This window comes from Thalassospira tepidiphila MCCC 1A03514 (genome assembly GCF_001662875.1).
Lineage (GTDB): Bacteria > Pseudomonadota > Alphaproteobacteria > Rhodospirillales > Thalassospiraceae > Thalassospira > Thalassospira tepidiphila.
The window spans coordinates 115344-170964 of sequence record NZ_JPVZ01000007.1 but is presented as its reverse complement, the minus strand read 5'-3'; the positions used below and the strand labels follow the sequence as shown (position 1 = coordinate 170964).

At 56.1% G+C, this 55621-nt stretch carries 63 protein-coding genes (1 of these 63 running past the window's edge); 22 read left to right on the top strand and 41 right to left on the bottom strand.

Annotated features, from left to right (window positions below; all coding sequences use genetic code 11):
- The 4 genes from TH4_RS15565 to TH4_RS15555 form a co-directional block, all read right to left on the bottom strand.
- On the bottom strand, positions 1-466 hold the beginning of the coding sequence (locus tag TH4_RS15565; protein WP_064781836.1) for a TonB-dependent siderophore receptor. 1946 nt of this gene lie to the left of the window's left edge; 466 of the gene's 2412 nt are visible here — the first part of the coding sequence; its start codon is at positions 464-466; its stop codon lies beyond the left edge, outside the window.
- A 224-nt stretch (positions 467-690) separates the two neighbouring features.
- Positions 691-1791 (bottom strand): FecR family protein, encoded by a 1101-nt coding sequence (locus TH4_RS15560; protein ID WP_064781835.1) that lies wholly within the window; start codon positions 1789-1791, stop codon positions 691-693.
- A gap of 4 nt (positions 1792-1795) precedes the next feature.
- The gene (locus tag TH4_RS20690) at positions 1796-1933 is read right to left on the bottom strand and encodes a hypothetical protein (protein WP_157097768.1); all 138 of its coding nucleotides are present in this window, start codon (positions 1931-1933) and stop codon (positions 1796-1798) included.
- Positions 1930-2412: a sigma-70 family RNA polymerase sigma factor gene (locus TH4_RS15555; protein ID WP_008890176.1), complete on the bottom strand. Its 483-nt coding sequence runs from the start codon at positions 2410-2412 to the stop codon at positions 1930-1932. The genes TH4_RS20690 and TH4_RS15555 overlap by 4 nt, the downstream gene beginning before the upstream one ends.
- On the opposite strand from TH4_RS15555, the gene TH4_RS20820 reads away from it, so the two are divergent.
- From TH4_RS20820 to TH4_RS15540, 3 genes are all read left to right on the top strand, one after another.
- On the top strand, positions 2411-2608 hold the full coding sequence (locus tag TH4_RS20820; protein ID WP_064781834.1) for a hypothetical protein: 198 nt from the start codon (positions 2411-2413) through the stop codon (positions 2606-2608). The two genes, TH4_RS15555 and TH4_RS20820, sit on opposite strands and share 2 nt — an antisense overlap.
- Positions 2609-2613: 5 nt before the next feature.
- Positions 2614-2829 carry a VOC family protein gene (locus TH4_RS15545; RefSeq protein ID WP_064781833.1) on the top strand — a complete coding sequence of 72 codons (216 nt, stop codon included), beginning with the start codon at positions 2614-2616 and terminating at the stop codon, positions 2827-2829.
- Between the two features lie 491 nt (positions 2830-3320).
- The gene (locus TH4_RS15540) at positions 3321-5240 is read left to right on the top strand and encodes an autotransporter outer membrane beta-barrel domain-containing protein (protein WP_083997136.1); all 1920 of its coding nucleotides are present in this window, start codon (positions 3321-3323) and stop codon (positions 5238-5240) included.
- Between the two features lie 87 nt (positions 5241-5327).
- Here TH4_RS15540 and TH4_RS15535 read toward each other — a convergent pair whose 3' ends face one another.
- A complete protein-coding gene (locus tag TH4_RS15535) occupies positions 5328-5915 on the bottom strand; it encodes a HupE/UreJ family protein (protein ID WP_064781831.1) in 588 nt (195 codons plus the stop codon).
- 161 nt (positions 5916-6076) lie between these two features.
- Between TH4_RS15535 and TH4_RS15530 the strand changes: the two genes are divergently transcribed.
- Positions 6077-6463, top strand: coding sequence for a c-type cytochrome (locus TH4_RS15530; protein WP_064781830.1), 387 nt, complete (start codon positions 6077-6079; stop codon positions 6461-6463).
- 81 nt (positions 6464-6544) lie between these two features.
- Here TH4_RS15530 and TH4_RS15525 read toward each other — a convergent pair whose 3' ends face one another.
- Entirely contained in the window at positions 6545-7468 is a 924-nt protein-coding gene (locus tag TH4_RS15525) for an arylamine N-acetyltransferase family protein (RefSeq protein ID WP_083997141.1), read from the bottom strand.
- Between the two features lie 398 nt (positions 7469-7866).
- Here TH4_RS15525 and TH4_RS15520 point away from each other — a divergent pair, with 398 nt between their 5' ends.
- Both TH4_RS15520 and TH4_RS15515 read left to right on the top strand, forming a co-directional pair.
- Positions 7867-8721: a D-amino-acid transaminase gene (locus TH4_RS15520; RefSeq protein WP_063087870.1), complete on the top strand. Its 855-nt coding sequence runs from the start codon at positions 7867-7869 to the stop codon at positions 8719-8721.
- A 157-nt stretch (positions 8722-8878) separates the two neighbouring features.
- Positions 8879-9763, top strand: a complete 885-nt coding sequence (locus TH4_RS15515) for a DMT family transporter (RefSeq protein ID WP_083997135.1) — start codon at positions 8879-8881, stop codon at positions 9761-9763.
- A gap of 55 nt (positions 9764-9818) precedes the next feature.
- On the opposite strand, the gene TH4_RS15510 is transcribed toward TH4_RS15515, so the two are convergent.
- The 4 genes from TH4_RS15510 to TH4_RS15495 are packed head-to-tail and all read right to left on the bottom strand — an operon-like array spanning position 9819 to position 12612.
- Positions 9819-10013, bottom strand: coding sequence for a hypothetical protein (locus TH4_RS15510; RefSeq protein ID WP_064781829.1), 195 nt, complete (start codon positions 10011-10013; stop codon positions 9819-9821).
- Positions 9994-10569 (bottom strand): hypothetical protein, encoded by a 576-nt coding sequence (locus TH4_RS15505; protein WP_064781828.1) that lies wholly within the window; start codon positions 10567-10569, stop codon positions 9994-9996. The genes TH4_RS15510 and TH4_RS15505 overlap by 20 nt, the downstream gene beginning before the upstream one ends.
- 3 nt (positions 10570-10572) lie before the next feature.
- Complete coding sequence (locus TH4_RS15500) at positions 10573-11457, bottom strand: TIGR01459 family HAD-type hydrolase (RefSeq protein WP_064781827.1); 885 nt, start codon at positions 11455-11457, stop codon at positions 10573-10575.
- An 18-nt stretch (positions 11458-11475) separates the two neighbouring features.
- Positions 11476-12612, bottom strand: coding sequence for a quinone-dependent dihydroorotate dehydrogenase (locus TH4_RS15495; RefSeq protein WP_064781826.1), 1137 nt, complete (start codon positions 12610-12612; stop codon positions 11476-11478).
- 251 nt (positions 12613-12863) lie between these two features.
- On the opposite strand from TH4_RS15495, the gene TH4_RS15490 reads away from it, so the two are divergent.
- Positions 12864-13976 carry an NADH:flavin oxidoreductase gene (locus tag TH4_RS15490; protein ID WP_064781825.1) on the top strand — a complete coding sequence of 371 codons (1113 nt, stop codon included), beginning with the start codon at positions 12864-12866 and terminating at the stop codon, positions 13974-13976.
- 88 nt (positions 13977-14064) lie between these two features.
- Here the strand turns inward: TH4_RS15490 and TH4_RS15485 are convergent, their stop codons facing one another.
- Positions 14065-14649 carry an exopolysaccharide biosynthesis protein gene (locus TH4_RS15485; RefSeq protein WP_064781824.1) on the bottom strand — a complete coding sequence of 195 codons (585 nt, stop codon included), beginning with the start codon at positions 14647-14649 and terminating at the stop codon, positions 14065-14067.
- A 127-nt stretch (positions 14650-14776) separates the two neighbouring features.
- Here TH4_RS15485 and TH4_RS15480 point away from each other — a divergent pair, with 127 nt between their 5' ends.
- Entirely contained in the window at positions 14777-15013 is a 237-nt protein-coding gene (locus TH4_RS15480) for a DUF1413 domain-containing protein (RefSeq protein ID WP_064781823.1), read from the top strand.
- A 31-nt stretch (positions 15014-15044) separates the two neighbouring features.
- Here the strand turns inward: TH4_RS15480 and TH4_RS15475 are convergent, their stop codons facing one another.
- Positions 15045-15404, bottom strand: a complete 360-nt coding sequence (locus TH4_RS15475) for a DUF952 domain-containing protein (RefSeq protein ID WP_064781822.1) — start codon at positions 15402-15404, stop codon at positions 15045-15047.
- Between the two features lie 37 nt (positions 15405-15441).
- On the bottom strand, positions 15442-16359 hold the full coding sequence (locus TH4_RS15470; protein WP_083997134.1) for a LysR substrate-binding domain-containing protein: 918 nt from the start codon (positions 16357-16359) through the stop codon (positions 15442-15444).
- A gap of 73 nt (positions 16360-16432) precedes the next feature.
- Between TH4_RS15470 and TH4_RS15465 the strand changes: the two genes are divergently transcribed.
- The 6 genes from TH4_RS15465 to TH4_RS15440 all read left to right on the top strand — a co-directional run bounded on the left by TH4_RS15465 (position 16433) and on the right by TH4_RS15440 (position 21905).
- Positions 16433-17344: a PhzF family phenazine biosynthesis protein gene (locus TH4_RS15465; RefSeq protein ID WP_064781821.1), complete on the top strand. Its 912-nt coding sequence runs from the start codon at positions 16433-16435 to the stop codon at positions 17342-17344.
- A 187-nt stretch (positions 17345-17531) separates the two neighbouring features.
- Positions 17532-17792 (top strand): helix-turn-helix domain-containing protein, encoded by a 261-nt coding sequence (locus TH4_RS15460; RefSeq protein ID WP_209272232.1) that lies wholly within the window; start codon positions 17532-17534, stop codon positions 17790-17792.
- Positions 17789-19105 carry a type II toxin-antitoxin system HipA family toxin gene (locus TH4_RS15455; protein ID WP_064781819.1) on the top strand — a complete coding sequence of 439 codons (1317 nt, stop codon included), beginning with the start codon at positions 17789-17791 and terminating at the stop codon, positions 19103-19105. Before TH4_RS15460 ends, TH4_RS15455 begins: the two co-directional genes overlap by 4 nt.
- A gap of 4 nt (positions 19106-19109) precedes the next feature.
- Entirely contained in the window at positions 19110-19526 is a 417-nt protein-coding gene (locus TH4_RS15450) for a hypothetical protein (RefSeq protein WP_064781818.1), read from the top strand.
- 90 nt (positions 19527-19616) lie between these two features.
- Positions 19617-21194, top strand: a complete 1578-nt coding sequence (locus TH4_RS15445) for a hypothetical protein (protein WP_157097767.1) — start codon at positions 19617-19619, stop codon at positions 21192-21194.
- A gap of 90 nt (positions 21195-21284) precedes the next feature.
- Positions 21285-21905, top strand: a complete 621-nt coding sequence (locus tag TH4_RS15440) for a tetratricopeptide repeat protein (RefSeq protein ID WP_064781816.1) — start codon at positions 21285-21287, stop codon at positions 21903-21905.
- A gap of 125 nt (positions 21906-22030) precedes the next feature.
- Here TH4_RS15440 and TH4_RS15435 read toward each other — a convergent pair whose 3' ends face one another.
- The 5 genes from TH4_RS15435 to terL all read right to left on the bottom strand — a co-directional run bounded on the left by TH4_RS15435 (position 22031) and on the right by terL (position 25604).
- Positions 22031-22519, bottom strand: a complete 489-nt coding sequence (locus tag TH4_RS15435) for a 3TM-type holin (protein WP_064781815.1) — start codon at positions 22517-22519, stop codon at positions 22031-22033.
- A gap of 11 nt (positions 22520-22530) precedes the next feature.
- A complete protein-coding gene (locus TH4_RS15430) occupies positions 22531-23013 on the bottom strand; it encodes a cell wall hydrolase (RefSeq protein WP_064781814.1) in 483 nt (160 codons plus the stop codon).
- On the bottom strand, positions 23013-23333 hold the full coding sequence (locus TH4_RS15425; protein ID WP_064781813.1) for a hypothetical protein: 321 nt from the start codon (positions 23331-23333) through the stop codon (positions 23013-23015). The genes TH4_RS15430 and TH4_RS15425 overlap by 1 nt, the downstream gene beginning before the upstream one ends.
- 137 nt (positions 23334-23470) lie before the next feature.
- The gene (locus TH4_RS15420; protein ID WP_008890208.1) at positions 23471-23776 is read right to left on the bottom strand and encodes a hypothetical protein; all 306 of its coding nucleotides are present in this window, start codon (positions 23774-23776) and stop codon (positions 23471-23473) included.
- Between the two features lie 307 nt (positions 23777-24083).
- The gene (gene terL, locus TH4_RS15415; RefSeq protein ID WP_064781812.1) at positions 24084-25604 is read right to left on the bottom strand and encodes a phage terminase large subunit; all 1521 of its coding nucleotides are present in this window, start codon (positions 25602-25604) and stop codon (positions 24084-24086) included.
- 102 nt (positions 25605-25706) lie between these two features.
- Between terL and TH4_RS15410 the strand changes: the two genes are divergently transcribed.
- Entirely contained in the window at positions 25707-26153 is a 447-nt protein-coding gene (locus TH4_RS15410; protein WP_064781811.1) for a hypothetical protein, read from the top strand.
- Between the two features lie 45 nt (positions 26154-26198).
- Here the strand turns inward: TH4_RS15410 and TH4_RS15405 are convergent, their stop codons facing one another.
- The 12 genes from TH4_RS15405 to TH4_RS20685 all read right to left on the bottom strand — a co-directional run bounded on the left by TH4_RS15405 (position 26199) and on the right by TH4_RS20685 (position 35512).
- Positions 26199-26510 (bottom strand): hypothetical protein, encoded by a 312-nt coding sequence (locus TH4_RS15405; RefSeq protein WP_064781810.1) that lies wholly within the window; start codon positions 26508-26510, stop codon positions 26199-26201.
- A gap of 5 nt (positions 26511-26515) precedes the next feature.
- Complete coding sequence (locus tag TH4_RS15400; protein ID WP_064781809.1) at positions 26516-27622, bottom strand: phage head spike fiber domain-containing protein; 1107 nt, start codon at positions 27620-27622, stop codon at positions 26516-26518.
- A 55-nt stretch (positions 27623-27677) separates the two neighbouring features.
- Positions 27678-29081: a hypothetical protein gene (locus tag TH4_RS15395; protein WP_064781808.1), complete on the bottom strand. Its 1404-nt coding sequence runs from the start codon at positions 29079-29081 to the stop codon at positions 27678-27680.
- A gap of 23 nt (positions 29082-29104) precedes the next feature.
- Positions 29105-29545 (bottom strand): hypothetical protein, encoded by a 441-nt coding sequence (locus TH4_RS15390; RefSeq protein WP_064781807.1) that lies wholly within the window; start codon positions 29543-29545, stop codon positions 29105-29107.
- Positions 29545-31467, bottom strand: a complete 1923-nt coding sequence (locus TH4_RS15385) for a phage tail protein (protein WP_064781806.1) — start codon at positions 31465-31467, stop codon at positions 29545-29547. The genes TH4_RS15390 and TH4_RS15385 overlap by 1 nt, the downstream gene beginning before the upstream one ends.
- 91 nt (positions 31468-31558) lie before the next feature.
- Entirely contained in the window at positions 31559-32137 is a 579-nt protein-coding gene (locus TH4_RS15380; RefSeq protein ID WP_064781805.1) for a phage connector family protein, read from the bottom strand.
- A gap of 66 nt (positions 32138-32203) precedes the next feature.
- Positions 32204-32794 (bottom strand): phage tail protein, encoded by a 591-nt coding sequence (locus TH4_RS15375; RefSeq protein ID WP_083997133.1) that lies wholly within the window; start codon positions 32792-32794, stop codon positions 32204-32206.
- Positions 32795-32871: 77 nt separating this feature from the next.
- Positions 32872-33489, bottom strand: coding sequence for a phage tail protein (locus TH4_RS15370; protein WP_064781804.1), 618 nt, complete (start codon positions 33487-33489; stop codon positions 32872-32874).
- Positions 33490-33577: 88 nt separating this feature from the next.
- The gene (locus TH4_RS15365) at positions 33578-34120 is read right to left on the bottom strand and encodes a phage tail protein (RefSeq protein WP_064781803.1); all 543 of its coding nucleotides are present in this window, start codon (positions 34118-34120) and stop codon (positions 33578-33580) included.
- Between the two features lie 95 nt (positions 34121-34215).
- The gene (locus TH4_RS15360; protein ID WP_063087799.1) at positions 34216-34491 is read right to left on the bottom strand and encodes a hypothetical protein; all 276 of its coding nucleotides are present in this window, start codon (positions 34489-34491) and stop codon (positions 34216-34218) included.
- A 38-nt stretch (positions 34492-34529) separates the two neighbouring features.
- On the bottom strand, positions 34530-35345 hold the full coding sequence (locus TH4_RS15355) for a phage capsid protein (protein WP_063087797.1): 816 nt from the start codon (positions 35343-35345) through the stop codon (positions 34530-34532).
- Complete coding sequence (locus tag TH4_RS20685) at positions 35342-35512, bottom strand: hypothetical protein (RefSeq protein ID WP_157097765.1); 171 nt, start codon at positions 35510-35512, stop codon at positions 35342-35344. The genes TH4_RS15355 and TH4_RS20685 overlap by 4 nt, the downstream gene beginning before the upstream one ends.
- 112 nt (positions 35513-35624) lie before the next feature.
- Between TH4_RS20685 and TH4_RS20970 the strand changes: the two genes are divergently transcribed.
- Positions 35625-35753 carry a hypothetical protein gene (locus TH4_RS20970; protein ID WP_280806647.1) on the top strand — a complete coding sequence of 43 codons (129 nt, stop codon included), beginning with the start codon at positions 35625-35627 and terminating at the stop codon, positions 35751-35753.
- A gap of 6 nt (positions 35754-35759) precedes the next feature.
- Here TH4_RS20970 and TH4_RS15350 read toward each other — a convergent pair whose 3' ends face one another.
- The 6 genes from TH4_RS15350 to TH4_RS15325 form a co-directional block, all read right to left on the bottom strand.
- Positions 35760-36410: a capsid assembly protein gene (locus TH4_RS15350; RefSeq protein ID WP_064781802.1), complete on the bottom strand. Its 651-nt coding sequence runs from the start codon at positions 36408-36410 to the stop codon at positions 35760-35762.
- 127 nt (positions 36411-36537) lie between these two features.
- Complete coding sequence (locus tag TH4_RS15345) at positions 36538-36783, bottom strand: Bbp19 family protein (RefSeq protein ID WP_064781801.1); 246 nt, start codon at positions 36781-36783, stop codon at positions 36538-36540.
- Complete coding sequence (locus tag TH4_RS15340) at positions 36783-38306, bottom strand: portal protein (protein WP_064781800.1); 1524 nt, start codon at positions 38304-38306, stop codon at positions 36783-36785. Before TH4_RS15340 ends, TH4_RS15345 begins: the two co-directional genes overlap by 1 nt.
- A gap of 2 nt (positions 38307-38308) precedes the next feature.
- On the bottom strand, positions 38309-38647 hold the full coding sequence (locus tag TH4_RS15335; RefSeq protein ID WP_232308339.1) for a hypothetical protein: 339 nt from the start codon (positions 38645-38647) through the stop codon (positions 38309-38311).
- A gap of 136 nt (positions 38648-38783) precedes the next feature.
- Complete coding sequence (locus tag TH4_RS15330; RefSeq protein ID WP_083952810.1) at positions 38784-39305, bottom strand: hypothetical protein; 522 nt, start codon at positions 39303-39305, stop codon at positions 38784-38786.
- On the bottom strand, positions 39293-39733 hold the full coding sequence (locus TH4_RS15325) for a hypothetical protein (RefSeq protein WP_063087787.1): 441 nt from the start codon (positions 39731-39733) through the stop codon (positions 39293-39295). The genes TH4_RS15330 and TH4_RS15325 overlap by 13 nt, the downstream gene beginning before the upstream one ends.
- Before the next feature lie 558 nt (positions 39734-40291).
- Here TH4_RS15325 and TH4_RS15320 point away from each other — a divergent pair.
- Positions 40292-40912: a S24 family peptidase gene (locus TH4_RS15320; protein ID WP_008890227.1), complete on the top strand. Its 621-nt coding sequence runs from the start codon at positions 40292-40294 to the stop codon at positions 40910-40912.
- 102 nt (positions 40913-41014) lie between these two features.
- Positions 41015-44260 carry a CHASE domain-containing protein gene (locus tag TH4_RS15315; protein WP_064781799.1) on the top strand — a complete coding sequence of 1082 codons (3246 nt, stop codon included), beginning with the start codon at positions 41015-41017 and terminating at the stop codon, positions 44258-44260.
- A 12-nt stretch (positions 44261-44272) separates the two neighbouring features.
- Here TH4_RS15315 and TH4_RS15310 read toward each other — a convergent pair whose 3' ends face one another.
- Positions 44273-45082: an inositol monophosphatase family protein gene (locus tag TH4_RS15310; RefSeq protein ID WP_064781798.1), complete on the bottom strand. Its 810-nt coding sequence runs from the start codon at positions 45080-45082 to the stop codon at positions 44273-44275.
- Between the two features lie 186 nt (positions 45083-45268).
- Here TH4_RS15310 and TH4_RS15305 point away from each other — a divergent pair, with 186 nt between their 5' ends.
- Positions 45269-46144, top strand: a complete 876-nt coding sequence (locus TH4_RS15305) for a branched-chain amino acid aminotransferase (RefSeq protein WP_064781797.1) — start codon at positions 45269-45271, stop codon at positions 46142-46144.
- A 97-nt stretch (positions 46145-46241) separates the two neighbouring features.
- Here TH4_RS15305 and TH4_RS15300 read toward each other — a convergent pair whose 3' ends face one another.
- Positions 46242-46829: a DUF4136 domain-containing protein gene (locus TH4_RS15300; protein ID WP_064781881.1), complete on the bottom strand. Its 588-nt coding sequence runs from the start codon at positions 46827-46829 to the stop codon at positions 46242-46244.
- Positions 46830-46965: 136 nt separating this feature from the next.
- Positions 46966-47550 carry a TetR/AcrR family transcriptional regulator gene (locus tag TH4_RS15295; protein ID WP_064781796.1) on the bottom strand — a complete coding sequence of 195 codons (585 nt, stop codon included), beginning with the start codon at positions 47548-47550 and terminating at the stop codon, positions 46966-46968.
- 208 nt (positions 47551-47758) lie between these two features.
- Here TH4_RS15295 and TH4_RS15290 point away from each other — a divergent pair, with 208 nt between their 5' ends.
- Positions 47759-48814, top strand: coding sequence for a hypothetical protein (locus TH4_RS15290; protein ID WP_064781795.1), 1056 nt, complete (start codon positions 47759-47761; stop codon positions 48812-48814).
- Between the two features lie 50 nt (positions 48815-48864).
- On the opposite strand, the gene TH4_RS15285 is transcribed toward TH4_RS15290, so the two are convergent.
- The gene (locus tag TH4_RS15285) at positions 48865-49821 is read right to left on the bottom strand and encodes a proline dehydrogenase family protein (RefSeq protein WP_064781880.1); all 957 of its coding nucleotides are present in this window, start codon (positions 49819-49821) and stop codon (positions 48865-48867) included.
- 137 nt (positions 49822-49958) lie between these two features.
- Positions 49959-51551, bottom strand: coding sequence for a lysine--tRNA ligase (locus TH4_RS15280; RefSeq protein WP_008890236.1), 1593 nt, complete (start codon positions 51549-51551; stop codon positions 49959-49961).
- Between the two features lie 405 nt (positions 51552-51956).
- On the opposite strand from TH4_RS15280, the gene TH4_RS15275 reads away from it, so the two are divergent.
- Together TH4_RS15275 and TH4_RS15270 are read left to right on the top strand one after the other, a co-directional pair.
- Positions 51957-53015 (top strand): sensor histidine kinase, encoded by a 1059-nt coding sequence (locus tag TH4_RS15275; protein WP_064781794.1) that lies wholly within the window; start codon positions 51957-51959, stop codon positions 53013-53015.
- 5 nt (positions 53016-53020) lie between these two features.
- Positions 53021-55459, top strand: coding sequence for a two-component system response regulator (locus tag TH4_RS15270; RefSeq protein WP_064781879.1), 2439 nt, complete (start codon positions 53021-53023; stop codon positions 55457-55459).
- Positions 55460-55621: the final 162 nt, after the last annotated feature.

Here is a 55621-nt window from a genome sequence, read left to right as displayed (position 1 = left end):
AACTGTCGGTGATGGCATTGGTCGGATCAGATGCCTCTGCCGCATTGGCCTCGACCCGAAGCGTATCGAGAACTTCTTCGCCGGCACTGCTGGTGACGGCTTCGATCACAACCGTGCCATCGCTGGTCACGTCATAGTCAAGCCCCGACCCGCGCAGAAGCGCCTCAAGGGCGGTGCTTGCGCGCATGCTGCCATTGATCGCCGGCGCATCAATTCCGCGCGCCAGCGCCCCGTCGACAGTGACCTGCACACCGGCCTGCACACCAAACTGGGCCAAGGCACTGGTCAGTGACTGGGTCGGAATATCAAATGTGTGCTCGGCATTGATCCCGCCCGCACTGACCTGTGCATTTGCGTCAGGTGCAAACATCACGACCGGCGCCAAGGCGGTTGTCATCATCAAGGCGCTGGCTATTACCACAACACGACCACGTTTTTGCAGTCGAGCTGCACCCCCATTGTTCATTTTCTTCTATCTCCGTTTCATGTCCTATGCCTGAAACAAATTGAGAATGCAAACGCTTCTCAATTTCGCATAAAAGACAAAACGGATGCCGGTTCTGTTTTTTCAAAAATTTTTATGGGAAATCATCAGGATGGCTCCAAACCCGCAAATTTCTGCGGATTTGAAAGGCATTATTTTTCTGGCAAGTGAGCATAAACGGGGCCGAAATCCAGCCCCCACCGCCATCAGGACTTCGAGACGACCAGAACCCACGGGGTGATTTCACGCACCGTTGCCTTTTGCGCCCGTGCCATGCCGCGCAAGGCCGATACCGGATCATCAAGGCGATAGACCCCGGTGACCGTCTGGGCGGCCAACACCTCATCGGTGATCAGGATGGTGCCATTGAAATAGCGCCGAAGCTGATCAACAACGTCGGATAATGGTTGATCCTGTGCGATCAGCTGGTTCTTGCGCCAGGCACCGATCTGGCTTGTCGGCGAAGGATGACGGGTCACCGTGCCGTTCTGCCCGACCCGGACATTCTGCCCGGCCTCAAGAATTTCAAAAACCGCCGGAACATTGGCGGCATTTTCGACCTGTACCCGTCCGTGTTCGACGCCAACCATGGAGACCGCATTGCCTTCGGATACATCAAACCCGGTGCCAAGCACCGTTACCGTCACCTGATCGGCCCCAACGCGAAACGGCTTTTGCGGGTCCGGGGTGACGTCAAAAAACGCCTCGCCATCGAGCAGCTCGACAAAGCGTGTTGACCCGTCAAAATGCACCGTAATCGCGCTTTCCGGTGCAAGGGTCACCGTGCTGTTATCAGAAAGCGTTATGGTGCGCATCTCGCCTGTTGCGGTCACATGATCGGCCTGCATTCGGGTGGCTATATCCGGCCCGATGATGGCGGCCACAAGGGATGCGGCCACCGCCACTCCGCCAAGCCCGATCCCGCGCCAGGACATATTGCCGCGCTTTTGAAACCGGGTTTGCGCCGAGATGACCTTGCCCTCGGCAACGGCCTTTTCGTAATCAATATTCAAAAGCGCCGCGACCGCGTCATTCTGTTGACCGTCCCCAGCACCTTTGTCGCCAGCCTCACAGCGCGCCGCGAGGAACGCCTGCCAATCGGCCGTACCAGACGGTTCGGCCGTCGCCATCAGATCGGCGGTCTTTCGTGTGGCGTTCCAGGCATCAAGATGGGCCGGATCCTCGGCACACCAGTCGGCAAACCGTGCTTGCAGTTCCGGGTTTTCCGGATCTTCCTGCAGGCGGATCAACCATTCGGTCGCGGCCTTGCCCGCCTGTTCTTGAACTGGATCGGTTATCTCTGCCATCACCCTATTGCGCCCCCGTTGCACCGCTTGGTGCGATCAGGGCGATATAGCCGATATCACGCAACACGTCACCATCTGTGCGGGTTATGGCGCAAATTTCTGCAAGGTCAGACTGTTTGATCGGGCAATGAATGATCCTCATGGCCAGCCACCCAGCCGTTCACGGCAATGATCAATGCCCTCGGATACAAGCTTATGAGCAAGCGGCACGGAAATATCGAGATAATCGGCAATCTCGCGCAGTTTCGCCCCGCCAACCCGATGCATCTCGCAGGCAATCCGCGTGCGTTCGGGCAGTTCGGAAAGCGCTTGCATCAAGATCGCGTATTCATCCTTGTACACCGCAACCGTTTCCGGGTCCGGGCTGTCGGATGCGCGCGTTTGCACGGCAACGTCATAGTCAGATGCACCCGTCAGGCTGCTTTCGCGGGCAATCTGGCGTTTGCTATCAAGGGCCAGATTGCGCACGATCCGGTACAGATAACCGGTGGTATCATCGAGAAACCGTCCCTTGGTCGCCGCATCAAACCGCAACCATGCTTCCTGCACCAGATCTTCGGCCTGCACGCGGCTGCCGATGATGCTGCTGGCATAGTTCACAAGTGCGGATCGCTGGCGCATGAACAGCGCCAATGACGTCACATTTGATGTCGCGTTTGAAGCCAATCAGAATGTCCTTTGCACGATGCGGGCAAGCCAGTGCCCGCATGGGATGACACGCTTAGCGCAAATGATACTGATTATCAACAGCAATAAAGCACCCTATCCATCAGACGATGATCGCATCATCGAACTGCGCCGTGCCGATGGGGCCTGATCCTGATGCCGCATCCGGCAGGCAAAGGTCAGAAAGCGGGCCAGTCTTTGATCAAACTGGTCTTTGAAGTCGAGGATGTCGAAAGCACCCGAAACGCCCTGATCAAATCCGGGGTCGATGTCGGACCGATCCATCAGGCCGACAGCTACCAGTTCGCGAACCTCAAGGACCCGGCAAAGAATTCGGTATCGATCTCCAGCCGCGCACTCGCCTGCCTCTAACGCACGTTCGACGTCTATCGTTCTAGGGTCCAAACTCATTCAAATGGTCGATCCGGCACTAGAAACCGGGTGCGATATCCAGAAAGCGTCCAGAATATCCCCAAAGCGCAGCAAACGTATGCCCGCACCAAATTGCATGTTTCTTTATCGGAAATGCAGCTTAATTTTTTGCGCGGGGATTGAAGCGTTTCTTGTTCACTTGAAAATTTCGCCGATCTTCAAGGTGTCTTTGCGTGATGGAAATTCATGCATCAGACAAAGACCTGTCTGGCGGATAACCGTTGAAGCATTGACCCGGGTAAAAAACTTGGCGTTTTGCAATCCGATGATGTGATCAGGCGCAAACAGAGCAGACTTTCAGAGCTCTTCTCATCCCCGATGCAGTTCATAAGGCAAACCTTATGGCATGAACACGATGACCCTGTTTGCTGTGAGAGCAGCCAGAAGACAACAGCGGCGTAGAACGCATTGTCTGGGAGAACGATTGAGCTATGGAAAGCTGTTTTAAGTCTGGCCACATATTGTTGCGGGTATTGCTTGTTATAACTGCGTTTACCAACAACGCACTGAAAATAAATATAAAACATGAAACAATACGATACAAAAAAACAAAATCGACAACGCAGATAAAAACCAACTTCGCGCGGCTCTGTATTATTGCACTATTTTTGCTTGTCGCGCCCAATAGCGCCTATGCCTACAGCGTAACAAACGCGGGTGGCAGTGCAGCGACACCGACACAGACGATTACAACCGAAGCCAGCAAAAGAGTGTCCGGCGACAGCTTGACCTTCTTCCAGGAGGCAAATCCGGCACCATCCGGATTTGCAGCGGGCGATACGCTGGAAATCTCGCTGAGTGGCGGGGCGACCTTTGGTGACGCCAACATTTCTCTCGAAGCGAGTGCGGGCGGCGCTGGCACTGGTGACCTGACTTGGGCAACCTTCTCGGGATCGCCCCAAGGAAGATCGTCGCTCACCGTCACCATCCAACAAGGAACGACGCCGGGATCATTTGCTAATTTCGACGGACTAATTCTGAGCGGCTCCACCATTGCAGGACAATCCCTAACGTTCAATCTTCCTCAGATTGCCGGGCGCGATATTTTCATTTCCTTTACCTTGCGCAACTCAGGCGGCACGGTGAAAGGAACAGCAAGCCTAAAGCTGTTTGACAACACACTTGCCCCCGCCGGGAACCTTGAAGAATCCCAGTCTGCGATCAAGACTGTACTTGCTGCTCATATCAGAAACATGACGTCGCAAAGTGTTAGCCTTTCCGGATTGATTACCGGACGCGGATTTGGCCATGGCGGCGGCAGCCTTGGCGGTTTGTTTGGCGACAGCGCCGCATTCGGGAATGCCTTGACGGAATCCACAGGTTTGACTTTGCCGGTTGCACTGGAGTTGAACGAAGGAAGAGGCAACTTTGCAGCAAATCTAAATAGCGTGATGAACTGGACGGGAGAACTGGCTGCCGGAGAGCAAAATACAGGTGGTCTCCCGCCCAGCGCGTTTTCCAATTTTGAAAGCCCGATGAACCTGTGGGTGAAGGGCAGATGGGAAGGCATAAATGATAGTCGGGGTGGCACAGCAGGAGACAGCGATTTCGGCCTGTTTATGACGGGCATCGACTATCGTGTTGATAAAGACACGATGGTTGGCATCCTTGGCCAATATGACCTGTACAAATCGACTGCCACTGGCCAAGACAGCCAAGGTGAGGGAAAAGGCTGGATGGTCGGGCCCTATATGGTGTCTCGACTGGATGAAAACCTGATTTGGGATGGCCGCGTTGCCTGGGGTAAATCAAAAAACAAGATCAATCCGCTCGGCCGGGGTTGGGACAAATATGACGGTGAACGCTCACAGTTGGAAACCAATCTGACCGGCGACATCCGCTCAGAAAATTGGGAATTTTATCCGCAGATCGGCATCAACTACTTCCGTGAAGAACAAAAAGCATACACAAACTTTGGCGGAGAGCGGATCGAAGCCCAGACAATAGACTTCGGCAACCTTACGTTCGGCCCGGAAGTTGTTCGCGTTTTGCAAGTCGAAGATGGCCCAACATATCGGCCATTCGTTGCTCTTCGCGGCATTTGGGATTTCCGGGCACCACCGATTGCACATAATAACGGAAGCCAAGTAGATACCGAAAAGCTGCGCGCCAGAGCGGAACTTGGCGGAGACATCACCTTTGAAGATGGCGGAAGTATCTATGCCAAATATGCCTATGACGGCATTGGCCTGGCGAACTATGAGTCCCATAGCTTTGAAATCATTGCCAACACGCCGGTAACTTTCGGTTTCCTGCCGGATAACAGCAAGTTCAAATCTTCATTTAATCAGGATGTAAGCTCAACCCAGGCAAGCACCTTCCGGATAGGGCTCGACATTCCGCTTAATTGAATTGATCCATGAAATGAAAAGGGGTGGCTTTATGCCACCCCTTTCTTTTCCACATCCGAGACAGATCGGATGGAATTATATCACTCGTCAGGCAGCCAGTAAGGCCACACCAGCCGCGGCAATCATGCCACCGCCGATGCGAACGGCGACAGGTGCGATTTTTTCGGCAATCTTTTTTGCGCCAAAACCAATACCCAGCCCGACCGCGTGCAAAATTGCCGTCGCAATCGCAAAGCCAAGACCATATTCAACACCACTGGCATCAATCGGCATTTCCGTTCCGTGCGCATGACCATGGAAAACCGCCAAAACACCCACCAACGCCATCGCAGCGCCGGTCGGCATGTGTTTGCCAAGCGCGATCACAGCGCCCAGGACAATCACGGAGCCCACAATACCCAGCTCGACAAAAGGCATTGCGACGCCTGCGATCCCCAAAGCACCGCCAACCACCATCATCGTCACAAACGAAACCGGCAAAAGCCAGACGGCTTTCCCGCCCTGCTGGGCAGCCAGAACGCCAACCGCAATCATCGCCAGCAGATGATCAAGACCGCCCATCGGATGGCTAAAGCCCGACGCAAACCCGGAAACCGAACCGGCCCCGGTATGAGCCAATGCAGGCGTCGCAACCAAAACCGAAAGCGCAAAAGCGTAAAGCGGTGATTTTTTCATTCCTGTCTCCCCTGAATGAAATCAGACAAATCGTATGAATTTTTCGATTTTATTCTTACTGCCATCAGAATGCAACGACGTTACCTTTAGGAAATTCGTTACCTTGCCCTGCTATACAATCAGTCATCAGACAACGAAGAAACACCATCCGGGAGCCCGCCATGCAGAAAACCAGCCTTGTCATCCTGTTGACCGGTGTTGTGGCCTTGGGCATGTGGGGGATCAGCGATTACATGGCGCACAAGGGCGAGGCATATGGCGATGTCGAACGCGGGCAATCGATTGCCGAGCAGACCTGCCTGCGCTGTCACACCAAATTCGAAGGCGATCCCCTGCCCGATCCGAACGTCACCACCGCCCCGGCCCTTGCCAGTTTCGGGCAACGCTGGCCGCTGGAAAACCTTGAAGAAGCCCTGGCCGAAGGCATCACGGTATCGCATGACAACATGACCATGCCGGAATTTTCCTTTACCTCCCAAAGCATCGCCGATCTGCTGAGCTATATGGAAAGCCTGACAAACGAGGCCAACGCGAAGGCCGGCAAATAAGCCGTTTGAACGTAATTAGGGCGGGGAGCAAAACTCCCCGCCCTTGATCAAACACACACGGATAAACACCGCACAATCGTTTTATCCGTGACTGTGATTGACCAATCTTGCAAAGGCCCCCTGCCAGGTCGGGTCCGGCTCGATGCCAAAGATGTCTTTAAGCGTCTGAGGAATATCCCCAACACTGAGCGTATGTTGCTCTTCCTCGCCAGTCACCAGCCGGATGGTCAGGCGGTTATTGAGCAACGTAAAGCGCGCAAACGGGGCAGAACGCGCGACCATCAGGGTCTTGCAAAACCCGCTGTCGGGGTGATCGGATGCGTACCAATTCATCACCTCGTAATCGATATCCGAAACCGGCGCGATATCGACCTCATGCACCGCTTTCCACACGCCATCGCGTTCCAGTTCAATCCGGTAGCTATGCGCGCCCTTGGTCACGCGATAGGTGTCATGCGGGGTTGCCTGTGGCGTTTCGATATCAAGCAACAACGGCCCGGTTGGCACACAGCCGCCCAATCCAACATCGGCCAGCCAGGCTTCGCCATCAATCATCACCCGATTGGCCATGTGGCAGCGCGGACGCGGCAAATCATTCGGGCCATAGCCCCATAAAACCCGCCCGGCCAGACCTTCGACCTCAAAGCCAAGGCTGCGTAACACCCGGCGAAACAGGCCGTTTTGCTCAAAACAATAACCACCCCGTCCGTCATGGATCAGCTTTTGATCGACGCGCTCCGGATCGATGCTGATGGGCGTGTCATTGAAAACATCAATCGCTTCGAACGGAATGGTTGCCGGATGCATCGCATGCAGGGTTTGCAAAACTTCCAGTGTGGCTTCGCGCGGGCCGTCATAGCCGATCCGGGCGAAATAAGCATCCAGATCCACTTCCTGCTTCGGGCGTTTGATCGGGGCGGCCCAACTGGCATTGATCCGGCTTTGCAAAACGTCATGGTCTTTTGCGGCCGGGGCGTTACGGGTGACGGGCTGGTGGCTATTCATCACAAGGCTCCATTCCTTTGACGATGTCTTTTCATCATCGTTTGATCTCATGAAGCAGGACGATAAAACCTCAACCTATGTTACGGTCAAACGCAAAAAATCGAAAAATTTTAAATCGAATAATCTGCGAATAATATCGGCAATCGCGGCCCCATTCACAGCATTCACCCCATGTTCACGGCCCATTCAAGCAACAATTCACCTTTTACACGCACGATATAGATCTTTTGCGCGACAGATTGCGTCCCCCTGTGATATTTGAGACTCTAAAGAGCGGAGAAACCGAACAAGCCAACGATCGCGATGGCACTGGCCGTGCGCGAACGGGTCTTTGGAAACGTCGCTTATCCATCCATGACGGATCGCAACAGATCCGTTTGCCAGACAGGGAAGTAACCATGCGCACTGTTTATGTGAACGGCGAGTTTTTGCCGGAAACCGAAGCAAAGATTTCGATTTTTGACCGATCCTTCCTGTTCGCCGACGGCGTGTATGAAGTGACCTCGGTGCTTGATGGCAAGCTGATTGACTTTACGGGTCACATGAAGCGTCTCGAACGCTCGCTTGCTGAGCTCAAATTCCAGTTCAAGCCCGATATTGACCAGCTTCTTGAAGCCCACCGCGAACTGGTGAAGCTCAATGACATCACCGAAGGCCTGATCTACCTTCAGGTTTCACGTGGTTCGGCCGGTGATCGTGACTTCGCGATCGACCCGCAAACGCCGCCGACCATTGTGATGTTCACGCAAAGCAAATCACTGATCAAATCGGCCCTTGCCGAACGCGGCCAGAAGATCGTGACCTTCCCCGACATCCGCTGGCGCCGGTCTGACATCAAAACCACCCAGCTTCTTTATGCGTCGCTTCTCAAAACCGATGCGGCCGCCAAGGGCAAGGACGATGCCTGGATGGTGCTGGATGGCTATGTCACCGAAGGATCAAGCAACAATGCCTATATCGTCACCAAGGACGGAACGATCGTCACCCGTGAACTGTCGACCGACATCCTGCACGGCATCACCCGTGCGGCGGTTCTGAAATGCGCCGAGGAGCTTCAGCTCAAGGTCGAAGAACGCCACTTCACCATCGAAGAAGCGCAGAATGCCGCCGAAGCCTTCTCGACCTCGGCCTCGGCCTTTGTCTGCCCGGTTGTCGAAATTGACGACAAGAAAATCGGCGATGGCGTCCCGGGCCCGGTCGCCAAGCGCCTGCGCGAGATTTATATCGACGCCAACCGCAAGATGGCGATCTGATCCGATCAAATAATCTCCGATATGATCGTCTCCTCAAAGCCGATCAAACTGCGAAACGCCGCCCACCTTCGGGCGGCGTTTTTGCTTAACTGCTGGCCTCATCGCAACAATTCCCGTAAAGCTGAAAGCTGACGCCACCACCAATCAGGAAGCCCCATTGGCCACGCAAACGTCTTCCCGCCAGAACAACCTTGCCGGCATCATGACGATGTGTGGCGGGGTGGCAGCGCTGTGCATCAATGATGCGCTGGCCAAAGGCCTTATGGATCATTATTCCCCGATCCAGATCATCTTCCTGCGCAACATCATCGCCCTTCCCTTTGCCTTTTTGGTGGCGCTCAAAATGGGCGGTTCTCGCAGCTTGCGTTCAAACCGCGTTCACGTGCATTTCATGCGCGGTGTCGTCTGGATTGCCGCCACCGTGATGTTCTTTACCAGCATCCATCACCTTGGCTTGGCCGAGGCAACGGCACTCGCCTTTGTCGCCCCGTTATTCATCACCGCCCTTTCGGCGATTTTCATTGCCCGGGTCGGCTGGCGGCGCTGGCTTGCGGTCAGTGTTGGCTTTGTGGGGGTTCTGGTGATTGTGCGGCCTGGGGCGGCAACGTTTGAGCTGATATCGCTCCTGCCGATTGCGACTGCGTTTACCTATGCGATCCTCATGCTAAGCGCGCGCTTTGTCGATACGCGCGAAAGCATGTGGACTTTGCTGCTCTATCTCAGCCTGACCAGCGCGATCCTGACCAGCATTCCGGTGATCTTTGTCTGGAGCCCGGTCCGGGCGGAGGACATCTGGCTGTTTCTGGCGATTGCGCTCTGCGGCTCGCTTGGCATGGCCATGATCACCCAGGCCTTCCGCTTTGCCGAGGCCCCGACGGTGGCCCCCTTTGACTACACAGCGCTCATCTGGGCAACCGCGCTCGGCTGGATGTTCTGGGGTGAAACTCCCGATGTTCTGACCTTTGTCGGAGCAGCCATCATTACCGCAAGCGGGCTTTTCGTGATCTTCCGTGAAAGCAAGGTGGCGGCAGAAACCACATAAACAAAACCCGCTTTCCTAACGAAAAGCGGGTATCAGAAACAGCCATGAAAACTGCTCAGTAATTGGCTTTGAAAGTCGGCTCCTCACCGCGCTCAGCTGCAGCGGCGGCAATATTTCGAAGCAAGGCACGCTTGCTTTCGGTGCGATACTTGCCTGAATTACGCGCAACATAATCCTGTCCGGAAAAGCCAAGTTCGGCTTTTTTCCGTTCGATAGATGCTCCAAGCTCTTCAAGAGTTATTCTGCGCATTGACATATTCTTCCAGAAATTCCAGCCCGAAATCACCGGCTGTTTCCTCACGTATTCTTTTATCAAGATAAGCGTTATCCAGATTTTCCGCAAGTTTCAGCAACGCTGCGGCCTGCTCCAACATATCTTCACGCATGTTTGGTGGTGCATCATATTGCCCCATTCGATCTGCAATCAGATCTTCAATCGCAATAAAGGTTACATTGCTGTGTTCATCAAGATCCACGATCAAAAGCCGGTCCTGATCAGCACTGCCTTCCATTAGCGCGCTACCAACCACCTCAATACCGAAGCCAAGATCAGGATGCTGAAAGCCACGGGCAAAGGCACCGAAACCAATACTGCGTTCGAACCCGACACGTTCCAACGCCGTTTCAAGCGCCTCTTGCCATGGTGTCACGACATCAATGTCGCCTGAGACAATTGCACCCTGAGTGTAGAGCTCTACCGCAGCACCGCCAACAACAACAGGGCGCGGGTGTCCTTCGCTTTCAACGATGTCAAAAGCACGTGATATCGCCTTCAGTACGCTGACAAACGCATCACGGTACGGCATGGCTCACCAGCAGAAATCCCCCATCGCATAGGTGATGTGTCGGCCCGTGGCGGCCAGAAGGGCATCAAGCTTTTCGCGTTCCGGAAGCGTGCCGCGCGGGGCGTCGAGTTCTTCGGCGTGGATGCCGCCGGTGACGAGTGCGACATCCAGACCGGCATTATTTGATCCGGCAATATCGGTCGAGATGCTGTCGCCGACGACCAGAAGTTTCGCATCCGGGCCCGCATCGAACATCTGCAGGCAGAAGTCATAGGCACTTGCCAGCGGCTTTCCTTCCCAGCGGACATTGCCGCCCAGTTCTTCGTAACGCCCGGCAATGGCGCCGGCACAAATGATGCGTTTGCCACCGCGGATCACTTCGCGGTCCGGGTTGGGGCAGAGCACCGGCAGGTCGCGGGCCTTAAGCGCATGCAGAAGATCTTCGTATTTCGACACCGGGTCATGATCCTCGTTCGGGCCAGTGATCAGAACCCAGTCGGCGTCATCGACTTCGGTGACGATTTCGACATCCTGATTTTCAAACATCGACATATCGCGCACCGGACCGACCATAAGAACCTTGCGGCCCAGCTTGGCGTACCAGGGATCAGAGCGCGCCACGAGCTGGGCATAGGCGACCTCGCCCGATGCCACCGCCGGGCCATACAGATCACGCGAAATGCCCATATCTTCCATGCGGCCAACCACGACCGAGGAACGCCTGGGCGCGTTGGACAACAGGGCGACGGGAATGCCGGCTTCCTTAAGGGCGGTCATCGCGGCGATCGAGCTTGGATAGGGTGTCACCCCGTCATGCACCACGCCCCAAAGATCAAGGATCACGGCATCATATTTGCCAATCACCTCGGACAGGCCATTGATCATTTCATAGGGGGCGGTCTTGCTCATGCCGTCCGGATCCTTGTGTTATTTCTTGTTTGATTTGGCGGCCACGGCGGCCTTGGCAGAACGGGCTTCATCGACCGGAATGCCCTTGCCCGAAATTTCCGGGAAGGCAGCCCCGACCGCATCCGAAACATTGGCAAAGCCATCCTTGCGCAGCCGCCGTGCAAGGTCTTCCTTGATCTCGGTCACCAACTCCACACCATGATAGACCAGCGAGGAATAGAGCTGCACCAGCGATGCGCCATTGAGGATCTTCTCATAGGCATCCTTGCCCGATGCAATGCCGCCAACCCCGATGAGCGGCACCTTGCCCTCGGTCAAACGGTAAAAATCCGCCAGAACCTTGGTCGATGGTTCCATCAAAGGCGGGCCCGAGAGGCCGCCCTTTTCATCCTGATCATAGGAATTAAGCCCGACGGGCCGGTCAATCGTGGTGTTTGATACGATCATGCCATCCAGCTTGACCTTGGTGACCACAGCCGCGATGTCGGATTTGTCTTCCTCGGTCAGGTCCGGGGCGACTTTCAGCAGCACCGGCACCCCCTTGGCAAAGCTGTTGCGTGCCTTGATCACAGCTTTCAAAAGCTTTTCAAGCGGGGCGCGGCCCTGCAAAGCGCGCAGGCCCGGCGTATTGGGCGAAGACACATTGACCACCAGATAATCGGCATAGGGGCCAAGCGCTTCGACCCCCTTGGCGTAATCATCGGCCGCGTCTTCGGAATATTTGTTCTTGCCAAGGTTGGCCCCCAAAACACCCCGCCGTGCGCGTTTGCGCAGGCGCGCGGCCACCAATTCGGCCCCGTCATTATTAAACCCCATGCGGTTGATCACCGCCCGGTCAGAATAAAGCCGGAAAAGGCGCGGTTTCGGGTTGCCCGGTTGCGGCAAAGGCGTCACCGAGCCGATTTCAACAAAGCCAAAGCCGTGCGACAGCATCTGGTTGGGGACTTCGGCGTTTTTATCAAAGCCCGCGGCAAGCCCGACCGGATTGGCAAATTTGCGCCCGAACACCTCGGTTTCGAGCATCGGGGTCGCGTCGGTCGCGTCATCCGCACGCGGCACCAGATTGTTTTTCAGCGCCCAGATCGCCAGACCATGCGCGGTCTCGGCATCAATCCAGCGGACAATCGGCAAAACCAGTGACTTATACCACCCCACGCGAGACGCTCCGTGCTTGAAAGGACATGCCCTTTTCTTACGCGGCTGGCGGGTTTAGGGCAAGGATCAATGGCATTAAGTGGCGTCATGCGGCCGGTTATTTTCTTGTGACCGCTCTATGAGCGATCTCAGGCGCTATACTGCATAAAATCATGCACCGATGTTTTTATCGCGTGGCCACAGATTGACAGCCGCCATTTCCGGAATATCTAGGAGCGACCAAAACAAAAATTCCGATCAAAGGATATCCAATGTCAAAACCCGACATTCTCTTCACACCTTTCAAGCTGAAAACGCTCGATCTTCCCAACCGTATTGTCATGGCCCCGATGACGCGCAACAAGGCACCGGATGGCATTCCGGGTGCCGCCAACGCGGATTATTACAGCAAGCGCGCCGCAGGCGGTGTTGGTCTGATCCTGTCCGAGGGCACGGTGGTCGATCGTCCGGCGTCACGCAATCTTCCGCACATTCCGCTTTTCCATGGCGAGGCTGCCATGAAGGGCTGGAAGGCCGTTGCCGATGCTGTGCATGCGGCCGGTGGCAAGATGGGTCCGCAGATCTGGCATACCGGATCAACCCGCACACCGGACGCCTGGGAACCGGACGCACCGGTCGAAAGCCCGTCGGGTCTGGTTGGCCCGGATGATCCGCGCGGCAATGCGATGACGGAATCTGATATTGCCGACACGATTGCCGCCTTTGCCAAGGCCGCGCTTGATGCCAAGAATGCCGGTTTTGATACCTTTGAAATTCATGGCGCACACGGCTATCTGATTGATCAGTTCTTCTGGTCGGGCACCAACCTGCGCACCGATCGCTTTGGCGGCAAAACCATCAAAGAACGTTCGACCTTTGCCCGCGAAGTGGTGACCGCCATGCGGGACGCTGTTGGCCCGGACTTCCCGATCATCCTGCGCGTCAGCCAATGGAAACAGCAGGACTTTACCGCCCGCCTTGCTTATACGCCTGATGAAATGACCGATTGGCTCGGCCCGCTGGTTGAGGCCGGGGTTGATATCATCCATGCCTCTCAACGCCGTTTCTGGGAACCGGAATTCCCCGAGATTGATGGCGAAAAGGGCCTGAACTTTGCCGGTTGGGCGAAGAAGCTTACCGGGGCGCCGACGATTTCGGTCGGCTCTGTCGGCCTGTCATCCGACTTTATTGGTGCGTTTTCCGGCGAAGCATCGGAAAAGGCCAGCCTTGATGAGCTGATCAATCGCATGGAAAAGGGCGAGTTTGACCTGATCGCGGTTGGCCGCGCGCTTCTGAGCGACGCCCAGTGGGCCAACAAGGTCAAAAACGGCGCCTATGATCAGCTGGAAGACTTCAACGCCTCTGCCCTGGCAGAACTCGCGTAAGTTAACACCGATCACAAACACAAAAAGACAGCCCGCCGAACCATCGGCGGGCTGTTTGCATATCGGGCCGCTTTATCAGCTGAATGCCTCAGATGATCTGGAACATCAAAATCACGGTGCCAAGCGTCATGGCAATGGCCGCCAACATCAAAAGCCCGTCACTGACCAGGATCGCCAAGCCAAAGGCGGCAATAGCGCTCAGCGGCGCGATGGCGGCAAACGGGACAAGTTCAAACATCGGCATCGACAGCGACAGGATCAGGCACATAAGTGCTGCGATCCGCACAGCAACCCCGCTGATCAGGCTTTCGAACCGGCCGCCAAACCAGCGATCCATGCGCTTGGCCACCGGATCGATCTTTTCCAATCCGGCACGGACCTTCTCACCCCCGATTTCCCGCGCGGCCAAGACATCGGGCAACCATAAGTGCGTGCGCCCGATGATGATTTGCAGGGAAAACACGGCAACGAGCGCGGCCAGAAAGGTCGGCGCAAAGGGAATGCCCCCAATCGGCGACACACCAATCAGGGCCGGCACCAGAAGGAACGGCCCCTGACTGCGTTGTCCTAGTTCGGCCACGATATCGCCGACCGAAACATGACGGTCGCCTTCTGCACGCTTACCAATCCGCGCAACGATATCCTCGACCTTTGCATTCTTCGGCGCCGTCATGGCCGGGCCCTTTGGCTATGGATATGAATGTTATGCATGAAAGCACAACGCCTGATACGCACGCTTGTTTCCGGCCAATTTGCGCCAGAACAATGCAGACACGCCGCACCTATGATGAGATCACCCCATGACACAGCTTGATCTTGATAAACTCAAAGCAACCCTTGTCACCCGCGCCCCCGGCCCGTTTCATTTCCATGAAATCTATGGGCAGGGCTGGGAAACACTCTATATCGGCGACAAGGTCAAACTCGGCCACGCGTTCCTGAATGCGGTACGCGCCGGGAAGCTCCCCGGCGTGGTTGATACCGGCACCAAGAAGGGCGGCGGACGATTATATCTTTGGAAACCGCGCGGGATTTAAATCCGGCGCGTTGAGGCGGGGCTGGCGCAGATTAGCGCAGATCTTCAGGAAGGATATGAACACCGTTTTCATCAAGGCGAATTTCATCGACCTTGGTCACGTGCTCCACGGACAGAACATCATAAAGATGCGGGAACAGGGTGCCACCACGGGCCGGTTCCCATTTGATTTTCGCGGCAATCGGCGCGACCGGCACCCGCAACAATTTCAAATGATCGCGCCCGGCATAATGCAGCGCAAGCGTTGCGGCCAGCGTATCCTGGGTCGAGAAATGGATAAAGCCATCGGCAATATCGTGCGGCGCACCGTCATATTGTCCGGCACTGAGCGCTTCCGCCCATTCATCCGAACCCAATACGCGATAGATCATGTCATCAGTTGTATTTGTCATGGCGGGAATTTAGGCAGACACGTGCGAAACGGCAAGCCTATTTCATCTGATCCTTCAGCCAGGCCAAAAGCTTCGCATGGCGCTCTGTCTTGGCAAACTCGGCACGGCAGACCAGCCAATAGGCCGATTTCATGGGAACCGCCGAACCAACCGGTGCAAGAAACCCTTGCGCGATATCGCCTTCAATCAGAAGCGTTCGGCCAAGCCCGATGCCCATGCCATTGATCGCCGCCTGCAACACCAGATCAGCACGATCAAAGGCCAATGCCTTGCGATCCGCATCAAAGCTTAAACCGGCCTGCGCGCAATAATAGCCCCAACTGAAATCGGTGCCATCGCGCTCCCCCACCGCATCCTTAAGCAAGGTGACATCACGGTCGCCAAGAACATCTTCAAGCCCCCTGCCCCCGGCGATATAGCCCGGACGAGCGACCGGCACGATCGCTGCCTTTTTAAGCAAGCTGGAATGCAAACCGGGATAGGGCCCGGCGCCAAAGCGGATCGCAGCATCCATCGTGCCGTTGGTGAAATCCACCTGCCGGTCATTGACGTCCAAGGCAATCTCAAGTCCGGCTTCTTGGGCGCTTGCCAGATTAGGCAATACCCATTTCATCGCCAGCGCGGATGACACCGACAGGCGCACCGTGCCGCTCGTTCTGAATTTCTCCAGCCGGTCAAACGCCCCATCCCAGACACCCACCGTTTCAAGCGCGGCCGCACACAGCACCCGGCCATATTCAGTCGGCGTGATCTGGCGCGTGGTGCGTTCAAACAACGCAAAGCCAAGCGTCTCTTCAAGCTGGGTAATCCGGTGACTGATGGCCGATTGATGCACACCCAGCTTTTCGGCCGCCTTGCTGAAACTGTTTTCACGCGCAATCGCGGCCAACACCGGGGCCAGGGGGCTCACCCGTCCGATCAGGTCGGCTCGCGACATTTCATGAGGTTTCTTCATCTATATATGAGTCCAGAATCCCTGTGAGATTTATTAAAAAAGCTTCAACAGAGATTTTAGCAGGAATAGAGTCATGAGTACATCTCAACAAAATACCCAAATCGTCCCGGTGCAGATCGTCAATGCGTTCGTGAAAAATGGTCAGGGCGGCAACCCGGCCGGTGTCGTGCTGGATGCCGATCAATACAGCGACGCGCAAAAGCTTTTGATCGCGCAGAAAGTCGGCCTGTCGGAAACCGCCTTTGTCTCGAAATCCGAGACCTGCGGCATCAAGCTTGATTTCTTTACACCGACCAAACGCATCGCCCATTGCGGCCATGCGACCATCGCGACCTTTTCCTATCTCGCCGAACTTGAACGCTTTGGCGATGGCGAGACATCAAAGGAAACTGTCGATGGCCCGCGCAAGATCATCCTTGATCACGGCATGGCCTATATGGAGCAACTGGCCCCGACCTACACCCCGGCCACCCGCTGGATTGATCAAGGCGTAACACTTGATAATGTGCTGAAATCGCTTGCGATCACCACCGATGATCTTGATGACCGCGCCCGCCCGGTGCGGGTCAATACCGGCAATAACTTCATCGTCATTGCGGTGAAAAACGCCGATATCCTCGCCAACATCACGCCCGATCAGGACGCCATTAACGCGATCAGCGAGAAGCTGGACCTGATCGGCTATTACATCTTCACCACCGAAACCGAAGAAACCGGGATTGACGCCACCACCCGCATGTTCGCCCCGCGCTATGGCATCACCGAGGAAGCCGCCACCGGCATGGCCGCCGGCCCGCTGGCCTGCGTTCTTCATGATCTGCTGGACATCAAAAAGGACACCTTCCTAATCGCCCAGGGCGAATTCATGACTGAACCGTCGCCAAGCGAAATCAAGGTCACGCTGGACCTTAAAGACGGCCGCATCACCGGCCTTCTGGCAGGCGGTCAGGGCAAAGTTATGAAGAACCTTGAGATTTCGCTGTAAGCACGGAGTGGTGTCAGGACCAAAGTTTGGCGCTTCTGCAAACTCGCAGAAGCGCCATATTTTACCCATAAGTAAAATTTCGCTAAAAATCGGGCCTCAATCACCGAATTTTACCTATAGGTAAACTTCACTTTACATTCACAGCAAAACCCCCTAAATTTACCGATAGGTAAATTTGGAGGATGTTGTGCACATCACCCGCATGGATCAACTTGGCCCGGAAATCCGCAAGGCCCGCAAGGCGCTTGGCCTGTCGCAGACCGATCTGGCGCTTGCCACGGGCTTGAGCATCAAGTTCCTCAGCCAGCTTGAAACCGGCAAGGCCGACAATCCGGGCTTTGCCAATATCCTGGATATCACCCGTGCCCTTGGCGGTCAGGTGACGCTGGACTGGTCGGATATGTCATCCGAACCCGATCCCGGCCAAACGGACGGGGGCACGGCATGACCAAAACCCTTCTGATCCTTGCCAATGGCCGCGACCGGGTTGGCGTTTTGCGCGCCGATGCACGCGGCTATATGTCTTTTGAATATGACCCGGAATGGCTTGCGAGCCCTGCGGCCTATCCGGTTTCGCAAAGCATTCCGCTGCGGGATGGTGCGTTTGACCATCAGGCCATTGAACCGTTCTTTGACGGGCTTCTGCCCGATAAAAAGGATGTCCGCCGCCAGATCGCAGCATTGTTTGATGTCGCCCCGACGGACGAGTTTGGCATTCTGGAACATATCGGGCGCGATTGCGCCGGGGCCTTGATGCTGATCCATCCCGATCAGGCAAAAAGCCCCCTGCAATCCGATGCCCACCTTTCGGCGATTTCGACCGATGATCTTGCCAAACGCATTGCCGAGCTGCCGCAAAGACCGCTTTTCATCGAAGAGGATGAAGTTGTCCTGTCACTGGCCGGGGTCAATGACAAGGCTGCGGTTTATATCGATCCAGCCACACAGGAAATCTCCCTGCCGTTTGGCGGATATCCAAGCACCCATATCCTCAAGATTGATATCGAACGCCTGCCGGACTCTACCCGGACCGAGCATTTCTGCATGAAGCTTGCGCGCAAGATCGGCCTTGATGCCGCGCACACCAAAATCCGCCTGTTCAATGATCGCCCGGTCCTGTTCGTCACCCGCTTTGACCGCGCCTACGCCCAGACATCAAACGGCGTCCGCGTCACCCGCCTGCATCAGGAAGATTTCTGTCAGGCACTTGGGGTCAATCCGGATGTCAAATATGAACGTCAGGGCGGACCGGACCTTGCCGCGATGTTTACGCTCACCAAACAGGCATCCACCATCCCGGCGCGCGATATCCCCAAGCTGCTTGGCTTTGTGATTTTCAATTTCCTGATCGGCAACCCGGATGCGCACGCCAAGAACTATTCCCTGATCTATCGGCAGCGCCCTACAAATGCCAATGCGACAAATGTCCACACCGCGATCAGTCCGCTCTATGACGTCAACAATGGTGCGGCATTTCGCGATTGCTTCAAAAGCCAGCGCCCCCGCCTCGCCCAATCCATCGGCGGATGTTTTGACCCGACCGAACTGGACTGGTCGCACTGGGAGGCCCAGGCCCGCACAATCGGCAGCTCCCCCACCGCACTTCGCAAGGCGTTGCTCACCATGGCAAAAAAACTGCGCGAAACCATCACCCCGCTGCGCGATGAAGTTCGTGATACCGACGCCGACAGCCGCCGTCTGGACCTTATCGTTGACGATGTCTCGAACCGGTGTGAAGCTTGGATCAGAAAACTCGGGTGATCGCATGGATGATGATTTCGAACTTCCGCCGGGCATTGGCCCGCACAATGACCGCGAACTGGAACTGATGCTGGCCGGAACAAAGCCGATGGCGATGTTCTCGGACGCGGTTCATATCAGTGACTATTTCCCCGAAGCAGACTTTGCCCCGCATGTTGAGGCAGGCCGGATCATCCGCGTTGAGGAAATTATCCCCCGCCCGCCTTATGACATGCGCTACTTGCTCTTCGCCCTGCCCGGCGAAGAATGGCGGATTGAGGAAGCATTGACCATGTGTCGCAATCTGTGCGCGGGGACGGTAGTAGATCAAGACAGAGATTCTGCGCGGATGGGAGAACTATTGGGATATTCGCGCGAGGACATCGCCGTTTTCCTCCAACATTCCGCAAGTCATCGGCGCATTTTTAAAACAGAGCAGTAAAATTCAAAACACTAATAAAAAGAGGTAGTCAGATAGCAATACTCTCGCCAAAATGGTCATGCATTTTGCACTCAGCCTGCGGAGATGAATTTGCCAGAATTAATTGCCACTGCGACCGTGACATCTATCCTTGGAGTAGCTGGTAAAGCTGCAGGAACAGTTAGCAAGATCGGGCCGGTCAAAGATTGGCTGCACGGTTGCAAAGTACGGGCACTGGCAGGACGCAGAACACCGAGCAATCACGATCTGGTCAAGGGTGTGCGTACTGCGCATATCTGTGCGCTTGATCATATCGCACGGCGCTATACCCAAGTGCTGAGGTCATTGCCGGACAATGAACTTGGATCGGATGACCATGCGTTTGCAAACAACCTACGCGCTTTCATCGACCCCCGCCTAAAACTACTTAGCGATCAAAATATCGATCACGATATGCTCGGTGCGGATGATATTACTGATGTCCTTGAACATCTTGCAACTGCAGCCACGCATCAAAGCTATGCTGACTTGAACCGCAAAGCGCAGTTAGAATGTGAAGACCGCGCGCTAGAAGAAATCTTCCGCGACGCTGGTCGCGAGCCCCCTTCTCTGTTTGTCCGTTTATTCAAGGGCGAAAATGAAGGTGCTGGCTGGTATGAAGCCTTCTCACTTTTCGTCGCCGAAGAACTTAAAACGAACGAACGTTTCCGCTCGATCTTTTTCGCCACCGAACTGGTGGACATTCGCGGGATGCTTAATGACCTTACCCGTCAAAAGCGCACAGAGTTTCCAGATCTTTCCAGCTTTGTAACGGACGTAAAGGATCATCTTCGCAGGTTCGAATACAAGATCGACAAACTTCAAGCCACTGTTGAAGACAAGAACGAACTTGCAGGACAACTCGTTAACCAACTGAATAAAAACGAAGAATTATCTCGAAAACTGGAAGCGGCAAATGTCACCCAGCAAAAGGTAATGGCAATTGCACGGCGGACAGCCCTTAACATAAATGACCCCGAACAGGCGCTTAAGGAATTGGAATCGCACGCAGAGATCGCAATTGAAGTAGAGAGAGAGGGACGCGGCGGCAGTAACCTTGGTGCTTTTGTCGACGCGGTGCTTGCACGGGTGCGCGAGAAATACGATGCCAGTGATTTCGATGCTGCTGCGACTGAAGCCGATCACGGCTTTGCAGAATGGGAACAGCGCGAGACTGAGCGTCGCACAGAATCCCTGCAGGCCGGCGTTAAAATTCTTGAATCGGGCCTTAACCAAGACATCTTGCGTCGCAATGCCGCTTCTGCCGCCGCACGTATCGCTCGAATATGCGAACTTAACCATCCAGATCAACCATACGATCAACTAGCCGCATTAGATAAAGCCTACGACGAATGGTTTGAACGTGGCCGCGACGCAGGTTTAAATTTTGATTTGGAGGTAGCTATCGAAATAGCTGCACTGAGTCTGAACCGCGTATTTGAACAAGATCAGCGGGGATTTTGGCATAACAACTTTGGCCTCGCGCTTCTCACGCTCGGGCGACGCGAATGCGACACGCAAAGACTTGAAAAGGCCGTTGACGCGTTCAAACTTGCACTCGAGGGACACACCAAGGACCTTATGCCCCATGCTTGGGCGATGGTGCAAAATAATCTCGGTAATGCACTTGCATGGCTTGGGGAGCGTTAAAGTGGTACAGGCCGACTAAAGGATGCTGTTGACGCCTACCAATCTGCACTCGAGCAATGGCGACAGGACCAAGTGCCGCTTGATTGGGCGATGGCTCAAAACAATCTAGGTAATACGCTTAGAATACTTGGGGAGCGCAAGAGCGATACAGCCCAGCTAAAAGCGGCCGTTTGCGCCTGCAAGTCTGCGCTAGAGGAACACACGCAGAAAATTGCACCCCTTGCTTGGGCCATGGCACAAAGCAACCTCGGCAATGCACTCATAAGACTTGGAGAGAGCGAAGACAAAGCTGATCGGTTTAAAGAGGCTGTTGACGCCTACCAACGTGCACTTGAGGAATACAGGCAGGACCTCGTGCCGCTTGATTGGGCCATGACGCAAAACAATCTCGGGAACGCTCTTCATGGTTTAGGGGTGAGCGAAAGCAACACAGAACGGCTTGAACAAGCCGTTAACGCCTACCAAGCAGCACTTGAGGAATACACTCAAGACCGCTTGCCGCTTGCTTGGGCCATGACACTGTGTAATCAAGCCAACACATTAAGAGTAATTGCTGTAAGTCGCTCTGATCTTACCTTGGCGAAGCGGGCACGTGATCAAAGCGAAGCAGCCCTTGAGACATTTCAACAGGCTAGGCACACTCCGTATTTAAATTACTACGAAATCAATATACAGATCGCTGATGCACTAATCAAAACCCTCGGCGGATAGCTGAAAATACGGTTCTCCTTCAGTGTGAGTTCGAAACACTACATGACGGTGGTATTGACCTAGCGCCACCCTGCATAATCACCACGAGGGCGTAGAACATGCTCAACCTCGTCCTTTTGCCCAGGCTATCCCAACTTCTTATCCGCACTCCGCTTCACCACACTCACCCCCAAAACCCCCAGTGCAATCCCCCAGATCGGGCTGGTATTGACCAGCGCTGCGATGATCGCCGGGGCCTGAAGCGGGGTCAGGATGATGGCGTAGGCGATGGCGCCCATCGTCATGATCCAGGTCAGCGCGACGGCATAGCCGAAGCTGGGGCGCCAGCGGCGCACAAAGGCGTCTTCGCTGGCGACCTCGGCCCGGATAGTGCGGTTGACGGATTTGAGTGTTTCGGTATCGCGCGCGAGCTCGATTTCGGCCATGCGTTCGGTGTGGCGGTTGGCTACTACGATTTGTTCGGGCGTGACATCGCCCTTGGTGACGGCGGCTTCCACCTGTTTAAGGCCCTCGGCCGCGGTTTTGGCGATCGGGTTGTCGATATGATCAAGCCCCGCGCCCACCGCCTTCATCAAAAGCGGCAGGCCGATCTGGGCGAGGAGTGCCGGGATCATGTGATACCTCCCTATCCAATATCTTTGTAAAACAGGTGCCCGCCAATCTCGGTGACCGGCACATGGCCGCGCGCCCAGAACGGATCCACCGCATGGGTGTGATAATGGGTGGCACCGTCGGTTGGATCGGGAAGCTCGCCCACCACCGCGCACTTGGCGATGCGTTTGCACAAACGGTAGGCCGGGTCACGCGGGCTGAGTGCCAGCAGCTTCTTGCGATTTGGGTCCGCTTCGTTCCAGCAGGAAAACTGTGCCGGTTTCAGGCAGACAGATTTCACGTCATTGCCCCACCAATAGCGCCCGCGCCGCTTGGCAAACGCCACCCGGTTGAGGATGACCGATGCCACGGCCTCGATCCCGGCAAGTTCTTCGCCACGCGCTTCGCCATAAAGGGTTCGGGCCAGCACCTCGACCTCGGGCAGTGTATAGGGATCAGTGATCGGCTGGGATGTCGACTCTGGGGCCGATCTGGTCAGGGTTTGGGGTTCACTCATCAGCTCAGATCCTTTTTGCTCGGGATGGGGGGCATGTCGAGCTTGGCCTCGATCCGGAGCAAATGGCCGGTCAGGCGTTTTTCGACATCCTTGAGATAGGGGATGGAGACATAGTTGCGCGCGACATCGAGCTTGAAGGCGGCCAAGGCATCGCGCAGGTCGCTGGCATCTGATTCCTCGCGGGTGCGGAGCTGTTCCACCCGGCCAAGCAGTTCGGAACGCATCCGCCAATGCAGCCAGAACAGGCTGGCGACAGCGGGAATTTCAACAGCCGTGATCCACCAGATCACATCAACCGTCTGGGTCACAGGCAGGGTCATGGGGGCCTCGATTTTCAGACAAAGAAAAACCCGCAAACCGATGGTTTGCGGGTCAGGTCGACCTCTTCTCCACCCGGGGCGACATCCCGCGGGCTGGAAAAGCGGTCAGAGCATTCAGGAGGCGAACGGCATCAAGTCTAGGCCGCCGGGCCCTTCAGCTTTTCTTCCAGGTCCTGCCAGGCCTCGCCAGAGGCGACAAGGCAGCTTGGGCCGGACGGATAGGTAAACAAAATCGTCCATGTCTGGCCATCGGGGGCTTTAAGCACCTCGATCACGCCACCATTGGACGTCACGCCGACCGCGACCGGTTCTTCGGAATATTTTGCGCTCAGGCTGTCGATCACCTTGGATCGATCCCCGCAGACGGGGGATGCCGAGGCTGGGGTATGTGTTACTGCAACGGCACCTGCCACCACAGCAATCAAGCTCAGTGTTTTCAACATGGTCAGGCCTCCTGGCAGTCAGGTGCGCCCACATGGACGTCTTGTTTTCCTGTACTGCAAAATCAATCAACAAATGATCTTTGGCCGCTTCCTTGTGCCGGCTTCATGGGCCGGGACCCGTCTTTTTCTGGCTTTGAAAACTCACTTTAGTATAGGAAGAAAAATTACTTACTATGCTTTCATATAATAAACGTAGGGACCAAAGCTGAATTTTCCATGAATATTTCACAAATGTGATACAGACCTGCGCTAACCATTTGGCATTGTGAGAAAGTTTTTTCCTCCCTCACGAATTGAAAGCCCGTTCTCACGGGTTGAAATGGCTCTCGGCCCGGAAAATCCCGCTTTGTGCCCGCCAGTCGGCGCGTTTGACCGGCATATCGACCCGTGGCAAACGCACCGGATCATGCAAAATACAGCCCGCCACCGCATCAAGCCCGTCATCAGCACCTTTGTTGGCATTGCTGTTATCGGGATGCCAATCGCGCATCTGGCGCAGGAACGGTGTCTGGCAAACATCGCGATGGACATGCAGCAATCCTGCCCCCATCACCGCGCCAAACGCATCCTCGATCCGGGTGGCCTTGTTGGTACTCTCATGATGTTCTACGACGCTTGCCGCCCATCCGATTGATTTCAATTCACGCCGAAGGATATTGGGCAGAAACCGGCCAATGCCATTGGTCTCGACCCGGACCGAAGGCAAATGATGGCGCGCCATAAACTCCGCGACCTGCGCACAAAGCTGGCTGGCCTCATCGCGCCAGGGCATATCGCGATTTGTCTCCGACGCACTCGGATCAGACGCCTGCAGCCACGCGATATCCTGCAGCCAATATTCCCCCTGATCGCAGATATAAACACAGGCCACCACCGCCCCGTCGCCCCGAAGCGACCCGAAGCTCGGATCAAAATGGCAGGCACTCGCCACCATGGTGCGCCCGCCAATCCGAAGGCTCATGCGGCCATTGCCATGGGTGATCTCAACTTGATCGTCGTAGAACCGCAATTTTGCGGGGTCGAGCATGCCTGCCACCGGGGCCATCATTTCAAGCATCATCTGGCTTTGGAACTTGCGCTCTGGCGTGCGCGCCCGCATCGCATCAATTGCGGCCATATCAAATCTTTCCGGCCAGTTTGATGTCCCGCCCTTATTGACGATGGGAAGCTCAAAGCGTGAAAAACCGTCAAGGAACGGTGCAACTTCGCCGACCTCCGATCGCGCTTCATCGGCATAGATCGAGTAATAGCTGTGCGGGGTGCCGACATAAAGCTGCGCACCACTTGGACCCAGCACATAGGCAATCTCGCCAAGCTTTTCGCGCAGTTCAGCACGTTTATGGGCGGTATCGCTGTTTTTGGGCACCTCGACATCATCGCAAATCACCAGATCGGCACGCGACCCGGTAATGTTGCCGCCAATGCCCACCGCCTGCATCGACGGATCGCGCAACACAGCCGTCCGCGCCACGGTAAACCGCTCACTCCCCCAATCGATCAGCTTTTCGGGCAAAAGGGCACCCATCAGCGGATGGCGTTCAATCACCCGCTTGACGTTGCGCACCATCTTTTTCGCCAGATCAAGATCGGCGGCCAGCACCAGAATGCGCAAATCGGCATCACGATAAAGCAACCAGCCACAAAACAACCCGACCAGCGTCGACTTGCCGGAATTGCGAAACGCCATCAAAAGCATTTCCCGCTTGCCCGACTGCCAGCAGTCTTCAAGCCAATCAGCCATTTTGCGGTGATGGGCCGGCAGGCCGAGCCCCAACATCTGATCCCAGATCCAGACGAATTCGGCGAAGCGGGCCCGTGCCGTTGGCATTTTCCTCACTCCATCAATTTGGTTGTTGCGGTCTGTCACGTTCGCGTCCGGGCGACGTCAAAGTTCTGTCTGAATACCATTACAAAAAGGAGCAACCCGATAATGCAGACCTATCGCAGCATGCGTTTTGGCGGCCTGATGGCAGCCTTTCTTTTCCTGACACTTGGTCTTTTCGTCACACTGCCCGCACATGCCAAACCGCCATCGGCCTGTGCCCCGACAACGTTTTCACTCAGCGGCAGCAATGTCGACAATGCGTGGAAACAGGTTACGAACAGCCAGTGGAGCAACATGTTGCCTATGATCTGGCAGGACAAAGGATTTCACTTTTATACCCGCGTTCGTGAACGCGGCCCGAATGCCGGAATTCAGACCCCGTCAGATCTTGAATCTGAAATCCGCCGCGGCACGGCAACAACCACGACCACGGCAAATCGCTATCAGATCACGCTGAATATCCAAAACGGCAGCGGCAGTTTCATGAAAGTCTTCTACGACTATGCCGGTGGCAAGAACGCCAAATGCGAATTGGTGACATTGTCCTACTGAATTTATGCGCCCTACCATGCTCATTGAATGGTGGGGCGCAGCACCTCAGGCGCCCCCAAGACTGCGTTTTGCCTCAGAAATCAGCTGATCGACATTGCTTTTCTCAGGTGCGTCTTCATCGACTTTCCCCGCCCCCTCACACGCCCAGCGCAGAAGCTTGATCAGGCTTTCAAGATGCCTGAGCGCTGCCTTACAGGCCGTCTGATGGGCGGAGAATTCCTTGGCATCCATGATCCCGGCCGCCTCCCCGGCCAGACGGTGATAGGCTTCGCGCGCCATGGCAATGTCATCGGGCAATTCGCCCAGCAACCGGGTTTGCAGGGCCATGATCGGGTCGGGTGTTTTATCCGTGCTCATGAGGCTTAAACCACCGAAAGTTCAGACAACCGCGCATTGGAAAGCTTTTCCGGCCAATAGGCGAGATTGCGCACATGCCCGTTCAGGGCCTTGTCAGCGCCGTCAAACGACCCCAGCACGATATTGGAAAAATTGCGCGGCATGGCAAAGCCATCGGGGGATGACAGCACCACACCATCCAGCCCGACCGAGATCACGTCATCATCCCAGGCCAGCGCGATGCGATGGCGGCTATCCTTGGCAAGCGCGCCATAAAGCGACTGGGTGACGAGCGGCACGCCACCCGAACGTAGCGAAATGCGCAACTGATCGGCGGCACTGTCATAACCAAGATCAAGGTGACCCTCATTCAGGCTGGCGGAGTAAAGCTGTACGATCCGCCAGATGCCCGCCCAATCCTTGGCGGTATGCAGATCAAACACCATTGTGCCGCGCCCCTGCGCGAACCAGTCACCGGGATCAAGCCGCACATCATCGCACGCCCGCGCGGCCGGGATGCCGTTGCTGATGATGTCACTGGTGGGCACGGGGCTGGCTTCAAGCTGGGCATTCCAGATCAGGACAGAGGCCGGAAGGGCAGTTATGGTGGTACTGAGTTTCGGATAGCGGGCCGTACCGGATGCCGGTTCGGCGATCCACACCCGTTGCCAGTTTTCATCCAAGGCAAAGCCATTCGCGGAAGCCCCGTCAATCCCGCCAAGCGTGATGTCGGCCGTGCCCGAAACTGCGCGCATCCAGACAGCAAAGCTATAGGTATCGTTGGTCACAAGCTCGCCGACATTCTGATAAAGTCCGTCCGCACCTGCCGCACTTCCGGGCAGATCAAGCTGCATCGCGGTTTGGCTGCCATCCGGGGCGGGAATGGTGCTGCCCGTCACGGTCACACCGCTGTTCTTTTCCCAAAGCGCGTTGTCAAAGGCCATTGAGTAACGCAGCAGATTGGTCGCCGCCCCCTCGATCATAAGGCCCAGGCGACGGCCAAGCCGATCATGATCATAGGCCGGTTCATTGATCGCACGGGTTTCAAGCAGGCCATTTGGGCCGCGAACAAGCTTGGTACTGGCGCGCGACACGTTCATACAGGCCGCAAGCGGCTGATAACGCAATCCCATTGGATGCATCTCCGATCAGTGTGTAGTCGATGGATGGCAGGCGCGTGTTGGCGTGCTAGCCGCCAATGCGATGGATGTGACACCAGGTCAAAAGACCGCTTGCGCCAATGTCGCGTGTTTGCGCATCACTATGCGACAGACGCAGGCGCAATCCGGTGCCGGGTGTTGTGCCGATCCGGGCAATACCGTTCAGGCGCAAACTATGCGCCGCCCCGCTGCCCATGGCGGTAATATCATTGGCCTGCAGGTGGCTCGACCAATCGGTGCCGTCAAAGCGTTCGAGCGACAAAGTGGTAAAGACCGACTGGTCGGTAATCGGGAAACGCACCCCGATATCGACATGGTAAAAACCCGGCGCGAGGCCGGTGATGCCATGCACGCCGCTGTCATAAAGCCCGTGGCTGTCTTCGATCACCTGATCCCATTCAACCAGAAACGCCCCGCCCGCCGGAATGGATTGCGATGCCACTCGCAAAAGCTTCACCACCGGGCCGCTTTCATGGATCGGGGCAGCAAACCAGCGCGTGCCATCACAGACCAGATCGACCATGTCACCACGGGTCGGCAGCGGATAAACGGTTGCCTCGACACCGCCATTGGTCGGGCGGATCACATTCCCCGCCGCAGTCGTGATATCAACCATCGTGCCGTCACCGTTAAACACCCGAAACCGAACGCCATTGCGCGCAAGGGACGCCACCGGCAAGGTCAATTGCGCCCCGCTGGAAAGCCGAACCAGCGATCCGGTTTCGCGGATATCCATGATCCGGCTGACCGGCGCATCAATCACCGGCATACGGCGCTCATCCTCCCACGTCAGGACATCGCCACTGCGAAAATCAAGATCAAGCATCGCCGAGGCAGTTGATCGCTCAAACGACGCACGTGCTGTTTCAGATCGGCTTTCGGCGGCCTCGGCCCGGTTGGCAGCATCCTGCGCTTGGCTGGCCTTATGGCTTGCGACCGCGATGTCATCGGCCGTCGGACCATTGGCAAGCCCCGTGCCCGCCGCGTTCCAGATCAGCGCCCGACCGGGCTTGATCACCGGCAACTCGGCCGACGCGCCCTCCCCCTGATCCGCGCCAAAGCGCAAAGCCCCGGAAAGCGCGCGATCAACATCGCCAAGGGCGGCCGTCATTAAATCAAGATCGCGCTCCAGCGCATCACCGCGCGGGATCGACATGGCGTCAAAGCTGCTCAGTCGGCGCAAATACAACTGCCGGGCAATACTGATCGTGCTGCCATTTGCCGGCGGATTTTCAAACTGCACCACGCCACCCCCGCCCTGATCGGTGGGCGTGAGTGCGATATGAAAGCCGGTATCGGTTTCCGTGCCATTGATCGCCACCCGCACATCACCGGCATCAAACACATCAAAATCAAACGGAAACGTATCGCGTGCGCCATCGCCAACAAAGGCAATGGCGGCACGGATCTGATTGGCAAAAACAGCGCCCATAGCGCACTTCCCCCTAAAAAAACTCAGCCATCACGCTTTGAAAACCAGGCATTCAGCCGTGCGACCGTGTCATCCTGCGAAGATCGCAACAGCGACTTTTCGCGCCAGGCGGCCTGTTGGTTGATGCGATTGCGGTTTCTCGCGGCGGCGTCCGCACTCTGGTCCGCATCCTGTCGGGCGGCCTTTTCGTAACCCGCCAGAACCGCACTGGCCGATCCCGATCCCCCCGCCATCAGGCCCGATGCCCCTTGCCGGGCGCGCGCGGTTGCCTGACGCCGCCGAAGCTCCTCCTCGCGATTGGTGGCGTCTTCGCGCTCGCGCGCTTCGATTTCGGCCAGCTCCGCCTGACGGGCGGCTTCGGTTTGATCAATACGGCTTTGTGCATTGCTTTGATTGGCGGCAATGCGTTGTCCGGTTTGCAGCACCGATGCCGCCATCGGCACGATTGATGTAAATCCACCCATCAGTCATTCACCCCCATTTCACTGGCCGCTCCGAGCAATAAAAAAGGCCGGGGCAATGCCCCGGCGATGCGCCATAATCCGCTTTTAACTGTTCCCCCACTGCCCCGCCGCCAGCCCAGTGCGCGCAGCGTAATATCCCCGCTATAGAGCGCATCTTTGTCATCGGCGGAAACCGGCAGCGCCACATCGCGCAATCCCCGACCGGTATCGACGCGAAGCTGCCCGGCTTCCTGCAAACGCAAGGTGACCGAGACCAGCCGCACGGCATTACCACCATGCGGGCGGCTGCCATCCGATGCGGCCGGCGGCAGGGCATAAATTTCATGGGTAAAGGGCAAGCCGACCTCGATCTCCGATACCGCCCCAATACTCTCAGGTAAGGTGATCGTGCCCCCGGCAACCGGGATGTCATCGGCAAGAACGCCCTCGCCCCAGACACTGACATCCAGACCATCGAGCGGATCAAGATTGCCCCAATGCCGGCGCGGCGGCTCGCCCGCGGCCACCGCTTGGCGGCGATAAAGGTCGAAACCGCATTTCGGGTCAAACACGCCCAGGAAATATCGCCCACCCCGTTCCAGCACGACATAGACATCCCCGCCTGACACCGAAACGGATGCAAAGGCACATCCCGCTACCGACTGCGCAGACCAGGCGGTGATGGCCTCGCTGCGGTAAAGTGTCAGTGTGGCAAGCGATCCGTCGCGCATCACCACATGCAAAAGCCGCCGATCCGGATCAAAGGCCTGATCAATCGGATGATGGATCAGATGGCGTGACAGCAAGGCAAGGTCGGCCGATCCATAGGCCTGCTCGACATCGGTAAACAGGAATTCGCGAATTTCGCGCCCGCTCCGCCCGGCAAACAGCGTCGCGCCATCGACATTGACCAGCGGCACGGTGCGATCGCTCTGGCTGCCGATCCGGGTCTGGCGCGTGACCTGCACATTTGCGGGCGTCAACGGATCGCCCGTGACCATCCATTCCGACCCGCTGGTAAAGACCTGCAAATGACGACCGGCGAAAATGCCGGTGATCGCGTTAACCTGATCGGCCAGCAGGGCAAATTCAATCGCCTCGTCATCAAGGCCCTCGCCGAGCTCGAAATTAAACAGATCGCCCGATTTTGACATCCACAACCGGTTGGGCAGATCGCGCGATCCGCCAATGATCAAGCGGTCCTGATGGAAGGTCACGCTGCGCGGCCAGCCCCGCACGTCTGAAAAGGCCTGCTCGACAAAATCGACGGTGGCATTGGTGTTGGGCAACGCCTGTTTGAGCGCGATGGTGGCGGACCGAGCATTGGCAACGCTTTTAACCTCTCCCTCAATCCCCTGAATCCGCCACAGGGTCCCGACATGGCCCGGCACAAACACATCCATATTGGCGGTGAGCGTGACGGTCCCACTGGTGCCCGACGGGGTCAGGGTCGCAGCCGGCTCAACAAACTTGTAATAGGGCTGGCTGGTGCGAAAATTGGTCTCGCGCCAGGCCCACAGACTTGTTTGCCAACTGCCATCGCCAGTGCGGGTGATCCGGACCGGCTGGGCATCGGGATGGACGACCAACAGCGTATCCGCACTCTGCGTCCAGTTGAGCAGATCATGGTGTTCCAGCCCAAACGTGGTTTCAAACCAGATCGTCTCGACCCCGTCTTCAAACACCAGTGCGCGGTTATCGCCAAAGGCCAGCAGATAGGTCTGCTCGGTATTGAACTCGAACTGGATCAGGCGGGCCGGACCCGGCAATTCATCAATCAACCGAATACCGGGACGACGGCGCACCCCGCCCGAGGGCTCGATAAACACATTGCGCAGGCGTGCCGCCCCATTGGCATAGGCGCTTAAGTCTGAGCGCCCCCACAATTCCGGGGCCAGTTCGCCGGTCGAAAACGTGTTTTTCTCCAGAACGCGGCGTGCCATGGGGTACTCCCTCATTGAATAAAGGTGATACGCTTGCGGATCGGGATCCCCGCGCAGGCGGGGATCTACGGCGACGTGCTCCGTGTCCGCCCTAGCCCCTTGCAGAAATCAGGGAAAAATCATCAATCGCGTGCGGGGTCGATTGCTGCGCATCGGCAAGTCTGGCTTCACGCAACTGATCCTCCGCCCGCTTGAAAAGGTACTCGGCGCGTGTGCTGCTTTCGGTCAGCGGCAGGCAAAACTCGGCTGCCAGTCGCGCCATCAAGGCCATATCAAACCAGGCCGGAAAGCTGCCCTCGGGCAAACGCGCGACATAAGAAAGATGCGCACTATCGCTTGCGACCAGAACCGCCTGATCGCGCAACTCAAACCGGGCAATCTTGCCCCCTTCATTTTCAAGCGACAGAAGGCGGATAAAGTCCCGCGGCAAGGCAAACAGATGGCTTCCATCCTTGGGCGATGTCGCCACATCCTCACCGGCCAGTCGCGACAACCAGCAACCCCGCCCGGCAAACCGCCACGGATAGCCCGCCAGCATGCCATCGCGCACGGCGGGATAAAGCATCCGGGCAATCTCGGCCTCGGCAACGTCTTCCTCAAAAGACGAAATCGGCGCCGCCCCGATCATCACCAACGCCCGCGCACACAGCGCCACATCACTCAACGCCATCACATCCCCCCAAACAAAAACGGGGCCCGGAAACCCGGACCCCGCAAAGGTTCTTGTTCGCAGCAATCAAACCTTGATGATGTAATTCACCACCAGGAACGGCTGCATGTTGTTGTGCGGTTGGTCGCCGCCGTCGGATTCCAGTTGGCCGAATGGACCGCTATTATGGTACTTGGGATCATTCACCATGCCGAACAGCTGCTGTGTGGCACCAACCAGTGCATTGTTGTGGTTATGACTTGGCATCTCATCAATCGTAAGCTGATGAGCTTCTTCACCATCGACAGCACCGATCACACGATCCGTCAGACCATCGCCCTGACCGGCACCAATCGGTGCACGACCGCGCAGATCCGGCAGTTTGAAACTGCCAGCAGCCTGACCGACACCATAGATCGTGCCAATCGCGGTAAACAGATCGGCATAGTCCGCCGCCAGAAGTTCCGCACCGTCACAGATCATAAACCCTTCCGGTGCCACCGAACCGGCAAACGGCAGGATGGTCGCAACCGGCAGGGAACCGCCACCGGAGCCACCCCCGCCAAACAGGCTCTCAAGTGCCTGCAACAGCTGGGTATCGTCCATGCGATCCGGAACAATTTCGGCTGCCAGAACGACATTGAGAACTTCACTTTCAACCGGGCTCAAACACTGCATACGAATTCTCCATTTTGGACAAAAAAAGAAACCCGGCAAACAAGGTCTGCCGGGGATATCGGGTTTGACTGAGAGACTTATGCAGACGTTGGATAGAAGGCCTTGATCGCATAGGTCATGGTAATGTTGCGGGGTCGGGTTTCTATGCCAATCCTCGGCTCGCCGTTCACACCATCAGAAATAATCCCCAAAGTTGGGTGTGGACCTCTGGACTCTGGACCACCGATATCTGAGTTGTTGCCGAGGTAATAGCGAGAGGACAATTCACCAAGATTATGCTCGTGCCCTTGCATCTGATCGCCTTGAAATGAACCGAAAACGCGACCCTCATCGACACCGCGACCAGCGTCAAAACCACGCAGGAATTCGCCGCGCAGATCGGGGAGGTTAAAGGTAGACACCTCATCACCAGCCCCCCAAAGCGTGCCAATGGTTGCGAACAGATCGGCATACTCGGTGCGTGAGATCGCTGAACCATCACAGACCAGCCAACCAGTTGGCGGGGTTGGCATCGCGAAAGCCGAAACCGAACCGATTTCACTGCCAGCCACGACACCGCCACCACCAGAACCACCGCCTGCAATCAGCGCTTCGATGGCCTGCAAGAGCTGGGTTTTATCATCGCAATCAGGCCAGATACCTGCACCCTGAATAACGTTCAGAACTTCACATTCGACCGGGGTATTACCCTGCATAAGCAGTCTCCTTGGTTGAGAAAAAGAAACCCCGGCAGCGGATGCTGCCAGGGCGTTTGAAATGATGTGGATTGGTTGCGGGTCTTACTCAGTTGCTCGCAGGGTGGATTGCCTTGATCGCGTAAGTCACGGCCACGTTACGCGGGCGAGTTTCGTCACCGCCTTCTACTGAAGTGAGGCCCTGATATGTGATAGGCGGACCGTCCCCATCAGTTGTGCCAGAGGCTGCACCGGGCAAGTCATCTTGCGATGCACCGTAAACGAACAGATTAGTTCCATCTTCCGCCATACCTTTTTTGTGCTGGTGTTCCTGAAAAGCCCCCTCCTGCTCTGACGCGAACACACGCCCCGCATCCACACCGCGGCCAGCATCAAAGCCGCGCAGGAACTCACCGCGCAAATCAGGGATATTGAAGGTCGTGGTGCCATCGCCTTCGCCCCAAACTGTGCCAAGTGCAGCGAAAAGCTCGGCATACTCTGCGCGGGAAACAGCCGAACCATCACAGATCAGATAATCGGCCGGCACGGTCTGGGTGGCAAAGGCATGAATTGAGGCAATCGGCACCTGAAGACCGGCGATCTGAGCGGCATCAAACTCGGTGCAGATGGTAATCTTGTTGCAGTTACACATAAACAATCCTTGTTCTGGTCAAAAGAAACCCCGGCAACATCAGTCACCGGGGCGAGGTTGAGGGAGGATGAAAAGGGTGGATCGGGGGTGTGCGATCAGTCGGTGTTTGAGGTGCCGATTGCCGTCATGTCGCGGACATCGACGCCGTTTGCACCGGAGCTTGCGACGACGAACAGGCCGCCGGACATTGTCGCGTCGCGGTTGGTGTTGGCGATGATGAAATCGCCGACGCGCAGCATGTCGCGGGCCTCAAGGAAGTAATCGGCGGTATCGACGTCGGCGGCGACGTCCGGGGTGATGTAGTGCCACAGCGTAAAGCCGTTGGCGTATGCCAGAACACTGAGGTTTCTGGCTTTGAAACCTTCTGCCATTTGGGTCTCCTTGGTTCGGGAAAAATCGGGTGTGGGACTTATTCCTGCGCCTTGATGCAGGTGACACCATCGCCATCAATCAGCGTGGCACCCTGGCTCATGGAGTTGTTGACAAAGTGGGCCGCGTGATCGCCGTGCCAGGTGATGTCGGACTGAACGTCCGAACCGATGGCGTGGCCAATCGCGGTGCGGTGATACCAGAAGCAGGATCGGATGCCCGAGGCGACCGGCAGGCCGGAATGGGGCATCCAAAGCGTTCCGAGCCAGCGTTTGGCCTGTGTGCCCTTCCACGGCAGGTCTTCATCGCCGATATAGTCAGATCGTGAGAATTCATCGATCAGGAGAAGTTCCGACCACTGTTTCCAGCCAACAATCGCATAACGCTGCCCGTCATCGGGAACATCGCGATCGCCAAGGCCTTCGAACGCCATCATGACCTTATCAAGCGTCATGCCCTCGGTATTGTCAGGCACGACATCATCGGCGCCGACCAGCGCATTGATGATCAGCTCGTCGGTCTTGCGACCAAGCGCATAGGCCCCGGCATTGGCCAGAACCATTTTTTCATCATGGTTGATTTTAAGCTCATCAAGCGCATCGACCCAGTCACCGGCATAGTAATCGCGCAGGTCACACCGGACCGCCTCGTGATCGACATTCATCACCGGCACCTTGCCATGGCGGGCCTTGGTGGTCGCCGTGCCCTTGCCGACTTTCTGGAAAACCGTGGTCGCGCCCTTGATGGCGTTTTTCACCCGCACCGTGTTGCGCAGTTTTGATCCCATGCGTTGATAGGCCTGATGCACATCGGCCTGAAAATGGTCGATGAAGCTTTGATCAATCGTGGTTGTCATCGCCTTTTATCCCCTTGTTTCAGATATGATTTCGTCGTGATTGCAGGCAGCCGCCGGGGTTCAATTGCGCTGCCCAAAAAGGCCAGTGCCACAATTGCCCCAAAACCGGTCATTTTCCGGCCAAGGTTTGGTGTTTTAAGAGCGCTGTTACAGGAAACCTCATCCATCGAGGTTCCGTAGGACACGCGCTTGATTTGCCCCGACCTGTTGCACCCGACGGGCTTTTCTGCGCGGTCCGGTCCAAGACAAACAAGAAAACAAAGAAAAAGAGTATCTGCCGTGAAGAATTCGGTTTTGCTTGTGTTCAGCCTGATCGGGCTGGGGATTGCGGGCTATTTCCTTTTGCCGCTGACCCCGATCCCGGACTATGTCAACGCGGTCATCGACCGTGCCGACAAGCTGTTCTAGGTCAAGCTACCCACCGGAAAGCCTGGCAAAATCCGCCTGCACTTCGGCAACCAGCGTTGGATCGCGATCCCGCCAATAGCACGGATCATTCATCTTGCGTCGGATTTCGGAGCGAAGACCTGTCTCCCCCGCCCCGCCGTCAGTCTTGCCAAGGGCTGCCTCATCGCCATGGGTCATCATGCGATGCATGGCACGCACGCCATCGGCACTTTGACAAAGCGTTTCAAAGGCGGCCTCGGGCAGGTTGGCCTTGCCCCAGCTTTCGATTTTCGGCGCCAGCTTTTTCCAGCTTTCAGCCCCGCCAAACTCGGCAGCCAACGCCGCGCGATCCGTGGCGCGCTGGGCCGCCTGATCAAGATCGCCGAGAAGCGGTGAAAGAACCTCCCCCGCGAGATCATAAACCAGCTGAGCCTGCGCGTTGCTGAAGCCTGCCGCATGCAGGCGCTGGTTTAAATCCGTATCAATATCTTCCATGCCATCTGCAAGCGTGATTGCGTAGGCGTCCGGTGTTTCGGGGACCAGATCGGCGAGGGCTGCGGGATCAAGTTCGGTTTCGGGCGCTGGCGTTTCGGTATCAGGCAGCTCGGCTGTTTCTGCTGCTTCCGGGATTTTCGGCGTCTCGGTTTCGGCTACGAGAAGGTCGGGTTCGGTTGTCATGCGAACACTCCGCTTATTGGGGTCAAACTTAGGTTTGGTAGATGTGGCTCGGGATCCCCGCCTGCGCCGGGATGACGTCCGTCCCATGCAGCTGTTTTCGGTACCGTCATCCCCGCGCAGGCGGGGATCAATCTGCGGCGGAACGCTCAGCCAATCGTTTGATATGCAGCACCAGCGCGCGCTTCCCTTCGCGCATCCAGATCGCCGCAGTGCTGGCATCCGGCCCAAGCGCGCTGTGCAGGAAATGGCGTTCAAGATCGGCCAGTACCTTTGCCCCGGCGTCGCTATCAAAACAGGCCTGCCAATGGTCACTGCCGTTTTCCGAAAGCGTCTCGTTCTCGGCCTCGAACCAGTCCCATCCGTTCTCAACCATCACACGGCCTCCGTGATTTCGGGTGGCAGGCTTGGCCGCAAGAGATGATCCGGCACGCCAAACTGATCGGCAAGCCAGCGGACCATGACGGGCAAATCGACCTCCGCCAAGGCATCCGGGCCAAGGGCGGCAATCCGCGACAGCCAATCAAGCGCCTGGCCCGCCTGTACCCGTTTAGGCAGTTGTGCGAGCGGGGCCGCATGACGCAGCACCACAACATCGCCATCCAGCGGGATGTCGGGAAGCTCCCCGGTTTGGGTCAGGATATAAAGCGCACGGCGGATCAGCGGATAGAGCAATTCCGCCTGCAACCGGCCATAGGTTGCACCCAGAAGCCGGGCGTTTTCCGATGCACGTTCAAGCACCTCGGTCGCGGTCATGCCCGGTTGATCAGTTTGGCCCAGGCGATCAGCCAGCAAGCAGCGCCGAATGCGATCGCGCAGATCAGAAAGAACAAGGTCAGACACATCAAACCGACCGGGGGCCTCAAGCGGTTTGAGCCCCGCCGATCCAACGGCCTTCGGGATGATGCTGCCGGGTACAAGGCGGATCGTTGCCGGGTTCAGAACGCCGTCATCATCGGCCTGCCAGATGCCGGTAACGGCAATCGAGGCGTTTTTCAGCACCAACTCCACCACCTTATTGGCAGTCTTGATATCGGGCAGCGCCTTCATCACCGGGGAGCGGCCATAAATCTCGCCCGGTGCCTTCATCCAGCGAAAGGCGATATAGGGCGACACATCAAAGCGGTCGCGATAGATCAGATCATTGGTATTGGCGTCACCGTCTTCGCGAAACACACACAGCTCATAGCCGGTTTTGTGATCCGTTGCCGGAAGCACGGCCTCGATCACGGTGAAGCGTTTCGGGGCGTCCTTGTCATCGCGATCATCATCGGCAAAGCCCTTTGCCCCCGGCCAGGTTGCAAGGATTTCCGCGCGGGTAAGCGCCAGTTTGCGAAACACCGCATCCATCTTGCCATCCGATCGTTCTTCAAATGCCAGATCGCGCAACGGCACGGCGGTAAAGCGCAAAGCAGACGGGCTGTGCAGATCGGCCTTTTCAAGACGCAAGCACGCGGTTCCGGCGGTGACCAGATCCAGAAACGCCTGATGCATTTCGACCGCAAAGTTGGAGCGATCAAAATGCCCCTGCAAAATCCGAACGGCCCGGCCAAGCTGCTCGGTCAGGGCCTGCCGATCCGCATTGGCGACATTGCCGCCGGGTTCCAACTCAAACCAGCCACCACCCGGCGGGGTGATTTCGGCCATCAGGCTGGCGGCAAGCTGTTCGACCGCGTCCGATGCGGTTGCGTCAAACACCCGATCAAGGCGCTTGCCGCCATTGGTCTGGTTGCTGGCTGCCGCATTGCGCTGTGGCAAGGCGAATTCATAGCAATCCTGCCAATGCGACAGCCAATTGCGCCGGCGTTCCATCGCCTTTTGAAAACGGGCGCGCAACTGGGTGATATCTGCCCCGTCGGTTGCCTTGTCCTCAGTCACTGCCTTTTGCGATTTCACCATGCCTATTCCCCCAACAGGTTCTTGCCACCGCCCGCCTTGGCGATGCGGTCCGTCAAAAGCCCGCGATAACTTGTCCCGATCAGGCTGGCACGGCCATACCGGCGGCGTTCAAGCGCCTCGGTCCGGGCGGTGCGTGCGGCATCTTCAGCACTGGTGTCGTCTTCGGGTTTAACAGCAGCGGGCTTTGAGACCGGCGGCGCGGCACGTGCTGGTTTCGGCGTGGAAAACAGACTTCCCATCGGGGCCTCCGGGTTGTGACGATCAATGTATGTTTTGAGCTTGCGGTTCGGGGTTCCCGCCTGCGCGGGAATGACGTTCGTTCCATGCACTGTTTTGGGCACCGTCATCCCCGCGAAGGCGGGGATCTGGAGCGGCGCGCTCCATCACCCCAAACGCAAAAACGCCCGCAAGGGTCGGAACCCTGCGGGCGCATCTGTGGCGTTGATTTGTCTCTTATGCCACATGAAAAAGAACAAATCAAGAACATTTTTCAGAAAAAAACACATCCCCGATGTGATCGCACTCGATCCCCTGTTGCAGATGACGATACAGCTGCCAGGGGGTGATGATCCAGAAGGCCGAAATACCCAAAAAACGTTTGATAAGCTCCACACAGCTCATCGGGCCGAAGCGAACCTTGCGCGCAATCGAGGTCGGATACCGCGCCCAGATGCAGTGATAGCCAAGGCCGCGATAATAGGCCGCCGGATCAAAGATCGGCGAATAGCACCAGCTTTCGCAGCGCACCCGATGGCTTTGCGGATCAAGGCAGATCCACTCCCCGGCCCGGACACCAGACACCAGCAAAAAACAATGGCGAAAGCCCGGTTTCAGGATGCGCAACAATCGCTTTTCCGGCGCATCGGCAAAGACGACAAGCACTGAAACCTCGTGCCCCGAGGCAGATTGATCGGCCCAGTGATCCATCCATGGACCGGCGGAGTCCTGTGCTGTTTCAGCGGTTTGGGCTTGTGTGAGCACGTTGGTTACATCCCGCATGGCGACAGATCCCCACCCAGTTCAACAGCGACATCTTCGTGATGGAAACTTTCGTCTTCCCCGCGTTTGACGATGCCGCGCGTCACCAGAACATTTTCCAGCGCATCAAGGGCCTGTTGCCATAATTCCCCCTTGTCCTTTTCGCGTGGATCGCGGGAATCGGGTTCACGTTCAACCAGCCCGAAATATTCCAGTACCTGCAAATGTCGGTCGCCCAGAATGCCCGCCTTTTTAAGGCGCATCACCGCGTTATAGACATCATCAGGGTCACAGGGTCGGACCACCTCGCCCGCGTCGGCCACCACACGCGCACCCTCGATCCGCGCAGTCTGACAGCGCACGAACCAGAACCACGCCTGCCTCGCACTGGAAAAAGGGGTGATGTTGCGCGCAGAATGCGGTTTGGGAAAAAGTCGTTGTTCGGTCACGTCGCCCTCCTGCTGGATAAAACCTGTTCATTCCACCGGACCTGCAACCAACCCTTCACCGCGTCAAACCTTTGAAAAAGATAAAACTTTCCCGTTCGCGCATCTTGCGATGCACGCTGGTTTGATGAATGGTTTGTGATGTCCCCAAGGGCGGCTTTCCGCCCGCGCATATCGACGGTTCTCGCCGTCTTTTCAGTCGATCCCCGGAAGGCCCGACTTATTTCCAGATGCAATTCCGGTGTTGATATGCAAGCTATAATCCCTTTTTGTTCTCATTGTAAAGGATTAATTTCCTATTCCAAAGATGAGGAACATGCCTTCAATCCGATCAAAGCCCCTGCCAGTTGGTCATCAAGGCACTGAAATGGAAGGGTAAAGCTGCAATCAAGGTCGATGGAAATGCGGTATACTTTTTGTTTTGCCCAAGGTGATTAGAACGGCCCGGTTTGCAGGACTTTCGGCGCCTGAACCGTGCAGGATTGTTGTCTGATGCCGATTCCAGCCTCAACGAAGGAATTAATTCCTTCTTTCTGATCTTGCCTGCTGCTAGAATGCGGCATGATCAGACATCAACAAATATGGGCCGCCCTCGATCAAATCGCCGAAGATCACGGTTTGACCCCTTCGGGACTGGCCCGCCTGGCACAACTTGACCCGACCACGTTCAACCGGTCCAAGCGCACCACAGCCCAAGGCAAGGCACGCTGGCCGTCGACCGAAAGCATTTCCAAGGTGCTTTCCGTCACCGATGTCAGTTTCCGGGAATTTTCCGAACTGGTGGATGGCAATGGTGCTGGGCGTATCCCTGTGATCGGCTTTGCCCAGGCGGGCAATCGCGGCTTTTTTGATGATGCCGGTTATCCGGTTGGCGGATCATGGGAAGACATCACCTTTCCGGCTCTGCACGATCCAACCGCCTATGGGTTGCGGATATCGGGGGAGTCCATGGCGCCGGTGTTTCGCGATGGCGATCTGATCATTGTCAGCCCGGCGTCAAACATCCGCCCCAAGGACCGCGTGGTGGTTAAAACCCATGAAGGCGAAGTCATGGCCAAGGAACTGGTCCGGCGCGGCGCGCTTGGTGTGGAGTTGAAATCCTTGAATCCCGATTTCGAAGACCGTTTTATTCCGGCAGAGGAAATCGACTGGGTCGCCCGTATACTGTGGTGCAGCCAATAAGCATTCGAGTAAGCCTTTGGCCTTTCGCGCACATTCGATGATTGATCTATTCAAATCCGCCCGGTGACACATTACATTTGGTCTTAGCAAAAGAACCGGCTGATGCCAGAGGGGAAGGGGAACAATCGTTTGACGCTGCAACGCCATCACATTGTGCGTTCTCTGGTGGTTATCCTTGCCTATTTCGCAACGGGCTATGCCGGACTGCAACTTCCGTTCTTTGGCACAAGTGTCACCCTTGTCTGGCCGCCATCGGGCATCGCAATTGCCGCGATGGTGTTTTGGGGCTGGCGGTATTTCCCAGCAGTGTTCATCGGTGCCCTTCTGGTTAATCTGGCGACGTCGCCGTCGGTGCCAGCGGCCCTTATGATTGCGGCGGGCAATACCCTTGCCGCCGTGTTGCCCGCCCTTTTGATCACGCGCCTTGCCGGGAATTATCCACTGGCGCAATTCCGCAGCATGCTGGTTTTCCTTGCGCTGGGCGCGGTATGTAGCCCTGCCATAGCGGCCCTTCTGGGCAGTACCACACTCAGCATGGTTGTTATCGGCAACTTTGATCAGTTCGGCGAAATCTGGCAGGGCTGGTTCCTGGGCGATCTGGTTGGTGCGATTGTGGTCGGACCACTGACCTTGCGCCTGATGAACCGGCAGCCGGTATCGCGTTCGCTCCAACACTATGGCGAGCTTGCCTTCATCGTCATTGCGGCCGTCGTTCTCGCCTCTGCCGTTCAGACAACGCCGCTGATCTCAAAGCCCGAATATCTGTTTATCTTTGTCTCCGTACCGCTGGTGATCTGGGGGGCGGTGCGCTATGGGCTGCTGGGCGCGGTTCTGATCAACGCCGTCATCGTTGCCGACATCATCGTCTTTGCCGCCCTTGGCAATAAAACCTTTGTCGGTGTCGGGCTGAATACAGGCCTTCGCAACCTTTATGGCTATGTCATTGCCATTTCGGTCGGCACCCTGTTTCTGGCTGCGGGCATGGAACGGATTGCCGCGATCACAACGCGAACCCTTGATGGGCGGCAATCCGAAGATGTCCATCGGTTACGCCGGACATTGTCGATCATCATTGGCGTGATCGGGTTTGGCGTCTCGGGGCTGGCATCCTGGTACACCTATACCCAGCTTGTTGCCGCCGACCGATCATCGACCGACCAGTATCGCCTGGCGTTTGAAGCGTCCCTTCGCGAAGAACTTGGCGGGGCCACCGATGCGCTGATCGCCGTCCGGACCCTGTTTGATGTCCATGGCAGCATTTCGGCCAATACCTTTGATGCGATGATTGCCCCATGGGTCAATCGTCGGCCCGGTGTTGCCGCCCTTGAATGGGCGCCGCATGTTGAACGCCGGGCGCGCGGCCTGATTGAAGAAAATGCCGAGCTGCGCGGGGTGACCAATTTCGCCATTCGCGCCCTTGTCGATGGCGAACTGCAAACGTCAAGTGAACAGGATACCTATTATCCGGTCTTCTTTGTCTTCCCGCGGTCGGGGAATGAAAAAGTCATCGGCTTTGATATGATGAGCGAACCTTCGCGCCGACGCGCGCTCGAAACCGCCCTTCAGACCGGCAATGTCACCCTGACCGAGCCGCTCGAACTTGTTCAGGCGAATTCGGCGGTCGTGACCTCGCTTGCGTTTCTGGCGGTTGAAAATCGTCGGGACCGCACCGGACCACCACTTGGCGTTGCCATCGGGGTGTTGCGCCTGACCGACATGATCAGCCGGGCGGCACGGGTGGCGCGCATTCCGCTGAATTTTGAAATCCATCTTGCCGACCTGAAATCCGAGTCTGATAAAAAACTTATCTATTCCAACCGGTTAGCCAACTATGCGATAGAGCACATTCAAGAGGAACTGGAAAAGCCGTTCAACCCGAATGTTTCGAACTTCACGTTTGGCTATCGCGACTGGACAATCGTCCTGCATCCGTCAGAGCCGGGCTTTGGCACGCTGCTTTATTGGCAGCCATGGGCGATCTTTGTGTTTGGCAGCACAGTCAGCATTCTGCTTTTGATCTATCTGCGATCACTGAACCGCACCGAAAAATACATCGTCAATCTGGTCGAGACCCGGACCCGCGAACTTGAAGACGCCCGCGCATCTGCCGAAAACGCCATGAACCGGGCCCAGCAGGCCGATCGGGCCAAATCGGAATTCATCGCCCATATGAGCCATGAATTCCGCTCCCCGATGACATCCATCTTGGGCTATGCCCAGCTTGCCAGTGACAGTCTGGAGAAAGATGCCAATACCGAAACGCTGCGCAGTTACCTGTCGACCATTCGCGGGGCCGGTCGCCATGTTCTGTCGCTGATTGGCGATATTCTTGATATTTCCAAGATCGAGGCCGGCAAGCTTGTGCTGGAAGAAAACCCGTTTGACCTTCATCACATCTGCGAAGAAGTTGTTTCGATGATGCTGGTCCCGGCACGCGCGCAAGAAAGCACGCTTGAACTTGATATTGATCCGAAACTGCCGCGCCATGTCACCGGCGATCCTGTTAGGCTTAAACAGGTGCTGACCAACCTTGTTTCCAATGCCATCAAGTTTACCAAACAGGGCAAGGTTCTGGTTGTGGTGCAGGCACTCGACATCACCGAAGATGCTGTTTCATTCCGCATTTCGGTGCGCGATGAGGGGATCGGCATTGCGCCAAACAAACTCGAAGCGATCTTTGATGCCTTCACCCAGGCCGACACCACCACGACGCGTCGTTATGGTGGCACCGGACTTGGCCTGACAATTTGTCAGCGCATGGTTCAGGCGATGGGCGGCCGGGTGCAAGTCGAAAGCCAGGAAGGCAAAGGCAGCCGTTTCTGGTTTGACCTGACCTTGCCACGCAGCACCGAAACCGACGTTGCCCGGCAGGAAGGACAAACCGCAAACCCGGACGACGCCCGATCTGAAAAGGCCGAGGCAGCTGATCCGGGCGCATGGAACCTGCTTTTGGTTGAGGACATCGAAATCAACCGTATCCTTGCCCAGAAACTGCTGGAAGCGCAGGGGCATACGATTACCACGGCTGCTGATGGGCAAATCGCGCTTGATATTCTTGCCGGGGCCGATTTCGATGCGGTTCTGATGGATCTTCACATGCCGGTTCTTGATGGTATCGAGGCTACCCGACGTATCCGCGCCTTTGACGATCCGGTCAAGGCGACCATTCCGGTGCTTGCCCTGACCGCGGACATTTCGAACGACAATCTCGAAAACTTTCACGAGACCGGCTTTGACGCCTATTGCACCAAGCCACTTGATATCGCGATGATTGACGCTGAACTGGCCCGCCTTATTCACCGCAAATTTGACGCCCGCCTGGCACGAAATGACACGCCCGCAACCTGATGCGCAGCCAGCCTAACGGCTGATACCGGTCATGGATTTAAGTTCTTCGGCAACATTGGGCCCGGCTGTCAGGATCGGTGCGCCATTTTCAAGCGCATCGGGTGCACCGAGATAATCATTGGCCCAACCGCCGGCTTCCTGCATCAACAGGATCCCGGCCAGACAATCCCACGGATTGATGTGCGGTTCGTAATAGCCGATCATCCGCCCGGCCGCGGCATAGGCCATTGAAAGTGCGCCTGATCCGTTCCGCATAAAGATGCCCTTGCGATCCAACAAGTCCTTGATAAACGGCATAATCGAGTCACTTGTCGTGCGATGTGACATGCCAAGCCCCATCACGCCATCTCCGACGGTTTTGGCGTCACTGGCCTTGATCGGCTCGCCATTGGCAAGCGCACCCTGACCGCGCCGCGCACTGAACAATTCCTTGCCACACGGCTGATAAATCAGGGCGATCTCGATCTTCCCCTTGACGACAAGGGCGATGGAAATGCACCAGCTTGGCATCTGATTGACAAAGCACGCCGTGCCATCAATCGGGTCAATCACCCACAGGCAATCATTGTCGCCCTTTTCGATGCCCATTTCCTCGCCAAGGAAGCCGTCCTCGGGAAAGGTGTCTGCGATTTGATCGCGAATGATCGCTTCGACATTCTTGTCGGCGATACTGACCATATCGAGCGGGTTTTCCTTGGCCTCGACCTCAAGATCGCCGGCACTGCCGTCGAAATATTCCATCGCCCGCTTTCCGGCAGTGCGGATGACGTCACGGGCATGTTCGAACCGCGCATCGAGATCAAGTTTGACGTCATCACCCATCTTGTTTTCCTTTCAAAGCGGAAAGCGTCTCAAAATCAACTATCTATAGAAAAACCTATCGCATAACTGCTTGCAAGGTTTCATGACATTTCAAAGGCACTAAAACCGTGATGTTTTCTTTGACCATTTGATTGCAAAAATCCTATGCTAGGCAGCGCTAATGAACCGCCCCACAGGAGTACAAAAATGGGTCACGCCGCCACCGATAGCACTGTCAAAAACTGGACCTGGTATCAGGGCCAATGGCACGAAGGCAACCCAAACATCATGGGGCCGCAAACCCATGGTTTCTGGATGGCCTCGACCGTGTTTGATGGTGCACGCCGCATGAATGGCAAAATGCCGGACCTCTATCCGCATTGTGCGCGTGTGATCCGCTCGGCCGAACTGATGGGTCTGAAACCGACGATCACCACCGAGGAAATCGTCGCCCTGGTCAAGGAAGGCGTTCAAAAGTTCGATCCGGAACTCGCCCTTTACATCAAACCGCTGGTGTTTGGTGGCGAAGGCTTTATCGCACCTACGCCCGAAAGTGCGCAGTTCGTGCTGTGCATCTCCGTCAGTGAAATGCCAGAAGCCATCCAGACCGGCTTTAGTGCCCGCAAATCAAGCTTCCGCCGCCCGTCGCCGGAAAGCGCGCCGACCGAGGCCAAGGCATCCTGCCTGTATCCCAATGTCGGCCGTGCGGTGACCGAGGCCACCAGTTCGGGCTTTGACACCGGCGTGATGCTCGATCCGATTGGCAATGTTGCCGAGTTTTCCTATGCCAACCTGTTCTTTGCCAAGGATGGCACGGTCTTTACCCCGGCGATCAATGGCACGTTCCTCAATGGCCTGACCCGCCAGCGCGTGATCAAGCTTTTGCGTGAAGACGGTGTTGATGTCGTGGAAAAGACCTGCAAATACGAAGAACTCGAAGCGGCCGACGAAATCTTTGGTACCGGCAACTATTACAAGGTCGCCCCTTGCGTCAAACTCGATGACCGCAACCTGCAGCCCGGCCCGATCACGCGGCGCGCGCAGGGCCTTTACACGGCCTTTGTTGCGGCCAGCGAAGACTGATCGCATTTAGTACATGATCGACAGACAAACGGCCCGGATATCCGGGCCGTTTTTTGTTCCGTCAGAACGCTTTCTTACTGCGTCAAGGCCCTCGTTCTTACTGCGTCAAGGCTCTGGGCGCGCTATTGCCCGCCACATACGGATATTGCGCAAAGATCGACGCCACAGCCGCCCGCACCGTTTCATTCGGCGCTTCGCGAAGCGAACTGGTCACCCGCGAAACAGCTGTGCCTTCCCAGACCATCTGACGGGTCTGGCGGTCAACCAGATCAATGCTGAGCGTGCCTTCGGTATAGCTATCGACATAGCCCGGTTCGACATAGCCCGGCCAGCCAACATACATGCCACTGCGATAGCCATAATAGCCGCCCATATAAACCGGCGGTGAGGAGCGTGTCTTTTCCTCGGTCTTGAGATGGAAGTTGATCAAAAGATCCGGGTTATGGATATCAAGCTGATAGCCGCGCGACACCATTGCGGTGTTGATCGCATCCTCGATCCGCTGACCCGACAGGGTCTGATATTGCGCCTCGGCATTCTTGCCGGCCCCTTCGACAAAGGCGAATGTCTGATACTGTCCGAAATCGGCCGCCGGATCGGCATCGGTATAGATGCGCGGGCCGGTGGCACAGCCCGCCAAGACCGTTGCCATCATCGCCACCAGCACAAGTTTCATCTTTGTCATTGCCCGTGTCCTTTGGTTTGAAATGTTTGCCGGACCAACTGCGACACGCATCGGGTGAATGCGCCAAACCCCTAATGCATCATCAGAAAATGCGTAAATAATGGCAATCAACTTTTGGGCGAAAAACAACCGGGGTTTAGCCAATCAGATCTTTGGCCAGTGCGCGCAATTCATTAATCTCATCATCAAGAATGGCCCGATCCGCCATGCTGTGGGCCAGAATAATCGCACCTTGCCACCGCATGATGATCTGACGCCCGGTCTTTGCGGCTGTTTTGCGATCAAGCCCACCTTCTTCAAGCTGATCTGCAACCCAGTTGATCAGGGCATCAAATACCGCCCGCCCGGTTCTGCGCGACGGGGTGAAATCATCATCGCCGGGCAAATCAAGCATCAGCCTCGCCAACGGGCAGCCGTGACTGACCCGGCGCGGCGTCATGGCATCAAGATAATCAAAGAACTTTGTCAACCGATCCGCCACCGAACGCGACGTCGAGATACTTTCCAGAAGCGGGACAAACTCCCCTTCCATGGTTTCCAGTGCCGCCAGGGCAAGGTCATGTTTCTTCGGAAAGCGGTAAAACACACCACCGGCGGGCAATCCGGCCTCGGTCGCGACTGCCTGAATGGTGGCGGCGTGATAGCCATCGCGCCAGATCACATTCATTGCCGCACGGGCAAGCTTTTGACGCTTTTGCTCGGAACTCAGCTTGGTGGCCATGGATACCTCAACACATACAAGTCAGTTCACTAACTTATATCTTAAACATTATGTTCCTGTTAACTGCCCGGATTAGGTGCCCTTTCGATGCCTTAGTCCGCCTTTAGGCATACCGAGAAATTTGAAAGCATTGCACATCGCGTGTATCACTGACCCATCGGACACACGCCAAAACGGCACAAGAGCAACAACACACTCCGGAGCCACCGTGAAAAACAATCAATTCACCCTTGCCGATATCCGAAATGCGGTATCGGCCGGCGTGCTCAGCGAAGAGGCCTTTTCAAGGCTCGAAGGCTACCTTGCTAAACAAGCACAAGAGTCGCCTGAAACAGAAAAATTCACGCTGTTTCGCGGCATGAATGACATCTTCATTGCCCTTGGCATATGCGCACTGACCATCGGCTGGTTCGTTCTGTGGGGCTTGCTTGCCAATGGCCCGGCGTTTTGGATCGCGCCACCGCTTGCCATGATCGCCTATGTCGCGCTGGCGGAATATATTGCCGGCAAGCTCAAGGCGTCCCTGCCCTCGATCGCGATTATGGCCGCCCTTGGCGCGACATTGATGATCTATGCGGTGGCGATTTACATGTCGCTTGCCGGACCTGCCGGGCAGTTGTCCGATCTTGATACGGTGATTGATTTCGGGCAGCGGTCGATGAACGTGCTGGTGTTTGTCGCCATCATCGGCTTTGCCTTCCAGCTGGGCTTTTTCCTGCGATATCGCCTGCCGGTATCCTTTGCACTGATTGCCGCAGGGCTCGTTGGCGTTTTCTGGTCTGCTTTGATGGCGACATTCGGCCCGGCGGCAGAACCCTATATCCCCTATCTGATCACGGCGACGGGCATATTGTTGCTCGCCCTTGCGATCTTTATCGACAGCCGCGATCCCAAGCGGATCAATGGTTGGGCGGAATGCGCGTTCTGGCTTTATGTCTTTGGCGCACCGCTGACCATCCATTCGATTGCCGCAACGTTTGAGGCCGCCGCCCTTGCGATGATCCCGGTGATCATCATTGCCATGGTGCTGTCCCTGATCCTGGATCGCCGGTCACCGATCATCAGTGGCCTGATCTATGTTGGCTATTTGCTGCAATCCGGGTTCGAGGGTGCGGCGATTGATCCATCGATGACCATCGTTCTGGTCTGCTTCATCGTTGGCGGACTGGTGATGGCGTTTGGTGTGGGTTGGCAACGTGCCCGCCATGTGCTTCTGGCGCCGTTTGAAAATCATCCGCTGCGGCGTTACCTGCCGCCAAGCTGATTTAAGCGTTGAGGCCAGCACACATTCATGCTGGCCTCAAAGTTTCTTGGTTATCGATTAAGCCCCGATTTCATCAAAAGCGACAGGTTGCGCGGGTTTTCCCCCACCCGACGCCAGGCGTAGGCCCACCAGTCCTTGCCAAACGGCGCATACAGCCGAAGGCGATATCCCGCCGCAACCAGTTCACGTTGCAAAGGCTGATTAACGCCATAAAGCATTTCAAACTCGAACTGATCGCGCGCCCAGCCGTTTTGATCGGCGAGCTTGGCAATCCTGAGCACCAAGTCTCGGTGATGACTACCAAAGACCGGGAAAAACCCGCTTTGTTTGGCGGCATCTGACAACATCATCCCGGCCAGTTTCAGATAGTTGTCATCAATCTGGTCACGGTCGGTAAAGGATACGCTTGCCGGTGGGGCCATTGCCCCCTTGACCAACCGCACCATCGCCCCGCGTGCAATCATGTCGTTCAGATCAGATTCCGTCCGGTGCAAACGAGCTTGAAGGGTTTGGGCAACCGGCACACCAGCCGTCGCCAACCGATGATGCAGGGCCAGCGTGTCATCGACCATATCGAAATCTTCCATATCGATCATAAGCCGGATGGTCTGCGATGAATTGGCCTGTGCTGCAATATTGCGGATCTTGTTTGCGATCTCGTCGACATGTTTGGTCAGGACCGCCTCGCCCTGCATATAGCCCAGCTGGGACGGATCAATCGACACATGCACATCCAGTCCAGACATATCGAGGCTTGGCATCACAAAGCCAAGCTGATCGACCGTTTCACGGACCTGCGTTATGTCTTCGACATATTCACCAAGATAGAAGCTTGAAATCCGGATACCTTGTGCTGCCAGCGCATTTGCCCGCGACACATGACCAATGCCATCGTTCGCACTGACAAACTGCGCGGCCAGTCCGGTCTTGCGTCCAATCGCCTCGCCAAGGGTACGAAGCGGTTTGGAACATGCAACCGCGATCATTGATTTCTGCCAAAATCCCATATCATTCAATTCCTTGCTGGTGACGCAAAGCACCGCCATAGCCGGTCTGATCGGCAAATTATTGAATGATATGACCCAAAAAGCAAAACGGCCCGCCAAAGGCGAGCCGTCTTTTATATTTATCTGATCGCCCCGTCTTAGGCCGACAGATCTTCACCGGCCAGCGCACGGTCGATCAGGGCAACACTTTCATCAAGGCCGTAAAGCGCAATGAAGGAGCCCATACGCGGGCCCTGTTCCTGACCCAGCAGCACTTCATAAAGCGTCTTGAACCAGTCACGCAGGTTTTCGTAATTGTGGTTTTTGCCCACGGTGAAAACCTCGGTCTGGATGTCGGACGGATCGGTGCCCGGTGCAATTTTAGCCAGTGTATCGCGCAGATCCTGAAGGGCTGCTTTTTCCGCCTCGGTCGGCGCGCGGTACGACTTGGTCGGTTTGACGAAGTCGCTGTAATAGTTGATCGCATAGCCGACCAGCTTATCAAGATACGGCGAGGTTTCCGGGGTTGCGCCGGTGGCGTAACGCGAAATGAACTTCCACAGCAGGTCGCGATCATCGGTATTGCAGACCGAAACAAGGTTCAGAAGAATGCCGAACGACAACGGAATTTCGCGATCCGGTGCGGTCCCGGCGTGAATGTGCCAGGCCGGGTTCTGAAGGATCTTTTCCGGATCGGTTTCGGTTTTAAGCTTTTCAGCAAAGGTCAGGTACTCATCGACGGTTTTCGGGATGACATCGAAATACAGACGCTTTGCGGTTTTCGGCTTCTGGAACATGAACAGCGACAGGCTGTCTTCCGGCGCATATTTCAGCCAGTCTTCCATCGAAAGACCATTGCCCTTGGATTTGGAAATCTTCTGGGCGTTCTCATCGAGGAACAGCTCGTAGTTGAAGCCTTCCGGCGGGGTGCCGCCAAGTGCCTTGACGATCTTGTTGCCAAGCTCGACCGACGGAATAAGGTCTTTACCGGCCATTTCATAATCAACGCCCAGCGCATACCAGCGCATCGCCCAGTCCGGCTTCCATTGCAGCTTGCAATTGCCCCCCGTCACCAGCGTTTCGACCAGATCACCGGTTTCCGGATGTTCGTAAACGATGCTGCCGCTTTCCGGCTTAAGCTCGGTCACCTTGGCCATCAGGACCTTGTTGGTGCCCGGCTCGACCGGCATGAACGGGCTATAAGTCGCACGGCGTTCTTCACCAAGGGTCGGCAACATGATTTTCTGGATCGCGTCATAACGTTCCAGAAGGCGCAAAAGCGCCTCGTCAAACATGCCCGAACGATAACATTCGGTCGATGATTTGAATTCATACTCGAACCCGAAACCATCAAGGAATTCACGCAGCTTGGCATTATTGTGATGGGCAAAGCTTTCATGAGTGCCAAACGGGTCCGGAACGCTGGTCAGTGCCTTGCCAAGATGCTGGGCGACCATATCCTTGTTCGGGATGTTGTCGGGCACCTTGCGAAGCCCGTCCATGTCATCGGAGAAGCAGAACAGCTTGGTCGGGATATCGCACATGGTTTCAAACGCGCGACGGACATAGGTCGTGCGCGCAACTTCGCCAAAGGTGCCGATATGCGGCAGACCCGACGGACCATAACCGGTTTCAAAAAGGACATAGCCCTTTTCAGGCGCCTTCTGTTTATACCGCTTGACCAGCTTGCTGGCTTCCTGAAAAGCCCAGACGTTGCTGTTAAGTGCGGCATCTCGAAGATCGGCTGTCATTTTTGAAACCTTGTTTGTCAGTTGGATCGTTAAATTCTCGGGAAATATACGTATCACGCTGATCGCATGTTTGCGCGAAGCTATACCCCACTTCGGGCCAAGATCAAGCACCTGTTGCGCATGGCTGCCAAATAATCGCGGAATTACCGGGCCAATCGCCGATATTTATCTGCAGGCGGTTGCTTGTAAAGCCACCTCTGCGGCTACACCTAAGTGTAGTTGACTTTAACCACCTGCCGACAAATATCCGACAGAGGGGAAGCACGCTTAACTTGCGATGATCTTTCATTGCAAATCCATATGTTTATGCTGCGATACACTATTAGTTTAATTTAATACTATTGATCGTCCGCAAGCGAAGGCAAACCCGATCGACGAAACAAACACGATGATTGGAGTGTGTTGATGTCGTTTGGAGAGACCGGTGGACACATCACCGAAAACGCCTTTCCGACGAAAAGTCCGGATCAAAGATTTGAACGCGTTGTTGAATACGCGCCAAATGCCATGATCCTGATCAGTGCGGATGGCACCATGGAAATGGTGAACGCCCAGACCGAAATCATTTTTGGCTATGCGCGCGATGAACTGCTGGGCCAGCCGATTGAAATGCTGGTCCCCGAACGTTTCCGCACCGGACACCCGCGTTTGCGGCGCTCCTATTCCGAGCGGCCCAATCCCCGCCCGATGGGGGCTGGTCGCGATCTTTATGCCTTGCGCAAGGATGGCAGCGAGTTCCCGGTTGAAATCGGCCTGAACCCGATCTCTGATGGCGAAAAGCATCAGATCCTTGCGGCCATTTCCGACATTTCCGAACGCAAACATCGCGAAGAACAGATCGCACGATCGCTTCGTGAAAAGGAAACCCTGCTTTCCGAAGTCCATCACCGGGTGAAAAACAATCTGCAGATCATTCATAGTTTGCTCGATATGCAGACATCCTCGGTCATTGACATACAGGCACGCGAAGCCCTGATCGACAGCTGCAATCGCGTCCGGTCGATGGCGCAAATTCACCAGTCGCTGTATCAAAGCGAAGACATCGCCAAGGTGAATTTCGCCGATTTCTGCGAAAGCCTTATTTCGTCGCTTCTGGCGACATTCAATGTCGATATCAGCCGGGTACAGGTCAAAAGCAATCTGGCCCATGTCGAACTCACCATCGATCAGGCCGTGCCCTGTGGACTGATTGCCAACGAACTGATCACCAATGCGCTTAAACACGGTTTCCCCGACGGCGCAAAAGGTCAGATCACGGTATCGACCGAGATGAATGACGAAGATGTTGTGACCTTGCGTGTCTCTGATAACGGGCGCGGCATGCCTGATGACTTTACCCCGGGCACGAGTGACGGGCTTGGCCTGCAATTGATTGAACTGCTGGCCGACCAGATTGGTGGCACGCTTGATATCACGACCAATGGCGAAACCACCTTTGTCATCAACTTCAAAATAGGGAAGTGATCGGGATGCCACATTCAGTCCATGTCATGATTGTCGAGGACGAACGTGTTATCGCCCTTCATTTGCGCAAGCAGCTTGAAAAGCTGGGCTACCAGCGCACCAGCGCACATACGCGCGGCAGTGACGCCCTTGCTGCCATCAATGAAGATCCACCTGACATCATCCTGATGGATATCCGCATCGAAGGCGATATTGACGGCATTGAAACGGCGGCCGGCATACCCCCGCACCTGATGATCCCGGTCATCTATCTATCGGCCCACTCAGAAGACGCGACACTGGCGCGCGCGCAAAAAACCCGTCCATATGGCTATCTGATCAAACCGTTTTCGGACCGTGAACTGCATGCCACGATCCAGATGGCGCTGGAACGCCGCACAGCCGAACTGGCCCTGTCGGAAAGCCAGCACCGTCTGTCGCTTGCGATGAACGCAGCGCAGATGAGTTGCTGGGAAATTGATGTCCTGACCCGGCAAATGCACTCCACCGGGCTTGGCAATGCCGACCTTAATCAGAATGCCGAAATCGTCACCGAAAGCTGGGATGCCTTTCTTGAAAGGGTCGCAACAGAAGACCGCGACATGGTGCGCAAGGCCTTTGCCTATGCGGTTGCCCATGGCGATTTTTATGACGTTGTCTTTCGCAGTCTGGACAAGGACCAGAACTATCGCTGGCTGCGGGCCCGCGGCAAGTCCTTTGGCGATGATCGCAAAGGGTCACAACGCATCATCGGCATGATGCAGGACATCACCGATCAGCGCCTGACCCAGGACAAGCTGCGCGAAGCCATGACGGTGTTTGAAACCACCCAGGACGGCATTCTTATTCTTGATCCGGACCTCAATGTTACCAACGCCAACAACGCTTATTACCGGATCACGGGCGAGACCGAAGAAAACACGCTGCAAAAGCCGCCCTATTTCCTTTCTGCCAACGAACATCCCGCCGAATTCTTTCAGGAATTGTTTTCCGGGCCGGGTGCCCGCCGCCAATGGCATCGCGATCTTGATACCCACAACGCCAGTCGTGGCCCGATATCGCTGTCCCTGCAGGTTATTGCCGTCGAAAACGAAGAGCACGAGCTGACCCACTATGTGATGATCGTCTCTGACCGGACCGCCATCCGGCAGGCCGAACAGGAATTGCATTACCTTGCCCAATATGACGGACTGACCAGCCTGCCCAACCGGCTTCTGGCCACAGACCGCCTTAATCGCGCGATCGAACGGTGCGAACCCAGTGGCATGATGGTCGCCTGCCTGTTTCTTGATATCGATGATTTCAAGACGATCAATGACACACTTGGCCATGCTGCGGGCGATCAGGTCATTCTGATTGCCGCAACCCGGATCAAGGGCATTACCGAACGCACCGATACCATATCCCGGCTGGGCGGCGATGAATTCCTGATCATTCGCGAAAACATCCCCAACGAAACAGCCGCCGCCAATCTGGCGCAAAAGATCATTCAGGAACTGCAACGCCCGTTCTTTATCCGTGGCCACGAAATGAATATCGGGGCGAGTTTGGGCATTTCACTCTATCCGGTGCATGGCCGTTCATCACACGATCTGATCCGGCTTGCCGACACCGCGATGTATGCGGCCAAGGATCGCGGACGCAGGACCTTTGCCCTCTATGAGCCGGAAATGACGGCCAATGCCGCCCATTATATGACGCGCTCCCTTGAATTGCGACGCGGGCTTGAAAACGAAGAACTGGTTCTGCATTACCAGCCACAGATTGATGGCAAAACCGGCGACATGGTCGGTGTCGAAGCGTTACTGCGCTGGAAACATCCGGTCCACGGGCTTGTCGGCCCCCATGAAATCATCCCGATTGCCGAGAAAAGCGGGCTTATCCTTGAAATTGGCAGCTGGGTGATCCGCGAAGCCTGCCACCAGGCCCGTCGCTGGCAGGATGAATATGGCCAGAAACTCCGTGTGGCCGTCAATGTGTCGGTCCGCCAGATGCAGCAACCCGGTTTTGCCGACAGCATCGCCCATGAACTGGCGATTTCCGGCCTCCCGGCCGAGGATCTTGAAATCGAAGTCACCGAAAGCATGATCCAGGACGAAATCAGCATGATCCAGACCCTGCACGACCTGCGGGAAGTGGGCGTTTCACTGGCAATTGACGATTTCGGCACCGGCTATTCATGCCTGCGGTCGATCAAAAGCCTGCCGATCAGTCGCATCAAGATCGACCGTGCCTTTGTAAGCGGAGTACCGGGCAACAGTGATGACGTGGCCCTGATCAACGCAATGCTGGCAATGGCGGGTGCGTTGGGTCTGTCGGTCACCGCAGAAGGCGTTGAAACCAAGGCGCAGTATGACTTCCTGCGTGATGTGCCGGACATCAAGCTGCAAGGATTCCTGTTTGGCAAACCTGTCCCCGCCGAAGAAGTGTTTGCGCCGACAATCGGAAAAACCAAACGATTTTAATAACAAAAGTTACATATTCAGACAGCTTCCCTTCCCAAGCATTATACATTAGAATAGACATCTAACATGCCGTGCCTTTCCGCGCCGCCAAGCCATTGACTTGGCTGGTGCATTACTCAAATGCGATCTTCAAACGAAAGCATAGGTCGGAAGGATGACTGT

Coding starts and splice junctions, on each gene's coding strand:
- TH4_RS15560 (WP_064781835.1), bottom strand. CDS start 1,791: ATGGCAGAGATAACCGATCCAGTTCAAGAACAGGCGGGCAAGGCCGCG.
- TH4_RS20690 (WP_157097768.1), bottom strand. CDS start 1,933: ATGAGGATCATTCATTGCCCGATCAAACAGTCTGACCTTGCAGAAATT.
- TH4_RS20820 (WP_064781834.1), top strand. CDS start 2,411: ATGAACAGCGCCAATGACGTCACATTTGATGTCGCGTTTGAAGCCAAT.
- TH4_RS15555 (WP_008890176.1), bottom strand. CDS start 2,412: ATGCGCCAGCGATCCGCACTTGTGAACTATGCCAGCAGCATCATCGGC.
- TH4_RS15545 (WP_064781833.1), top strand. CDS start 2,614: ATGCCGCATCCGGCAGGCAAAGGTCAGAAAGCGGGCCAGTCTTTGATC.
- TH4_RS15540 (WP_083997136.1), top strand. CDS start 3,321: ATGGAAAGCTGTTTTAAGTCTGGCCACATATTGTTGCGGGTATTGCTT.
- TH4_RS15535 (WP_064781831.1), bottom strand. CDS start 5,915: ATGAAAAAATCACCGCTTTACGCTTTTGCGCTTTCGGTTTTGGTTGCG.
- TH4_RS15530 (WP_064781830.1), top strand. CDS start 6,077: ATGCAGAAAACCAGCCTTGTCATCCTGTTGACCGGTGTTGTGGCCTTG.
- TH4_RS15525 (WP_083997141.1), bottom strand. CDS start 7,468: ATGAATAGCCACCAGCCCGTCACCCGTAACGCCCCGGCCGCAAAAGAC.
- TH4_RS15520 (WP_063087870.1), top strand. CDS start 7,867: ATGCGCACTGTTTATGTGAACGGCGAGTTTTTGCCGGAAACCGAAGCA.
- TH4_RS15510 (WP_064781829.1), bottom strand. CDS start 10,013: ATGCGCAGAATAACTCTTGAAGAGCTTGGAGCATCTATCGAACGGAAA.
- TH4_RS15505 (WP_064781828.1), bottom strand. CDS start 10,569: ATGCCGTACCGTGATGCGTTTGTCAGCGTACTGAAGGCGATATCACGT.
- TH4_RS15500 (WP_064781827.1), bottom strand. CDS start 11,457: ATGAGCAAGACCGCCCCCTATGAAATGATCAATGGCCTGTCCGAGGTG.
- TH4_RS15490 (WP_064781825.1), top strand. CDS start 12,864: ATGTCAAAACCCGACATTCTCTTCACACCTTTCAAGCTGAAAACGCTC.
- TH4_RS15485 (WP_064781824.1), bottom strand. CDS start 14,649: ATGACGGCGCCGAAGAATGCAAAGGTCGAGGATATCGTTGCGCGGATT.
- TH4_RS15480 (WP_064781823.1), top strand. CDS start 14,777: ATGACACAGCTTGATCTTGATAAACTCAAAGCAACCCTTGTCACCCGC.
- TH4_RS15475 (WP_064781822.1), bottom strand. CDS start 15,404: ATGACAAATACAACTGATGACATGATCTATCGCGTATTGGGTTCGGAT.
- TH4_RS15470 (WP_083997134.1), bottom strand. CDS start 16,359: ATGAAGAAACCTCATGAAATGTCGCGAGCCGACCTGATCGGACGGGTG.
- TH4_RS15465 (WP_064781821.1), top strand. CDS start 16,433: ATGAGTACATCTCAACAAAATACCCAAATCGTCCCGGTGCAGATCGTC.
- TH4_RS15455 (WP_064781819.1), top strand. CDS start 17,789: ATGACCAAAACCCTTCTGATCCTTGCCAATGGCCGCGACCGGGTTGGC.
- TH4_RS15450 (WP_064781818.1), top strand. CDS start 19,110: ATGGATGATGATTTCGAACTTCCGCCGGGCATTGGCCCGCACAATGAC.
- TH4_RS15440 (WP_064781816.1), top strand. CDS start 21,285: ATGGCTCAAAACAATCTAGGTAATACGCTTAGAATACTTGGGGAGCGC.
- TH4_RS15435 (WP_064781815.1), bottom strand. CDS start 22,519: ATGATCCCGGCACTCCTCGCCCAGATCGGCCTGCCGCTTTTGATGAAG.
- TH4_RS15430 (WP_064781814.1), bottom strand. CDS start 23,013: ATGAGTGAACCCCAAACCCTGACCAGATCGGCCCCAGAGTCGACATCC.
- TH4_RS15425 (WP_064781813.1), bottom strand. CDS start 23,333: ATGACCCTGCCTGTGACCCAGACGGTTGATGTGATCTGGTGGATCACG.
- TH4_RS15420 (WP_008890208.1), bottom strand. CDS start 23,776: ATGTTGAAAACACTGAGCTTGATTGCTGTGGTGGCAGGTGCCGTTGCA.
- terL (WP_064781812.1), bottom strand. CDS start 25,604: ATGCCAACGGCACGGGCCCGCTTCGCCGAATTCGTCTGGATCTGGGAT.
- TH4_RS15410 (WP_064781811.1), top strand. CDS start 25,707: ATGCAGACCTATCGCAGCATGCGTTTTGGCGGCCTGATGGCAGCCTTT.
- TH4_RS15405 (WP_064781810.1), bottom strand. CDS start 26,510: ATGAGCACGGATAAAACACCCGACCCGATCATGGCCCTGCAAACCCGG.
- TH4_RS15400 (WP_064781809.1), bottom strand. CDS start 27,622: ATGGGATTGCGTTATCAGCCGCTTGCGGCCTGTATGAACGTGTCGCGC.
- TH4_RS15395 (WP_064781808.1), bottom strand. CDS start 29,081: ATGGGCGCTGTTTTTGCCAATCAGATCCGTGCCGCCATTGCCTTTGTT.
- TH4_RS15390 (WP_064781807.1), bottom strand. CDS start 29,545: ATGGGTGGATTTACATCAATCGTGCCGATGGCGGCATCGGTGCTGCAA.
- TH4_RS15385 (WP_064781806.1), bottom strand. CDS start 31,467: ATGGCACGCCGCGTTCTGGAGAAAAACACGTTTTCGACCGGCGAACTG.
- TH4_RS15380 (WP_064781805.1), bottom strand. CDS start 32,137: ATGGCGTTGAGTGATGTGGCGCTGTGTGCGCGGGCGTTGGTGATGATC.
- TH4_RS15375 (WP_083997133.1), bottom strand. CDS start 32,794: ATGCAGTGTTTGAGCCCGGTTGAAAGTGAAGTTCTCAATGTCGTTCTG.
- TH4_RS15370 (WP_064781804.1), bottom strand. CDS start 33,489: ATGCAGGGTAATACCCCGGTCGAATGTGAAGTTCTGAACGTTATTCAG.
- TH4_RS15365 (WP_064781803.1), bottom strand. CDS start 34,120: ATGTGTAACTGCAACAAGATTACCATCTGCACCGAGTTTGATGCCGCT.
- TH4_RS15360 (WP_063087799.1), bottom strand. CDS start 34,491: ATGGCAGAAGGTTTCAAAGCCAGAAACCTCAGTGTTCTGGCATACGCC.
- TH4_RS15355 (WP_063087797.1), bottom strand. CDS start 35,345: ATGACAACCACGATTGATCAAAGCTTCATCGACCATTTTCAGGCCGAT.
- TH4_RS20685 (WP_157097765.1), bottom strand. CDS start 35,512: ATGGATGAGGTTTCCTGTAACAGCGCTCTTAAAACACCAAACCTTGGC.
- TH4_RS15350 (WP_064781802.1), bottom strand. CDS start 36,410: ATGACAACCGAACCCGACCTTCTCGTAGCCGAAACCGAGACGCCGAAA.
- TH4_RS15345 (WP_064781801.1), bottom strand. CDS start 36,783: ATGGTTGAGAACGGATGGGACTGGTTCGAGGCCGAGAACGAGACGCTT.
- TH4_RS15340 (WP_064781800.1), bottom strand. CDS start 38,306: ATGGTGAAATCGCAAAAGGCAGTGACTGAGGACAAGGCAACCGACGGG.
- TH4_RS15330 (WP_083952810.1), bottom strand. CDS start 39,305: ATGCGGGATGTAACCAACGTGCTCACACAAGCCCAAACCGCTGAAACA.
- TH4_RS15320 (WP_008890227.1), top strand. CDS start 40,292: ATGATCAGACATCAACAAATATGGGCCGCCCTCGATCAAATCGCCGAA.
- TH4_RS15315 (WP_064781799.1), top strand. CDS start 41,015: ATGCCAGAGGGGAAGGGGAACAATCGTTTGACGCTGCAACGCCATCAC.
- TH4_RS15310 (WP_064781798.1), bottom strand. CDS start 45,082: ATGGGTGATGACGTCAAACTTGATCTCGATGCGCGGTTCGAACATGCC.
- TH4_RS15305 (WP_064781797.1), top strand. CDS start 45,269: ATGGGTCACGCCGCCACCGATAGCACTGTCAAAAACTGGACCTGGTAT.
- TH4_RS15300 (WP_064781881.1), bottom strand. CDS start 46,829: ATGACAAAGATGAAACTTGTGCTGGTGGCGATGATGGCAACGGTCTTG.
- TH4_RS15295 (WP_064781796.1), bottom strand. CDS start 47,550: ATGGCCACCAAGCTGAGTTCCGAGCAAAAGCGTCAAAAGCTTGCCCGT.
- TH4_RS15285 (WP_064781880.1), bottom strand. CDS start 49,821: ATGGGATTTTGGCAGAAATCAATGATCGCGGTTGCATGTTCCAAACCG.
- TH4_RS15280 (WP_008890236.1), bottom strand. CDS start 51,551: ATGACAGCCGATCTTCGAGATGCCGCACTTAACAGCAACGTCTGGGCT.
- TH4_RS15275 (WP_064781794.1), top strand. CDS start 51,957: ATGTCGTTTGGAGAGACCGGTGGACACATCACCGAAAACGCCTTTCCG.
- TH4_RS15270 (WP_064781879.1), top strand. CDS start 53,021: ATGCCACATTCAGTCCATGTCATGATTGTCGAGGACGAACGTGTTATC.